Here is a 56,659-nt window from a genome sequence, read left to right on the forward strand (position 1 = left end):
CGAGGCCGAGTGCATGGTCGTGCCCGGCGCCGTCCACTCCCCGAACGTCGAGGCGCCGGAGACGACCGCGGCGGCGCTGGTCCGGTTCTGGAACGCAGCGGAGAAGCACTACTTGGACACAAGGTCCAATGTCATGTAATTATCCACTTACTATGGCGAACATCGAAGACATCGTCGCCCAGCCACCGCAGAGCGCGACGTGGCAGGTGCATCTCGACCGTTCGATGTGGGTGGGTGGCGTACGCGGTCTCATGCTGCAGGCGCTGCATCCACTGGCCATGCGCGGCGTCTGGCAGAACTCCAACTTCCAGGAGGACCCGTTCGGGCGGCTGCGCCGCACGGCGGACTTCGTGGGACGGGTGACGTTCGGCAGCCCGGAGGAGGCCGACGAGATCGGCCGGCGGGTGCGCGGCATCCACAAGGCGCTGCGCATCCATGACCCCGACACCGGCAGGACGCACCGGGTGGACGACCCCGAGCTGCTGCTGTGGGTGCACTGCGCGGAGGTGTCGTCGTACCTGGAGGTGGCCAGGCGCGGCGGGCTCGGCCTCACCGAGCGCCAGGCCGACCGCTACCTGTACGAGCAGCGCAAGAGCGCCGCCTATGTCGGCCTGCACCTCGAGGACGTGCCCGGTTCGTGCGCGGAGATGGACGCCTACTTCAAGCAGGTACGCCCCAGCCTGCGGGTCACGGAGGAGGCGGCCTCGACCGTGCGGTTCCTGATGTGGCCGAGGCTGCCGCACGAGCTGAGGCTGCTGTCCGCCGGCAAGCCCGTCTACTTCCCGTTCGGCGCGCTCTGCTACTACACGCTGCCGGAGTGGGCCAGGCGCATGTACGGGGCGCTGCCGGAGGTGCCCCGCGCGACCGTCACGGCCGCTCTGAAGGCGTTCAGGCTGGGCCTCAACTCGCTGCCGGAGCCGGTGCACGACCGCGCGTTCATGCCGGCCACGAGGCAGATGCTGCAGGCGTCCAGGGAGCGGCTCGGCGCGGCGGGTTACGACGTGAGCAAGGGCCTCAAGGGCCTGACCGATCCCCGCCGCTGGCCGTCGAAACCGGCCGCCTGACCGGCAGGAGCGACCCGGCCACCAGCACGACGGCCGACACGGCCGCCATCGTCCATCCGCTGCCGGCCATGCCCCTCCCGTCGAACACCACGCCGAGCAGGGACGACGCGGTCGCGGCGCCGACGTACCTGGACGCCTGGAAGAACCCCACCGCGACCCCCGTGTCGCGCCGGTCGGCGTGCACGAAGACCAGCGAGTTGAGCCCGAACTGGCTGAGCGCCGAGGCCACCCCGAGCAGCGCCGCCACCACCGGCACCAGCCAGACGGGTCCCACTCCGAGCAGCAGGCAGGAGCCGCCGAGCAGCAGCGTCGCGCTCGCCACCAGGACCGTCCGCATCCCCGCCCGGGCGGCCAGCGCCACCGCGACCGGGGTCATGACGATCGCCAGCCCGGCCATGGGGAGCACGAGCAGGCCGGCGATGTGCGCGGGCACTCCCGCCGAGCGCTGCGCCCAGAGCGGCACCACGAAGAACGCCGAGTAGAAGACCACGTTGACCAGGGCGAACTGGCCGCAGGTGGCCAGCAGTTGTGGCCTCAGGCGGGGCAGCAGGGCCTGGCTGCGGCCGTCCACGCGTACCTTGGGCAGCCAGCGCAGGGCCGCGACCAGCGCGACCGCCGCGAGCGGGACGTTCACCAGGAAGATCGCCTGCCAGCCCCAGAACGAGACCAGGAACCCGCCGAGCACCGGACCCGCGGCGGCGCTGGCGGTGAGCACCATGGAGATGGTGGCGATCACCCGGGGCGGCGGCCTCCCGTCCTCGCCGGGCATCACCGCCTGCACGATCGCCATCCCCGCGGGCATCGTCGCGCAACTCCCGAACGCCTGCAGCAACCTGACCACGACCAGCGCCGGGAAGGACGGTGCCAGCGCGGCCAGCACGCCCGTGACGGCCATCGTGACCACTCCGGCACAGAACACCAGCCTCGGCCCCAGCCGGTCCGCCAGCGTGCCCATCACGGGCGGGACCATGATGCCGGTCAGGTAGAACCCGGCGGCCAGCCAGGTCACGGCCGCGATGCCGACGTGGAACTCGGCCTCGATGTGGGCCAGAGCCACGGCGATCATTGAGGAGTTCAGCGGATTGAACAGCGATCCCAGCGCCACCGCCGCCGGTAACCGCCCCACGTGTGTCACTTTTCCGTCATAGCCACTGTTTCGGCGTGGAAACCCACCTGCCGCGCAACCCCGGGGTGCCCGATTCATGTGGGTCGCCCCAGCGTGCGGGGATCATGGACGGCGCGAAGCGGTTGCTGGTGGCAAGGTCGCTCCTTTTGCTGCTCGCAGGGAGGCGGCGCCGCCGAGGGGCCGATACGCGCCAAAGCCCGCCGGTGAGGCGGGCCCTGGCGGTGCGTCAGTCGGCGAGGCCGTCCCATGGGCGACGGTCAGGGCCGGCGGCCTGGCCCTCGGGGCAGTGGCGGCGGAAGTCGCACCAGGAGCAGATCGGCCCGGGACTGGGCGCGAACAGCTCGTCGATCTCGTCCGGCACCGCAGCGGGCCTGACAAGCTGCCGCTCCCCTGGCGCGGAGGCGCCTGGTCCCGAGCGGGAGGCAGCGCGTCCCTTGGCGGGTGGGCCGATGAGGGCGCGGTAGCGTTCGTCGGCCTCCGACGCCTCGGTCGCGAGCTCCTCCGCGCGCCGCAGGTGGCGGGCGAGCGACTCCTCGGTGTGCCGCCACTCCACGATCTCGCCGGTGGGCAGGTGGTGGAGCTCGACCGTACGGCAGGGCGTGCGCATCATCGTGGAGGCGGCGGCCGCGTACACGGCCAGGGCGAGCGACGAGCGGGCGTCGTCCTGGGTGAGCGGGCGGCGGCCGGTCTTGTAGTCGACCACGACCAGCTCGTCACCGCGCCGGTCGAGACGGTCGATGCGGCCGGAGACGGCGATGACCTTGGTACGGGTCGCAACGGTGCGCTCGACGCCCACAGGGTCGTCAGCGGGGTCTAATGTCGCGACATATCCGGAGACGAGGTCGCGCGCCCGGCCGAGCCAGTGCCCTGACTGCTCGGCGTCCCTGAAGCCCTCCGTGATCCACCCGTTCGTGACCAGGATGGCGGCCGTCAGCGGGGTCCGGCGCTCGTACGGCTCCCGCCACCACCCCGCCAGGGCGTTGTGCACGCTCGCGCCGACGCTGTTGTGCGCCCAGGCGGGCCCCTTGGACGGCTGCGGCCGGTCCAGGTAGCTGAACCGGTAGCGGCGCCTGCAGTCGAGCCAGGCGTTCAACCGCGACGGCGTGCACGAATAGAGCCGCCGCGGCATCCCTTCCAGCGGAAGCTGCTGCGTATTCATGGCCTCCACTCCGCGGAGGCGGCTCGGTCGCTTTCGAGCCGCCGCCTTCCCTCGTCGCTCTGGTCGCTGGAAAGCCGCCGCCTTCCCTCGTCACTCCGGTCGCTGCGCTCCCTGCGCTCCTCAGCCCAGGCGCCGGCGCTCCCTCGCACCTATTCGTCGTCCGGGTTGAGCTTGATCCCGGAGATCCTGGTGCCGTCGCTGAGCGGGCCGTCCTCGTCGCCGGAGGAGTCGCCGCGGGTCAGCGAGCCCGACACCCAGTCGTCGAAGTGCGGCTCCAGGTCGCCGATCGTGACCTCGTCGCCGTGGGCGGCCAGCACCCGCGTGTCGCCGGGCAGCGTGAACAGCCGCCCGCCGATCGAGGTGAGCTGGTCGGCCAGGGCGGGGTATTCGCCCCCCAGCTTGCCGGGGCCGTCGGCCTGCAGGGCCTTGCCGGTGAACACGGCCCCGAGCGCCTCGCAGTAGAGCGAGACGCCGCCGGGCGTGACGCCGGGCGTCTCCAGGACATCGAGCTGGACGTCGGCGACCTCGAAGACGCCGTCGTCCTCCATGTCGATGTCGGGCCAGGTCTCGCGCCAGGTCTCCCGCCACAGGGGCTTGTCCTTGGGGTGCAGGGCGACCACGGCCTCGTCTCTGCTGGCCACCTCGATGGCGGCGGAGACGTGGTCGGGCAGGCCCGCCGTGCAGATGACGGCGAGCACTTCGCGCTCGCCCACCTGCTCCAGGATCTTCTCGGCGTCACGCGCCGCGTCGACAACGATCACTTCGTCGTCGTCGCCGACGATCCAGGTGTTGTTCTCGACCTTGTGCTCGGTGCCGTCTATTTCGACGACGCCCTCGGTCACCACTCGCTCGATACGCGCTGTCACGCTTCCGAACTTTAGTCCGTCTGCCTCAGAGCGCGAATCGAGCTCAGTCCTCGAGCCGCGGAGAGAACGCACCAAACGGGACATCCAGGTCGTGATCCCGTACGTCGAGCAGCGACAGCTCGGCGAGCGCGATCATGCAACCGGCGTCGGCGGGCCACGCAATGGCCCACAGCCAGTTGCCCATCGCCTCGCCCGCGTAGACGGCCCGGTCATCGGCGCCGCCCACGCACCAGAGCGCGGTGGGATGCCCGAGCACGTCGATCTTGGCGTTCGGCGGACCCGAGTCGAACCCCTCGCCGGGGTCAGGGCCGTCGAGTCCCGCGAACGCCGCGCCGAGCCCGACGCCCGGTTCCTCCGCGATGACGAGCAGATCGGCGGGGCCTTCCATGAGCGAGGGCCCCGTCAGCGCGACCACGCTGGCGCGGGCACCGGTGCGCTGGTCGCCCACCTCGCCGAACCCGGTCACCAGCCAGCCGACGGGCAGCGGCCAGGGCAGCCACACGGGCACCACCGCGCTCTTGCGTATGGCCTCCAGCGCCGTACTGGTCGGCGGCCAAGGAGGCTGATACGGCAGGACATCGCCGTGCGTGTTGCATCGAAACGCGCTCGACCACGCACTCGGCCCGTGAAGCGGGCCAAAACACCGTGGACAGGTAGGAGCCGCTCTCACAACTACCCACGGTGCTTTCTCCGGCACCGGCCCGTCAAGGGCGCTTCTCGTTGTCCCGTCGTAATCTTGGTCATGTGCGCGTAAATTGTGTCGGCGCGATTATTTTCGATGCCTCTGACCGGCTGCTTCTCGTCAAACGAGGACGTCCGCCCGGCATGGGCCTGTGGTCCATTCCCGGCGGCCGGCTGGAGCCCGGCGAGAGCGACGCCGACGGCCTGCGGCGTGAGGTCCTGGAGGAGACCGGGCTGCGGGTGGACGTGGGCCGCCTGGCCGGCACGGTGGACCGTCCCGGCCTCGGCGGGGCCACGTACGTGATCCGCGACTACCTCGCCAGCGTGACGGGAGGCGTCCCGACCGCCGGGGACGACGCCGCCGACGTGCGCTGGTGCGACATGGAGGAGCTGGTACGGCTGCCGCTCTCCGAAGGGCTCCTCGAGTCGCTCACCGGCTGGGGCGTGCTCCCCCGCTGACTATCTGTTCGAGGTGAGGCTGGAGGTCCACAGGATCAGGTGATCGGCGTTGTACGTCGTGGACCGGCCGAGCGCCACCACCTCCGACCCCGACACCGCCACGGCCGAGAGCCACTGCGCCCCCTGCCCGGCCAGCCGGTCCTTCGTCAGCGCCATGCGGTTCCACGACAGCCCGTCCTGCGAGGTCCAGGCGGCGCTGTCGCCTTCGCCGGGAACGCCGTGCCAGCCCACGGCCACCAGGCCCTCATCGGCCGCGGCCAGGTCGTACACCGCCGCCGCCTGATCCGTGGGCAGCCAGGCCGTCTGCCAGCTCTCGCCGTCGTCGTCCGAGACGGCCGCGAACGCGCGCCGCGCGCCGCCCGTCACGGCCGTGCCGATGGCCACCAGCTTGCCCTGATAAGTCGTGACCCGTCGGAGTCCGGCCGCGGTGGCGTCCGGTGGCGTCACGCGCTTGCGCGAGCTCCAGTTCACGCCGTCCGGGGAGTACCAGACCACGCTGCTCTCCTGGTCGGCGCCGCCGGAGCCGCCCACCGCCACATAGCCGTCCCCGGTGGCGACGGCGTCGTGGATCCGCACCCCGGAGCCGCCCTGCGGCAGCTTCTTCGACCTGGTGAACTTCCGCAGGTCAGGGGTGAACCACATGGCGGCGCGCGTCGTGCCCGCCTGGTCCCGGGACTCGCCCGCCAGCACGTACCCCTTCTTGCCCGCCGTCACCACGTGGGTCTCCAGGTAGGGGTCGTTCGGGCTGCGGGTCAGGTCGCCGGTGACGTTCACCTGCCGCCAGCTCTCGCCGTCGTCGGAGGCGACGAGGAGAGGGTCGGTGACGGCCACGTTCGTCTCGGTGGCGCCGACGGCGAGCCAGCCCCGGCTGCCGTGGGCCACGTCCTCCAGCGACTGCCTTCCGGGGCCGCCGAGGCTCATGGACTTCCAGCTCCGCCAGTCCCTGATCGTCCACAGGCCGGCGTCGCCCGAGGCTGAACCGACGGCGACGTACCTGCCGCCGGAACTGGCCAGCGCACTGGTCTCGCGCGCGATCCTGGTCAGGCCCTCGACCTGGCCGAGTTGCACGCGCGAGGCGTTGCCGCGCGGGGGCGAGGCCACGAGCACGAGCTGGTTGTCGACGTCGGAGGCCGCCTGGTCGCCGCCCGCGAACAGGGTGCCGCCGTCGGAGATCGTGAACCCGCGCAGCGTCGCGCCCGTGAGGTCGCCGAGGTCGGTCCGCTTGGTCCACTGGCGCCCGTCGGCGCTGGTCTGCACGGAGTAGCGGCCGAGGGTGGCCTGCGAGACGGCCGCGACGCCCGACGGGTAGGAGATCAACGTCTCGACGCCGGGGCTCTCGCCGCTCACGCCGGCCATGGAGCCGCACTGCGACCACTGCGCCCCGGTCGGGGAGCAGTAGACACGTACGTCGCCCGCGGGCGTGCGCTTGCGCCACGGCGCCAGCACGAAGCCCTTGGGGAGCACGGCCACCGTCCCGGTACGCGGCATCGCCTCGAGGAGCAGGAAGTCGGTCGCCTGCCAGTCGCGTCCGCCGTCGGCCGAACGGAGCACCCGCGATCCCTCGCCGACCGCGGGGGCTCCGATGGCCACGACCGTGTCGCCCTTGGCGACGACCGCCTTGATCTCGCGTACCTCCAGCTCTCTTGTCTCGACCCGCTCCCACGTCCTGCCGTCGGCGGAGCGCCAGGCCGCCGGGCCCGTCCCGCCGTCGTCTCCTGTCGTACGTCCCACCGCCACGAACCCGGACGCCGTCCTGGCGATGTCGTTGATCTGGTCGCCGGCCTTGAACGCGGCCAGCCCGGACGCCTCCACGGCCGTCCAGCTGAACCCGTCGGTGCTGGTCCACAGGCCGCGCTCGGACCCGCCGTCCCCACCGGCGGCCAGCCAGCGCCCGTTGCCGCCGACGACCCGCTGGACCGTGGGGGTGGAGGCGCCGTTGACCTGGCCGAGCTGCCAGTTCTTGCCGCCGTCCGGTGAGAACAGGAAGAGCGGGCGCGGTGTCGGGCTCGTCGTGTCGCTGCCGACCGCCACCACCGCGCGGCCGACGGAGGTCATGTCGTTGAGCTTCTGGTTTGCGCCGTCGCCGGCCGCGGGGACGGTGAACAGGTCGTCTCCCGACCGCCCGGTGCCCGCCTCCAGCCGCAGGCCGGGGGCCTCGTCCTCGGTCCACTGCCACACCAGCACGCCCGCGGCCACCAGGACCGCCACGGCCAGCGACAGGACGACGGGGACGGCCCTGCTGCGGTGGCGTACGGGGCTGGAGCGGCGGAGGGCGGCCGGGGCCGGGCCTCTGTGATGCCTGCCGCTCGAGCCCTGCGGGCGCGGCGGGCCGGTGGCGACAAGGAGGTCGGGCCGCGTGGGCCGCCCGGCCGGCGGCCGCCCGACCCGCCGCACCTCGGGCTCACCGTCCCGGAGCTCACCGTCCTCGGGCCCGCTGTCCTCGGGCTCGCCGTCCTCGCCGTGCCGCCTCTCGGGCTCGGCCGGCTCCTCGTCCTGCTCCCGAGCCGCCTGCTCCACCGGATACACCAGCCGGTACGGAGGCTCCCTCCGAGGCGTGGTCTCCTGTTCCCCGGGCTCGGAGGAGGACGCGGGCGCGGGCTCGGCCTCGGACTCGGCGGGAGGCGCGGCGTCCGCCTGCGGCTCGTCGGGACGGGCCTTTTCCTCGGGAGGATGGACGGGCGCGCCGGCCACGAGCTTGTCGGGACGGTTGACGATGCGGCGGGGACGGCGGCGCGGCTCGGCCTCGGGCTCCGCCGTCGGAGAGCTGTACGGCCGGCGCCCCTTCGGCGGCTCCGGCGGCTCGTCCTCCGGGACGGGGGCGGCGAAGGGCGGCATGCCCCAGGGTGAGGTCAGCGGTAAGCCGCGCGCCCGATCGTCGGTGGGACCCGGGGGTGAATGGCGGATCCTCGGCTCTTCCGAAGAGTGCGGTTCAGACGCGCCCTCAGGACGCGGGTCGTCGTCACCATGCGGTCGCCGAGGCGGTTCGCTGGGGCCGGAGGCCACGCGCCGTACCTCCTATTGGTCGAACTTGTCGTACAGGGTGGAATCAGGACGCTGTCCCGTTCCACAGGAACCAGACCAGCATGACTCAGCCGGAATAGCGAGACCTCTCTAGCGAGATTCCCGGCACCCCGCGCCCGATTCATACGGAAACGTTGGTAATTGACCGCTTCTTGGCTATATACAACACACCAAACGCATACACCCCGAGCTGCACCACCGTTCCCGACAACGCCTCCCAGGGAACCGGCGTCGCCCCCTGGCTCAGCGCGTCCTGCAGCTTCCCCGCCGCGGCGGCGAGCCCGAAGGCCAGCAGGTTGTTCAGGACGTGCAGGGCGATCCCGGCCTCCAGCCCGCCGGTCCGCACCGTCAGCAGGCCCATGACGGCCCCGAACCCGAACACGTCGACCAGCCCGGCCCACGAGTACCCGTGCAGCGACATGAACAGCGCCGAGCCGAGCAGGATGGACCAGACCGGATTACGCACGTGCACGCCCATCGCCTGCACGAACCACCCGCGGAAGACGTACTCCTCCGCGGCCGCCTGGAACGGCACCAGCAGGACAATCACGATGAGCGCGGGCAGGAAGCCGGACCACCCCGCCCAGCCGAACAGATCGGCGTCCTCGCCGGACAGCGTCAGCACGAGGGCCTGCGTGCCCTGCCCGAGCACCAGCGCCAGCAGGGCCAGCCCGAGGCAGCTCAGCAGCCAGGACCAGCGCAGCCGCCCGGCCACGGACGAGAGCGTGCCGGGGCGCCTGCGCTGGACGAGCGCCGCCGTGCCCTGCACGAGCAGGATCATGGGCGCGAGCGACAGCAACAGCACGCTCAGCGAGAGCACCGGATCGCCGAACAGCGCGCCCTCGGCGTTGAGCGGCGCCGGGATGCGCAGGAACATCGACACCGCCCAGCCGATCCCCAGCATCACCACGCTGAGCCCGATGTATCCCGCGGCGATGATCAGCGTTCCCCCGATCGCCCGCCAGGGCTGCGCGGCGGCGGTCCTGGCGAGGTGGTCGTAACGCACCCCTCGAGGCGTCGGCAGGAACCAGGACGGCGGCGGAGGCGGCGGCGCGTACGAGTGGACCGGCGGCTGAGGGCCATGACCGTACGGAGGCTGCTGCCCCGGGAAATTCTCCTGCACCCATCCATTCTGTCCGCCTGATGCGCAATAGTTCACAGACGGTCCTCTGATTTAGGCGGATGCTCGGAGTCGTACGGCATTTCGACCCTGGGAGCAGTCCATGTCAAGGCTGGGACCTGTCATCACCCTCACGGCGGGGGCAGTGCTCGCCGTGGGGCTGGGTGTCGCCAGCGTCATCGCGACACCGGCGGCCACGAACGAGGCCGCCAACACCGCCGCGGAGGCACCACCCGCCACCGAGACCACCGCGGCCCCGTCCCCTTCACGCGGGGCGGAACAGACAGCGCCGAAGAAGATCCCCAAGGCGGACTACGGAGGCTACGTCAAGGGCAACGGCGGCCTCATCGCGCTCTCGGTCAGAGACGGCAAGGCCATCGGCTACTTCTGTGACGGCAAGGCCGAGGCCTGGTTCAAGGGCACGGAGTCGGACGGCGAGCTGCGGCTGACCGGGTTCGGCGGCGCCAAGGTCACCGCCGATCTGGGCGAGGGCCGGGCCAAGGGCTGGGTCGCGGTCGGTGACCACAAGTGGAGCTTCGTCGCGCCCACGGTGATCAAGCCGTCGGGCCTGTACCGGGCGACCGCGATCGTCAGGGGCGCCAAGCTCAGGGCCGGCTGGATCGTGCTGAAGAGCCCTAAGGGCGGCTTCACCCAGGTCGGCGCCGCGTTCGAGGGCGACACGCAGGTGCCGATCCCGCAGTTGCAGGGCGACCGGCCCACGGCGCCCGTGACAGTCGACAGCACCACGCTCTACCCGAAGGACGTGGACGGCTTCATCGAGGAGATGCAATGACCGCCGTACCCCAGCCACCGCGCAGTCTGACCCCGCTGCTCGTGCCGCTGCTGGCCGGCGGCCTCGCGGCACTCGCGCTCGGCGTCTACGGGCGGGTGCACACGCCCACCGGGTTCGCCGTGGGCGTGGCCGGGTTCTCCGCCGCGCTGCCGATGAAGGCGTGGCTGACGACGGGCGCGTTCGTCCTGGCGATCGTGCAGGTCGTCTCGGCCCTGTCGATGTGGGGCAGGCTCGGGATCAGCATCCCGCCCGCCGTGCACCGCTGGTCGGGGCGGCTGGCGTTCCTGCTCACGATCCCCGTCGCCTTCCACTGCCTCTACGCCCTGGGCCTGCAGTACGACGTGCCGCGGGTGCTCGCGCACTCGTTGCTCGGCTGCTTCTTCTACGGCGTGTTCACCGCGAAGATGCTGGCTCTGCCCAAACGCGACACGCCCGGCTGGACGCTGCCGGTGCTCGGCGGGCTGGCGTTCACCGCGCTGATCGGGATCTGGCTGACGTCGTCGTTCTGGTTCTTCACCGCCATCGGGCTCAAGGTGTGAAGCTCTTCGTACGCCTCAGCCCGGCGGCCTGCCCCTTGGCCGCCACGACGAGCGCCATCTTGCGCGAGGCCTCGTCGATCATCTCGTCGCCCAGCATGACCGCGCCGCGCTTCTCGACCGTGGTGTAGTACTCGTACGCCTCCAGGATGAGCTCGGCGTGGTCATAGTCCTCCTGCGACGGCGAGAACACCTCGTTGGCCGCGTCCACCTGGGAGGGATGGAGCACCCACTTGCCGTCGAACCCGAGCGCCGCCGACCTCCTGGCGGCCCGCCTGAAGCCCTCGATGTCCTTGATCTGCAGGTAGGGGCCGTCGATGACCTGCAGGTCGTGCATCCTGGCCGCCATGAGCAGGCGCATGAGGATGTAGTGGTAGGCGTCGCCCTCGACATAGCCGGGCGGCTGCTCACCGACGACGAGCGTGCGCATGTTGATCGACGCCATGAAGTCGGCCGGGCCGAACACCAGGGTCTCCAGGCGCCTGGACGAGCCCGCGATGGCGTCGGCGTTCACCAGGCCGCGGGCGTTCTCGATCTGCGCCTCGATGCCGATGCGGCCCACCTCGTACCCCATGGTCTTCTCGATCTGGGTGAGCAGCGTGTCGAGCCAGACCACCTCGGTGGGGTCCTGCACCTTGGGCAGCATCACGCAGTCGAGGAACTCCCCGGCCCCCTCGACGACCTCGATCACGTCCCGGTACGTCCACTGCGTCGTGAGATCGTTGACCCTGACCACCCGCGTCTTTCCGGCCCAGTCGCCCTCGCGCAGCGCGGTCACGATGTTCTTGCGCGCCTCCTCCTTCGCCATCGGCGCGACGGAGTCCTCCAAGTCGAGGAAGACCTCGTCGACGGGCAGGGTCTGGGCCTTCTCGAGGAAGCGGGGGTTGCTGCCTGGCACGGCGAGCACCGAACGACGTGAGCGCATGCGCCCACGCTAGCGCCGGCCCTCCCGGATGGTCCTCTCCAGCGACTACAGTCGGGGATGTGACCGAGAACGCTGCGGCCATCGAGGAAGGCGCCAAGAAGTCCGGCATCCTCTGGCTCACGCTCGACCGCCCCCGCCTGGCCTGGCACGCCTGGCACGACGGCGCGATCTACCTCGTGACAGGTGGCGGGGAGCAGCAGCTTCCCGGTCTGGAGGCGCTCGACCAGGTCCACGTCACGCTGCGCAGCAAGGACAACGGCGCCCGGCTGGTGGAGTTCGAGGCGGCGGCCTCGGTCGTCGACCAGGCCACGGCGGCCGACGCCGTGGCGGTGCTCGCCAAGGAGCGCCTCAACGCCACCGACAGCGAGCACCTGACCGAGCGCTGGGCCCGCGACTCCACCGTCCTTCGCCTCACCCCTGGCGGCTGACCCCGACGGGCTGCCCTTCGGGCTCCACCACCGGTGACGGCTGGGCGCTCGCGGTCGCGGTCTGGGCGAGCAGCGCGCCGGACAGCACGAGCAGGCCTCCGACGATCTGGAAGACCCCCAACGTCTCCCCGACCAGGGCCCAGGCCACCACCGCGCCGCCGATCACCTCCAGGGACGCGACCGTGGCCCCCACCGCGGCCGACAGCCGCCGCACGGCGTTCACCCCCAGGATGTACGCGATCACGGTCGCGACCAGCACCATCCACAGGTACGCCCCCAGCACCGGCAGCGACCGGCCGCCGTCAGGCGTGACGGTGGCCGTGAAGGCGCTCCACGGGATGTCCCATGGCCGGGCGAACGGGATCAGCACCACGGCCGCGCCCGCCATCCCCCAGGCGATCAGGCCGAGCGGGTCCACGTCGTCGCCGAAGCTATCGTTCATCAGGAAATATCCGGCGCAGCAGGCCCCGGCCAGCAGCCCGAGCAGCAGGCCCAGCGCGTCCAGCCGCATCCCCTGCCACGCCTCGACGACGATCCCGAGGCCGACGACGGCCACGACCGCCCCGATGTAGGCGGCCCGCGCGAGCCGTACCTTCCGTACGAACCGCACCCAGGCCACCACCATCACCGGCGCCATGAACTCCAGCAGCAGCGCGATCCCCACCGGCAGCCGGGTGATCGCCACGAAGTACAGCGACTGCACCCCCGCCACCGCCATCACCGCGTACAGCGCGAGGAACGGCAGCCTGGAGCGGGGGATCCGCAGTGCCCGCGGCTTCACCACGGCCAGGACGGCGAGCAGCAGCAGCCCCGCGCCCGCCATCCGGGTCCACACGGCCTCGATCGGCGCCAGCCCGGCGGCGATGAGGTACCTGGCCATCGGCCCGGAGAACGCGAAACACCACGAGGACACGAACGCAAGCCCGAGCCCGGCATACCTCATAGTCCACCACCTGGCCAGTAATCACCGTTAAGCACGTTTGATACTGACATGTGAGGCGTTTGGGGCGCAATGGAGGGCCACTGTTAGCCTGACCCCGTGCAGATCTTCGTGGCCCGGCTGCCCGGCACCCCGGTCTTCGACCCCGCTGGAGACCAGATCGGCCGGGTCAGGGACGTCGTGGTCGGCCTGCGTATCGGCCGCCGGCCCGTCGTGCACGGCCTGGTGGTGGACATGCAGCCGCGCCGCAAGGTGTTCCTGCCGATCACCCGGGTGCGCCGCATCGAGGCCGGGGCGGTGGTCTTCACCGGCCGGCTCAACATGCGCAGGTTCGAGCAACGCGCCACCGAGACGCTGGTGGTCGGCGAGATGCTGGACCTGACCGTGGAGGCCGACGGCGAGCCCATGACCGTCTACGACGTGGCCATGGAGGAGCTCAAGCCGTCCACCTGGGAGATCACCAAGGTCGCCCTCTACAAGGGCAGGCGGCGCGACCCCAGGATCGTCGACTGGGAGGAGGTGTCCGGGTTCGACAGGCTGCAGAAGGACCAGGGCGCCGCCGGGCTGATCGCCGCGTTCGAGTCGCTGCGGGCCGCCGACATGGCCAGCGCGCTGCACGAGCTGCCCAGCAAGCGGCGCATCGAGATCGCCCGCGCCCTGAACGACGTCCGGCTGGCCGACGTGCTGGAGGAGCTGCCGCCCGACGACCAGATCGGCATCCTCGGCACGCTGGAGCCCGAGCGGGCGGCGGACGTGCTGGAGGAGATGGGGCCCGACGACGCCGCCGACCTGCTGCACGACCTGCCGGAGGAGCAGGCTGCCAGGCTGCTGGCCCTGATGGAACCGGACGAGGCGGAGCCGGTCCGGCGCCTGCTGACCTACCCGGAGACCAGCGCGGGCGGCGTGATGACCAGCGAACCGGTGATCCTGCCGCCCACCGCCACGGTGGCCGAGGCGCTCGCCCACATCAGGCAGCAGGACCTGACGCCCGCCGTCGCCGCCCAGGTCTACGTGACCCGGCCGCCCACGGAGACGCCGACGGGCACGTACCTGGGCGTCTCGCACTTCCAGCGGCTGCTGCGCGAGCCGCCGTCCACCCTGCTCGGCGGCGTGATCGACCCGTCGATCGACCCGATCAGGCCGGAGTTCTCACTCCGCGAGGTCACCTACTACCTGGCGAACTACAACCTCGTCGCCGCCCCCGTCGTGGACGAGCTGGGCCGGCTCGTCGGCGCGGTGACGATCGACGACGTGCTCGACCACATGCTTCCCGAGGACTGGCGCGAGAGGGCCGACGAGAGTGACGACTGAACGACTGGACCAGCCGCGCGCCCTGCGCCGCACGCTGCGGCCGCACTACGACCCTGAGGCGTTCGGCCGCCTTTCCGAGCAGATCGCCCGCTTCCTCGGCACCGCGCGCTTCATCGTCTACATGACCGTGTTCGTGGGGGTCTGGGTGGCCTGGAACGTGGTCGCGCCACCGAACCTCAAGTTCGACCCGTACCCGTTCATCTTCCTCACGCTGATGCTGTCGCTGCAGGCCAGCTACGCCGCGCCGCTGATCCTGCTCGCCCAGAACAGGCAGAGCGACCGCGACCGCATCCAGTACGAGCAGGACCGCGAGGCCGCCGAGCGCAACCAGGCCGAGATCGCGTACCTGACAAGGGAGATCGCCGGGCTGCGGCTGGCGCTCAACGAGGTGGCCACCCGCGACTACCTGCGCACGGAGCTCGGGCGGTTCGTGGAGGAGCTCAAGGAGCGGCGGTGACGTCGAGCTTGGCGACCATCGACCGGATGCGGGAGATCTCGCCGGCGCCCAGCGGGTCGAGGAAGTGGGCCCTGATGCCGCGCAGGTAGGTCGGCGTCGCCTCGGCCAGCCGCGCCGCGCCAGGCTCCGTCAGCACGGCGAACAGCCCGCGGGCGTCGTCGGCGCACGCCTCGCGCGAGACCAGCCCGTCGCGCTGCAGCCGGTCGATCAGCCGCGTCAGGCCGCTGCGGGAGAGCAGCACGCGGTCTGCGAGGTCGTTCATGCGCAGCCGCCGCTCCGGCGCCTCCGCCAGCTGCATGAGCACCTCGTACGAGGCCAGCGGCAGGTCGTGGGCGACGAGCAGCTCCGCCTCGAGGTGGCGGGTGATGCGCACCTGAGCGCGCTGCAACATCCGCCAGACCGCCAGCTCCTCGGCGGTCAGGCCGTCGTCGCGCAGAAGAGTCACGGAGTAACCTTAAGACGTTGTTGCACGGACATCTAACAGCACGGATTAACTCAGCGAGGCCTCCGGTTCATACCATGGAGGGGCATCCTCACTGGCGTTCTGCGCCTGTCACATATACCGACAAAGGAGGGACGGCACTCCCTCGTGCCGAGACTTCGATGGCACTAACCCAGGAACAGGTGACGGCCGCCCTCGCCACCGTCATCGACCCCGAGATCCGTCGGCCCATCACGGACCTCGACATGGTCAAGAGCATCGATATCGCTCCCGACGGCGTGGTGCGCGTGGGCGTCTTCCTCACCGTGTCGGGGTGTCCGCTGAAGGACACGATCCGCCGTGACGTCACGAACGCCGTCGCCAAGCTGGACGGCGTGACGGGCGTCCAGATCGAGCTCGACGTCATGAGCACCGAGCAGCGCAAGGCACTCCAGACCAAGCTGCGGGGCAACCGCGGGCCGGAGAAGGAGATCCCGTTCAACCAGCCGGGCTCGCTGACCCGCGTGTTCGCGGTCGCCAGCGGCAAGGGCGGGGTCGGCAAGTCGTCCGTGACGGTCAACCTGGCCGCCGCGATGGCCGCCGGCGGCCTGAAGGTCGGCATCGTCGACGCCGACATCTACGGCCACAGCATCCCGCGCATGCTGGGCGCCGACGAGAAGCCCACCAAGGTCGAAGACATGATCATGCCGCCGGTGGCCCATGACATCAAGGTCATCTCGGTCGGGATGTTCAAGCCGGAGGGCAACACGCCGGTGGTCTGGCGCGGGCCGATGCTCGACCGGGCGCTCCACCAGTTCCTGGCCGACGTCTACTGGGGCGACCTCGACGTACTCCTCCTCGACCTGCCCCCGGGCACGGGCGACATCGCGATCTCGGTGGCGCAGCGGCTGCCGACGGCGGAGATCCTGGTCGTGACGACGCCGCAGATGGCCGCCGCGGAGGTGGCCGAGCGGGCGGGCTCGATCGCCGCGCAGACGCACCAGCAGATCGCCGGAGTCATCGAGAACATGGCCTGGCTGCCCTGCCCCCACTGCGACGAGCGCATCGCGGTGTTCGGCGAGGGCGGCGGTCAGACGGTCGCCGACGCGCTGACCCGCACGCTGGGATCACGCGTCCCGCTGCTGGGCCAGGTCCCGATCGACCTCCGGCTCCGCGAGGGCGGCGACGAGGGCAAGCCCCTGGTCCTGACCGATCCCGACTCCCCGGCCGCCGCCGAACTCCGCAAGATCTCCTCCACCCTGACCAAGCGCTCCACCAGCCTCAAGGGCCTCCACCTCAACCTGTCCCCCCGCTGACCCTTTACGGCTCCGCAATGGTCGATGTCCTGCTGTGACATCCGGTCCGTCGCGGGTGCCCGTCGTCAGGGTTTTTTACGGCTGCGGACAGGGCCTGGCCGTCTGGGTGGTCGACTCGTGAAGCGGGTCGCCATCCAGGGGCCTCTGAGGGCCTCAGAGGGCCATATGGGCGGTTTTGGGCCTTGGTGGGCTATAGGCCTACAGGCGGGGATGTCAGGTCGCCTCTGAGTCGTACGGGGGCACTTCCCCGAAGCCCAGCTCGTCCACCACCGGCTCCGGCGTGTACGGAGCCGCGGGCTCCAGCTCACGGGACTTGCTGTTGTTCCAGTCGTCCTCGAGGTCGTCGAGGAGGTGCTTGCGGACGAAGTTGCGCGGGTTGAGGTCGGAGGGGTCGAAGTTCTGGAACTCGGGGCCCAGACCGGCCCGCAGGTCGTCACGTGCGTTGTTCGCCATCCGGCGCAGATTGCGCAGCGTCTTGCCTGCCTGTGAGGCGGCCTGAGGCAGCTTGTCGGGACCGAAGACGAGGAGCGCGATGACGATCAGCGCTCCGACCTCCATCCACCCGAGTCCGAACACCGTGAGCTCCTACCGCAAGTCCAACCCTCCGAGGACACCCCCGGCCTATCCACAGACTAAGGGCTTCTATGGGTAGGTCGGTCGTCCCCCCTCGGTCATATCACCGACCTTCCCGCCATACAGCCCCTCCCATCCAGGTGACCAGGGGAAGGCCGGTCACCGGCGTCGTTGGATGGTGCCCGCCGTGCGCAGCCGTACAAACCCCAAAGGACGGACACGCACGACGGACCGGACGTCACAGCAGGACGTCAGGTCAAGACGGCGTCGGGGTGGGCTCGTCCTCGGCGGTGACGATGAGGGTGGCGGTGTGGTCCTGGCCGGCGCGCTGGTACTTGATGGTGATCTTGGAGCCAGGGGCCTTGCTGCGGATCAGGGCGATCAGCTCGTTCCCGTCCTGCAGGGTCAGCCCGTCGATCTCCAGGATCACGTCGCCCGCCTTCAGGCCGGCCTTGTCGGCGGGACCGTTACGGTCCACCGGCTGGCGTCCCCCGCTGGGCCCCGAGGCGATCTTCACGCCCTGGCCCTTGTAGTCCTTGTCCAGGACGATGCCGATCTTGGGCCGCTTGGCCTTGCCCGTCGTGATCAGCTCCTCGGCCACGCGCCGCGTCTGGTTGACCGGGATCGCGAAGCCCAGGCCGATGCTGCCGCTCTGGCTGCTCTCCGAACGGCCGAGGGTGGCGATGGCCGAGTTCACCCCGACGACCTCGCCCTTGCCGTTCACCAGCGGCCCGCCGGAGTTGCCCGGGTTGATGGCGGCGTCGGTCTGGATGGCGCTGATGTACGCGGGCTCCTCGGTGCTGGTGCCGGATTCGTCGCCCGCGATGACCGGGCGGTTGAGCGAGCTGACGATGCCGGTCGTCACCGTGCCGGTCAGACCCAGCGGGGAGCCGATCGCGATCACCGGGTCGCCGACCACGACCTGGTCGGAGTTGCCCAGGGTGATCTCCGGCGTCCCGAACGTGTCCTCCGGCTTCACCACGGCCAGGTCGGAGCCGGGGTCGCGGCCCACGATGCGGCCCGAGGTGGTCTTCCGGTTGTTGAACATGATCCGGATCTCGCCGCCCTTGGCGGCCAGAGCGACGACGTGGTTGTTGGTGACCACGTAGCCGTTCTTGATCAGGAAGCCTGATCCGGTCGCGCCCTCGGTGGAGGTGCCGGCCTCGATCGAGACCACGCTGGGCAGCACCCGCGCGGCCACGCCCGCCACCGACCCCGGCTCCCGGTTGGTCGCGCCGGACGTCGGCAAGGGGCCGAGGCTGTAGGAGGGGTCGTTGCCGCCGTTCGTCCTGGTCAGCAGGTACGTGCCGACGCTGCCGAGCAGCGAGGCCAGCAGCGCGATGGCCACGGCGATCGAGACGAGGAAGACGGTGCTCGGTACGCGCCTGGGCCCGGGAGAGCCCGGCGCGCCCGGGGGCGGCGGCGCCCATGCCGCACCCAGGGGAAGCGCCTGGCGCGGCGGTGGCGGTGGGGTTCCGCCACCTGAGGGGCCGGAAGGAGGCGGCCCGCCGAACATCGGCGCCTCGTAGACGCGCGTCCCGTTGTCCGGGCCGCCGCCGAACGAGGGCCTCTCATAGGAGCTCGAAGGGCTCTCGTAGGAACCGCCGTACGAAGGGCTCTCATAGGAGCTGCCATACGAGGGGTTGTCGTAGGAGCTGCCGTACGAGGGGCTCTCGGGGGCAACGGGAGCGCTGAAGGAGGGGTTGGCGAACGACGGGGCACCATAGGAAGGGCCGCTCGGTGGCGACCCCCCGTACGGCGGCACCCCCGGGGACGAACGGCCGGATGGATCACCCCAAGAAGTGCCGAACGAGGCGGGCGGCTCCGGCCGCGGGCTCGGCACTTCGAGAGAGTCGTCCGCGGGCAGGAAGTCCGGCCGCCCCTGTGGTTCGGGGTAGTCCGACGGCGTGCGTCCTTCGGTGGGGCGCGTCTCGTCGGTCATCTAAGTTCACCACTCCTTGGCTCGGCCACCGCAATCCTCGCTCTTGCGGCATACGAGGGTTATAAAGCATTTGTCAGGAATCGCTCATGACAAATCCTGGAACCAGATCGTATGCCCCATGCGCTGCCGAGTACGCCAAGGTACGGTCACCCAGGCATAGCCGCAGGTCAAGGCGTGGCGGTCGAAGGCGCGCTCGCCGGCGTCGTCCGCGGCTGCTGGAACAGCTCTACCGGAGGTGCCGGGTTGTTCTGCCCGACGCCGGTGGTCGCGAAGAAGGTGCCGAGCGCGACGGCCGCGGAGACCACCCCGACCGCTACGTAGGTCGAGCGCCGCCTACCGCGTCCAGGGCCCGTAGCCCCACCAGTGGCGTCCCTGCGCGGGCGGTTGTCCAGCGGAGCGATGGTGTGCGGCCCAGGGATGGGCACCCCGCCGAACGTGCGGGTGGGAAAAGGGCGCTCCCTCGGTGGCAGCGGCCCTCCCGGCTCCCCCATCCGGAGCAGGGACATCGTCAGGTCGGCCGGCATCGCCGGCCCTTCCAGCGAACGCAGGCGCGACTTCAGCGCCCGCATCGACTCGACCTCTTGCCTGCAGTCGGCACAGAAGGTCAGATGCGCCAGCGCGCGCTCGCGCTCGGTGTCGTTGAGCTCACCGTCCACAAGCGCCGAAACGCGTTCTCCAAGGTGCGCCATCAGACTTCCTCCCCACGGATCACGGTCGGGGGGAGTTGGGAATTACGGGGGGCTCGATGATCGAGTGCTTCCCGCAACTGCGCCCGGCCACGGTGAATACGGCTTCGGACCGTACCCAGCTTGACGCCGAGCGTGGCCGCGATCTCCTCATAAGACAGGCCCTCGATGTCACACAGCACGATCGCGGCCCGGAACTCCGGCGCGAGCGCGTCAAGGGCGGCCTGGATGTCCGGCTCCAGATGGGCGTCGTCGAACGCCTGCGCCGGCGACGGCTCCCGGCCGCGCAGCCGCTCAGCGGCGTCGTCGGCCAGCCCCTCGAACCTGATGCGCTGCTTGCGCCGCGCCATGTCGAGGAACAGGTTCGTCGTGATCCGGTGCAGCCACCCCTCGAACGTGCCGGGGGTGTAGCTCGACAACGACCTGAAGACCCGTACGAAGACCTCCTGGGTCAGGTCTTCGGCATCGTGGACGTTGCCGGTCAGCCGGTACGCCAGCCGATACACGCGTGCGGAATGCGTCCGCACGACTTCCTCCCATGTTGGAGGAGTCCAGTCAGACGACACGGGAGTATCCGCCTGGTGGTCGCTTTCGTCCACCAGAACTCCTCTCTTTGGGACCACCGCTACCGCCATAGTGCCTGGTTTCGTCCCTTCGTGCGCACTGCTGCCTTCGGACCGGCAAAGCCCGTCTAAACCTGCAACGCCTTAGGACCCTCCTGAGTTCCCGTCCTGGCGCGTCTCCCCTAGGCTGCGATCGGTGCCAATCACGCGGACCAATCGCACGAAAGTGGGGGGAGGCGGCCGATGACCAGTCCGGTGGAGGCCACTCTGGCCTATGCGGAGCAGTTCCATCAGGAAGATGACATCCTGCATGCGGCGCGACAGCGCGGGCTGGAGATGGGGGCCGCACCCATCCCTCCCGGGAGCGGGGCGGCCCTGTGCTTCCTCGCCACCGCCGTCAACGCCAAGTCGGTCGTCGAGATCGGCACGGGCTGCGGCGTCTCGGGCCTGTGGCTGCTACGCGGCATGCGCACGGACGGCACGCTGACGAGCGTCGACGTCGAGCCGGAGCACCAGCGGCTGGCCAGACAGGCGTTCGCCGAGGCGGGCTTCTCCGGGGGGCGGGTGCGGCTCATCTCGGGCCGTGCGCTCGACGTGCTGCCGCGGCTGTCGGACGGCGGCTACGACCTGGTGTTCGCCGACGGCGCGCGGCAGGAGTACGCCGACTACCTGGCAGAGGCGGTCCGCCTGCTGCGCGTGGGCGGCGTCGTGGCCGTCGGCAACATGTTGTGGCGTAACCGGGTGGCCGACCCGGCGCAGCGCGACGCTGACACGGTCGCGCTGCGCGAGGTGGGCAAGCTGGTGCAGTCGGACGACCGCCTCCGTTCGGTGCTCATACCGCTGGGCGACGGCCTCCTCGCCGCGATCAAGATCGCCGACTAGGCGCGGGTGAGCCACTCCAGAAGCAGGCGGACGCCGAACCCGGTGGCGCCCTTGGTCAGCGTGCCCTCGTCCACCGTGCTGCGCCCGACCCCGGCGATGTCGAGGTGCGCCCACGGGCGCCGCCCCGCGAACTCCCGCAGGAAGAGCGCCGCCGTGATCGACCCGGCCCCGAACCTCGACCCCGACTCGACGTTGGCCAGGTCGGCGATCGACGACTCCAGCGCGGGCTTGTACTCGTCGATCAGCGGCATCCGCCACAGCCGGTCGTCGCTGCCGTCCGCGGCGTCGAGGAGCTGCTTGGCCAGCACGTCGTCGGAGGCGTAGACGGCCCCGACGTTGCGGCCGAGCGCCACCGTGATCGCACCGGTGAGCGTGGCGATGTCCACCACCGCGTCGGGGTCGAGCACGGCGTCGGCGTAGGCGAGCGCGTCGGCCAGCACCAGCCGGCCCTCGGCGTCGGTGTTGAGCACCTCGACCGTGCGCCCGCCGTAATGCTTGATCACGTCGCTGGGCCGCTGGGCCGTGCCGGAGGGCATGTTCTCGGCCGCGGCGATCAGCCCGGTGACGCGTACGGGCGCGCCCAGCTCGGCCAGCGCGCCGAGCACGGCGATCACGACCGCGCCGCCCGCCATGTCGGTCTTCTGGGTCTTCATGTTGTCGGTCGGCTTGAGCGACAGCCCGCCAGAGTCGAACGTGATCCCCTTGCCGACCAGAACCACGTGCCGGTCGGTCGGCTCGGCGGGCGTGTAGGAGAGCTGGATGAGCCTGGGCGGGCTGACCGAGCCCCTGCCGACGGCGAGGATGCCGCCGAACCCGTCGGCCTGGAGCTGCTCCTCGTCCCAGACCCGCACGGGCAGCCCGCGCTCGGTGGCCCGCTCGGCCAGCCAGGCGGGGTTCTTGACGGAGGACGGCGTGTTGGCCAGGTCACGCGCGAGCGCCACCGCCTGCGCCACGACCTGCGCGCGCCGCACCTGCGCCGCGTCGGCGCCCGCGAACGCCAGCGCCCGCACCGGCTTCTTGCCCTCGCTACCGATCTTGAACGAGTACGCCGCCAGCAACGCCGCCTCGGCGAACGCCGCCACGTCGCCCTCAGGCGTCACCACGGTCAGTGTGTCCCTGCCCTTGGCCCTGCGGGCCAGCGCGGCGCCGGCCTTGCGCAGGGCACGCGCCGAGCCGTCGCCCACACCGTAGAGCAGCACCCGGCCCACGCCGTCGGCCCGCGCCACAGGGACCTCGACGATCTCCCCCGCCTCGCCCTTCGCCTCGTAGTGGGCCAGCAGATCGCCCACCGGCAGGTGCAGCTCGATCTCGGGGCTGAGGTCGGAGCCGTAGGGCACGGCCAGTAGCTCGGCGCCGTCGGGAACCTCGGCGACCACCGAAGCAGTGGTCTCAATCGGCACGGGACCTCTCCTCAAACGTCAGCGACCCTGGCGCCGGATTACGCCAGGGTCGTGGATCAAACTGTCTTTCGGGAACTCTCAGCCGACGACGTTCTTCAACGCCTCGCCGAGCGCCTTTGCCTCGTCGGCGGAGATCTCCACGACGAGCCGGCCGCCACCCTCCAGGGGGACCCGCATGACAATGCCGCGCCCTTCCTTGGTGACCTCGAGCGGACCATCGCCGGTCCGCGGCTTCATCGCCGCCATGCGTGCATCCCTTCCTGCCTTGGGCTCCCGCGGCCCGCGATTTCCGACCGCCCATGGGGGGTGGTCGGCGCATTCACGTCTTCTGTGATGTCCTATTCTCCCGCATCGAGAGCGCTCATGGGTAACGATCTCCTCCCAGAATGCGTTGTCGAGATGTGCGTTGACGTCCAAACTGGACTTCGTGCACGCTCGCGCCGCTCTGTTCGATCTCTACGGAGACCACCTGCGTTCGCGCGGTGGACAGGCGTCCGTCGCCGCGCTCGTCAGGCTCATGAAGCCCCTGGAAATAGCCGCTCCCGCCGTCCGCACCGCCGTCTCGCGCATGGTGCGTCAGGGATGGCTGCGGCCGACCAGGCTGCCTCAGGGCGCCGGCTACGGGCTGACGCCGAAGTGCGTCAGGCGCCTGGACGAGGCTGCGCTGAGAATTTACCGAGCCGGGACATTGACTTGGCCCGGCCGGTGGCACCTGATCGTCTTTGACCCGGTCAAGGAGCGGCCGCGCAGGGAGCGGCTCAGGGCCGACCTGGCCTTCCTCGGGTACGCGTCGCTGTCGGAGACGACGTGGATCGGTCCACGGTCGTCGATCGAGCTCGACCACCTGCTGGAGACCGAGGGCGTGCGGGCCGACCGGTTCGACGCGGCGCTCGAGGGCGACCCGCGCGAGCTGGTGGCCCGGGCGTGGGATCTGGACGCCATCGGCGAGGCGTACGAGCAATGGCTGGCCGAGGCTGTCACGCTGATCAGCGCACTGCCCGATCGGTCTCCCGCGGACCGGGTCTTCGCCACCAGGAGCAGGCTCGTGCACGGCTGGCGCAACTTCCTGTTCCGCGACCCGGGCCTGCCGGCCGAGCTGCTGCCCGCGGGGTGGCCGGGTGAGAAGGCCAGGGCCTACTTCGAGCAGGAGGCCGCCCGGCTGCTGCCCGCAGCCGCCGCGTTCGTCGACAGGGAGCTGATGTGATCCGTTATGACGTGGCCGACGCCGTCGCCACCATCACCCTCGACCGCCCAGAAGCCATGAACTCGCTGACCACGGATGCCAAGGACGGCCTGCTCTCCGCGCTGCGCGGCGCGGAGCAGGACCGCGCGGTCAGGGCCGTCCTGCTCACCGGCTCGGGCCGGGCCTTCTGCGCCGGCCAGGACCTGCGTGAGCACGCGGACAACCTGGAGGCGGGCCGCGGCCTGGCCGACACGGTCCGCGAGCACTACAACCCGATCATCGAGCTGATCACCACCATGCCCAAGCCGGTGGTGGCCGCGGTCAACGGTGTCGCGGCCGGGGCGGGCGCGTCCCTGGCCTTCGCCTGCGACCTGCGGGTGGCCTCGGAGAAGGCGAAGTTCGCGCTGGCGTTCTCCGGCATCGGGCTGGTCCCCGACTCTGGCGCGTCGTGGACGCTGCAGCGCCTGGTGGGCCGGGGCCGCGCGGCCGAGCTGCTGCTGCTCGGCGAGCCGCTCGACGCGGCCCGCGCGCTGGAGCTGGGCCTGGTCACGCGCGTGGTCCCCGCCGACGACGTGCTGAAGACCGCTCAGGAGCTGGCCGTACGCCTCGCACAGGGCCCCACCCTGGCCTACGCCGCCACCAAGCGGGCGCTGGCCTACGCCGCGACGCACTCACTGTCCGACGCGCTGGCCATGGAGGCCGAGCTCCAGGACGAATGCGCCGCCACCCTGGACCACCAGAACGCCACCCGCGCCTTCCTCGCCAAGGAACGCCCGACGTTCCGGGGCGAGTGACGGCCGCGGGGAGCTTTCAGCGCGACCGGGCCACGCAGCCCTCGATGTGGTCGTTGACCAGGCCGATGGCCTGCATCAACGCGTAGGCCGTGGTCGGGCCGACGAACCTGAAGCCGTGCTTCTTCAGCTCCTTGGCCAGCGCCTTGGAGCCGGGGGTGATCGCGGGCACGTCGGCCATCGACCTCGGCACGGGCGCGTCGGGGTCGGCGAAGCGCCACACCAGGTCCGACAGGCCCTCCGGCAGGTCCATGGCGGCCCTGGCGTTGTTGATCGCGGCCTCGATCTTGGCGCGGTTGCGTACGATCCCCACGTCGCCGAGCAGGCGCTCCACGTCCTGCTCGGTGTAGGAGGCCACCTTGGGGATGGAGAAACGGTCGAAGGCGGCGCGGAAGTTCTCCCGCTTGCGCAGGATCGTCAGCCACGACAGCCCCGACTGGAACGCCTCCAGCGCCACGCGCTCGAAGACCGCGTCATCGCCTCTGAGCGGGCGGCCCCACTCGTCGTCATGGTAGGCGATGTACATCGGGTTCGCCGCCATGCCCGTCCAGGTGCATCGGATCAGCTCGGTCACCGGCGCTCGTCTCCGTCCTTGCCCTGCGCGACGCGTACGGCCCCCTCGTCGCCCTGGGGCTCCTCGTCGCCCGTCTTGAGGTCGCTCTCGCCGCTCTTCACTTCCTCAGGCCCCTCATCGGCCCCTTCACCGGGCTCGGCGGACTCGTCAACGGGCGCCTCCGCCGGAGTGTCCGAGTCGTCGGCCGCGGGCTCGGCGGCGGGCTCATCAGCTGAGGGCTCATCAGCGGGGGACTCAGCAGCTGGAGGCTCCATCTCGGCACCCTCGCTCTCCAGCGCGGCTGCCACGGCGTCCTCCGCCGGGATCCGCCACTCCGGGTCCTCCGGCGGGCGGCGCAGGTCGGCGGTGCCGTCCCAAGAGACCGCGGTGCCGCTGGACGACACGGGGTCGCCCGACTCCGGCAGCTCGCGGGCGACGGCCGGCGCATCGGGCGAGTGCTCGGTACGGGGCCCGGCCCCCGGCGCGGCGTACACCTCCTGGCGCGCGTGCAGCCGGCTGGCCAGCAGCTCCGAGACCCGCTGCTCCAGCACCGCGATCCGCGTGTCACGCGCGCTGATGGCGTTGGCGGCCCTGCGCAGGGTCTCATCGACGCTCGCCGTGTGGTATCCGACCAGGTTGACCGGCAGTTGGAGCGCCATGAAGTCGACCGCCGTGAGCTGTCCCGGCTCGGGGAGGTCGAGCGGCGGCACATCAGGCGGGAACGCGGTCAGCTCTCCGCCCCTGCCGATGGAGACCAGGACCACGCAGGCCAGAATGGCGATGGCGGCGATGGCGAGTATGACCAGCACATTGGCATCGTACTCACACCATCGTGGCACTTGCCCCAGCCTGCGAAGTCCCGGGGGGTGAGCACGCAGGTCAGCCTGCGGCCTCGCCCAGCTCGGCGATGCTGGGCCTGACCGGCTGCCCGCGCGACTCCAGGCGGGTGAACGCCTCGTCCACGGTGGTGGTCCAGGAGATCGCGTCGAAGACGTCGGGCCGGGTGAAGCCCTCGTCGTACAGGTGGCTCATCAGCTCCTTGAGCGGGGCGTACAGGCCCCAGGGGTCGAGGATCACCAAGGGGCGGTCGTGAATGCCGAGCACCCGCGCGGTCCAGATCTCGAAGAGCTCCTCCAGGGTGCCGATGCCGCCCGGCAGCACGAGGAACGCGTCGGAGCGCGCGTCCATGACCCCCTTGCGCTCACGCATGTCGGCGGTGACGATCAGCTCGTCCGACTCCTCGTCCGCGACCTCGATGTCCACCAGCACCTGGGGGATCACGCCGATCGTGCGCCCGCCGGCCGCGCGGACGGCCGAGGTCACGGCGCCCATGCAGGAGACCGTGGCGCCGCCGCTCACCAGGGTGTGGCCCCGCTTGGCGAGCTCGGCGCCCACGTGTGCGGCCAGGTCGATGTACTTGTGGTCGATGTTCAGGCTGGAGGCGCAGAAGACGCAGATGTTCACATCGGGGAAGCTTATTGGGGCTCGGCGTACTGGGCCTCGGCGGCCTCCAGCTCTTCCTCGAGCTGCTTGGAGCGGGCCCGGTCGGCGTCCACGATGATGCGCACGGCCTCGTCCACGTCGTCGGTGACGGTGATCAGGTCGAGGTCCTGCGGAGCGATCTTGCCAGTGCTGAGCAGGGTGCCCTTGATCCAGTCGAGCAGCCCGCCCCAGAACTCGCTGCCCATCAGCACCACGGGGAAGGACGTGACCTTGCGGGTCTGCACCAGGGTCAGCGCCTCGAACAGCTCGTCGAGCGTGCCGAAGCCGCCGGGCAGCGTGATGAAGCCGCACGAGTACTTGACGAACATCGTCTTGCGCACGAAGAAGTAGCGGAACTCGATGCCGAGGTCGACGTAGTCGTTCATGCGCTGCTCGAACGGCAGCTCGATGCCGAGCCCGACCGACATCGCGCCGTCGACCTCGCTCGCGCCGCGGTTGGCGGCCTCCATGACGCCCGGCCCGCCGCCCGTGATCACCGAGTAGCCCGCCTCGGCCAGCGCCCGGCCGAGCGCACGGCCCATCCGGTATTCAGGCGTCCCTTCCGGTGTGCGGGCGGAGCCGAAGACCGTGACCGCCTGCGGCAGCTCCGCGAGCTGGCCGAACCCCTCCACGAACTCCGCCTGGATCCGCAGCACCCGCCACGGGTCCATGTGGACCCAGTCGGACGGCCCCTGGCGGGCGAGCAGGCGCTGGTCGTGCGTGGAGCTGGGGACGAGGTGACCGCGAACGACCGCCTGGCCCTGACGGCGTTCAGGACGTGACTGTTTCATGCTCGCCACGGTAGTTCCTCTCGCGCACGGTAGGTGGTCCAAGTACGAAACCCCTGGTGAACCGTGCGAACCACCTCGCTAAAAAATCTTGAAAAAACCAGGGAACCGGATTTCGACTGCCCTGCGTCTAACTGCCGAGGGTGCTGCTCGGGACTGAAAGTGGTCTTCCCCGCCAAATGGCCGGCGAGGAAGGCCACTTTCATTTTGTCAGCCAGTCGAGCAGGGCCCGCTCGCTCTCGACGATCTTCGACAGCGAGACGTACTCGCCCTGCTGGTGCGCCAGATTCGGATCCCCCGGACCGTAGTTCACGGCGGGCACCCCGAGCGCCGAGAAGCGGGCGACGTCCGTCCAGCCCAGCTTGGCGCGGGGCGTGCCGCCGACGGCCGCGGTGAAGGCCGCCGCCACCGGATGCGTCAGCCCCGGCCTGGCCCCCGGTGCGGCGTCGACGAAGGCCACCTCGAACCCGTCGAACACCTCGCGTACGTGCTCCTGTGCCTGCTCGATCGTCAGATCGGGCGCGAACCGGTAGTTGACGGTCACCACGCAGAGGTCGGGGATGACGTTGCCCGCGACCCCGCCCCGGACGCCGACCGCGTTCAGGCCCTCGTGGTACTCGAGCCCGTCCACGACCGGCAGCCGCGCCTCGTACGCGTTCAGCCTGGCCAGCACCGGCTCGATCCCGTGAATGGCGTTGACCCCGAACCACGACCTGGCGCTGTGGGCCCGCTTGCCCCGCACCGTGATCTCGGCGCGCAGCGTGCCCTGGCAGCCCCCCTCGATCACGCCGTCGGTCGGCTCCATCAGCACCGCGAAGTCGGCGGCCAGCCAGTCGGGGTGCTCCCTGGCCACGCGGTTGAGGCCGTTGCGCTCGGCCTCGACCTCCTCGCAGTCGTAGAAGACGTACGTGACGTCCTTGTCGGGCGCGGGCACGGTGGCCGCCAGCTTGAGCGCGACCGCCACGCCGGCCTTCATGTCGGAGGTGCCGCACCCGTACAGCAGGTCGCCCTCCACCCGGCTGGGCAGGTTGTCCGCGACGGGGACGGTGTCGAGGTGCCCGGCGATCAGCACGCGCTCGGCCCGGCTCAGCTCGGTGCGGGCGACGACCGTGTCGCCCGACCTGTCCACCTTCAGGTACGGCAGTGCGGACAGCGCCCGCTCCACCTCGTCGGCCAGCGCGCGTTCGCCGCCGCTCACCGACTCGATGTCCACGATCGCGGCGGTCAGGGCGCGTACGTCCTGCGTCAGGTCAAGCATCAGGTGTCCACTCCGTGTTCGCGCAGCACCTCGTTGAGCGCCGCCTTGTCGTGTCGCTGCCCCGGCTCCAGGCGCTTGAGCACCAGCACGCACGGCAGGCCGAACGTGCCGCCGGGGAACTCCTTCTGCCGGGTGCCGCCGACGGCCACGCACCAGGCGGGAACGCGGCCGCGGGCCAGCTCCTCGCCGGTCTGCACGTCGATCACCGGGATCGAGCCCGACAGGATCGTTCCTGCGCCGACGACCGCGCCCTCGCCCACCCGGGCGCCCTCGACGATCATCGATCTGCTGCCGATCAGCGCGCCGTCCTCGACGACGACCGGCGCCGCGTTCGGCGGCTCCAGCACGCCACCGATGCCGGCCCCACCCGACAAGTGCACATTTTTCCCGATCTGAGCGCACGAGCCGACCGTGGCCCAGGTGTCCACCATGGTCCCTTCGTCGACGTACGCGCCGATGTTCGTGAACGACGGCATCAGCACCACACCGGGCGCCAGGTACGAGCCCCAGCGGGCGATCGCACCCGGCACCACGCGCACCCCCTCGAACGAGCTCTTGAGCGGGATCCTGTCGTGGTGCTGGAAGTCTCCCACCTGCGAGCGTGCCATGCCGAGCACCTTGAAGCTGAGCAGGATGGCCCGCTTGGCGCGCTCGTCCACGACCACCTCGCCGTCCACGACGCGCGCGACCCTGGCCTCGCCCCGGTCCAGCAGGTCCACCGCGCCGACGATCGCCTGGCGCGCCTCCGCATCGGCCGGCGACAGCTCCGCACGACGCTCCCACAACTCGTCCACCACCGCGGAGAGCGGTGCGGAGCTGCTCAGATCACTCATGGCCAGGGAGCTTATCCGGGCCGGGTAGGTTCTTCAGGGTGCGCCTGCGCTTCTCCCGTGGAGTCATCACCATCGCGATCATCGTGATCGTGCTCGCCGTCGGCATCTCCGTGGGCCTCTACCACCTGCTCAAGAAGGCCACGCCGATGGCCGTGCCCGAGGCCCACTGCACGGTGCGCGCCTCGGGCGGCGAGCTCTACCTCTATCCGGAGCAGGCGCAGATCGCCGCCACCATCGCCGCCGTCGCGGCGCGCCGCGGGCTGCCCGAACGGGCCGTGGTGATCGCGTACGCCACGGGGCTGCAGGAGTCGAAGCTCTACAACCTCGACTACGGCGACCGCGACTCGGTGGGCGTGTTCCAGCAGCGCGAGTCGCAGGGCTGGGGCACGAAGAAGCAGCTCATGGATCCCGTCTACGCCACGAACAAGTTCTTCGCCGCGCTGGTCAAGGTCAAGCACTACCGCAAGCTGCCGGTGGCGGACGCGGCCCAGGAGGTGCAGCGCTCGGCGGGCGGCTACGCGTACGCGGAGCACGAGGGTGACGCCAAGATCCTCGCCGCCGCCTTCACCGGGCGTGTCCCCCAGGCCGTCCACTGCTGGTATCCGCCGGCCAAGAAGACCCCGGCGCCGCAGCCCCGTACCGACGACGCACGCAAGCAACTGGCGCGGGCGCTCGGGAGCACGGCCGTCACCACCAAGAAGCGCGGCTGGCTGATCGCCGCCTGGTCGGTGGCGCACGCCGAGAAGTACGAGCTGCGGCACGTGGAGTACGCGGGGGCTTCGTGGTCGAACGACATGAAGCTCGAGGGCTGGCAGTCGGGCGGCAAGTCGACCACGGCCCGGGTCGAACTCTCCTGACGCCCGTCAGGACGCGCGGCGGACGATGGTGATGGAGCCAGGGGGCAGAGGCTGGGCGTAGCTGGCCGTCCAGGACTGCCCCTGGATGCGTTCGAACGACAGCAGCCGCCCGTCCGAGGCGCGGTAGTCGGCGAAGTCCAGCAGGCCCCGCTCAGGGTGCCCCGTGTCGCCCTCGCTGCGGAAGGCCGCCGTGCCGCGCTCGATCGGGAAGAACTCCACGCCCTCCATGATCAACATGCTCTTGGCCGGCACCATGCCCTGCGTGGGCACGTCCGTCCAGAGCTCCACCTCCAGGTGCGGCGGGTCACCGGCGTGCACCTCCACCGACAGCCACTGGAAGCGGCGCGTGCGGTCGCGAAGGAGGTACTCGGTCCACTCCTGCCCCTGCCACGAGATGTGCATGGCACCGAGCACACGTGCCGGGGATCCGTGCACCTCGATCCGGTCGCCGACCCGGATGGTGCGAGGGTCGGTGTAGTCGGTGCCGGCATGCCCGGGCGCGCTCACCGGCGCCGGCAGCGGGGTCTCGATGGGAGCGACCTCAGCCGGCGGCGCGCTCGCACGGCCCTTCCCGTCTCGCCGCAGGGTGGCCAGGAAGGCCCCCAGCAGCAACAGGACAGTGGCGATGCTCAGCCCGAGTACGACCATGGAGGTCATGCTCATCGATCAGCTCGCTCCACTCGCGGTCTGCCTCGGCAAAAGCCCTTATCAATTTATGCGTTTCAAGCCCGTTCGGCTGGCTTATGACGGGCGATCCTACTGGAGGCGGCGCACCGCCGCACCGATCCGCTCATCAGTCGCCGTGACGGCGATGCGGATGTGCCGCTCACCAGCCGATCCGTAGAAGTCTCCCGGCGCGACCAAAATGCCGATTTCGGAGAGCTTGGCGAGCTGATCCCAGGCGCTCTGCCCGTTCGATGCCCAGAAGTACAGTCCGGCCGTCGAATGGTCGATGTGCCACCCGGCCCGCTCGAGCGCGGGCCGCAGCAGGGCGCGGCGGGCGGCGTACAGCTCGCGCTGCCGGTCGGCGTGCGCGTCGTCGCCGAACGCGACCGTCATGGCGGCCTGTACGGGCTGCGGCATGAGCATGCCGGCGTGCTTGCGCGTCTCCAGCAGCCGCTTGACCAGGACGGGGTCGCCCGTCACGAACCCGGCGCGGTAGCCGGCCAGGTTGGAGCGCTTGGAGAGCGAGTGGACCGCGAGCAGCCCCTCGTGGGAGCCGCCGCAGACGTCGGGGTGGAGGATCGAGACGGGCTGTTCCTCCCAGCCGAGCTCGATGTAGCACTCGTCGGAGGCCACGATCGTGCCGCGCTCGCGCGCCCAGGACACCACCTTGCGCAGGTGCTCGGCGGGCAGCACCCGGCCCGTGGGGTTGCCCGGGGAGTTGACCCAGATCAGGTCGACGCGCTCGGGACCGAGCGCGACCGTGCTGTCGGAAGCCGTGCCCACCGCCCCGGCCAGCCGGGCGCCCACGTCGTACGTGGGGTAGGCCAGCTCGGGGAAGACGACCCGCCTGGCGCCCAGGTAGGTGGGCAGCCAGGCGACGAACTCCTTGGAGCCGATCAGCGGGAGCACGTCCTGCTGGTCGACGGTGACGCCGTGCCTGCGGCGCAGCCACCCGGCCGCGGCCTCGCGCAGTGCCTTGGTGCCGTGGGTGAAGGGGTAACCGGGGCTGTCGGCCGCCTGCACGAGGGCGTCCTGGACGATCTGCGGCACGGGATCGACCGGAGTGCCGATCGAGAGGTCGACGATGCCGTCGGGATGTGCGAGCGCGCGTTCCTTGTACGGCTCCAAACGGTCCCAGGGGAAGTCGGGCAGCTTGTTCACACGTTCTCCAGGGTTGTTCTGCCGTACTCATGAGCGCACGCCAACGGGGCGCATCCGGCCAGGATGCTCCCCGTGCGGCGTGGGCAGGACCCGCTAGTGGTCCTCACCCTGCGGCGGCAGGGCTGCCACCACCGAGTGGTCCTTGTCTATCTTGCCGACCTTCGATGCGCCACCCGGCGAGCCGAGCTCCTCGAAGAACTCCACGTTCGCCTTGTAGAAGTCCTTCCACTGCTCGGGAAGGTCGTCCTCATAGAAAATCGCCTCGACGGGGCATACAGGCTCACAAGCGCCGCAGTCCACGCACTCGTCGGGGTGGATGTAAAGCATGCGCTCGCCCTCGTAGATGCAATCGACAGGGCATTCCTCGATGCACGCCTTGTCCAGGACGTCCACGCAAGGCTGCGCGATGACGTAGGTCACCTCGAGCTCCTTCTTCTCCAGCACCATGGCATGACTCTGACCGCGGTTTGCTACGCCCTAGTATTGCCGTGCTTGCCAGCTGGCCGAAACGGAGGGTGGCAAAGTCGTGGCCGCACGCCTCGTCATCGCGATCACAAGTCAGGATATAGGCGCACGGATCACCACCCGTAGGCGCGTTCCAGGGGGATTTCGCGACGCGGTGGGCATCCTCGTGTCGTGGGAGGACGGACTTCTAAAAGTTCGCAAAAAGGACGGCACCCTGGTGGAGATCCAGGAAGAGACGCTGGTGGCGGCCAAGGTCGTACCGGCCGCGCCTCCTCGACCTGGGCGGATGCAACAGTAAGTATTCGTTGTGTGACCGTACGTACCTGCGCCGCCGCAGCAGCAGCCATTCTCGCCAGCGCCGGATGTGGCGCGTCGTCCACAGAGCAGCCCTCGGCTCAGAAGAGCCTGCCGCCGATCAACGTCCAGGCGGGCTCGATGAAGACCGGCTTCACGACCATGGACCGGCTCGTCGAGGCCGCCAAGCACGAGGGCCAGCTCAACGTGATCGGGCTGCCCCGCGACTGGGTCAACTACGGCGAGGTCATCGACTCGTTCACCGACAAGTACGGGATCAAGGTCAACGAGCTGGAGCCGGGGGCGAGCAGCAAGCGCGAGCTGGACGCCGCCGCGCAACTCAAGCCCGACGTGTTCGACCTGACCATGGACATGGCCGTCGCCGGGGCCGACCGGTTCGCGCCGTACAAGGTGCAGGGCTGGCAGGACCTGCCCGACGACGTCAAGGACCCCTCCGGCGCCTGGTACGCCGGGTACGGCGGCTACATGTCCATCGGGTACGACCCGCGCGCGGTCAAGCCGCCCGCCTCCTTCGCCGACCTGCTCAAGCCCGAGTACCGGGTCGCGCTCGACGGCGACCCGCTGCGCTCGGAGGGCGCGTTCGACGGCGTGATGGCCGCCTCCATGCAGTCAGGGACGCCGCGGCCGGAGCAGGGGCTGGCGCTGTTCACCAAGCTCAAGCAGGCCGGACGGCTCACCGATCCGGCCAAGGCCAACGTGGTCGTGGCCTGGGACCACCTCAACGCGGCCCGCAGCGCCGCCCACCCCGACGCCTGGAAGGTGACGATCCCGCGGGACGCGCCGCTCGGCGACTACCACATGCTGGCCATCAACAAGGCGGCCCCGCACCCGGCCGCGGCCCGGCTCTGGGAGGAGTTCGTGCTCTCGGACGAGGGCCAGAACCTGCTCCAGAAGGGCTTCGCCCGCCCCGCGCGCGGCGAGGCGATGCTCATGAAGGGCACGCTCGACACGGAGCAGAACGCGAAACTTCCCAAGGCGCCCAGCCGTCCGGTCCTCATGACGATTCCGCAGGCAGACGCGGCGAAGGAGTACCTCAAGCGGGAATGGACCAAGAGTGTCGGATGAGTCCCTTGTGACTTGATATGTCGTAGGGACGTTCAGGCTCTAAAGTGAGCAGACAGCACGGCCACGGGGGCCCCGATGTCTGATCGAATGTGAGCTGATCGTCTTGCGATACGACACACCGAGTTTGGAGCGGTGGAACAGTCGCGCCTACGACAGCAGCTTCGGCTACGTCTCGACGCAGGGCGCGCCGCTCGTCGACCTGCTGGATCCGCGGCCCGGCGAGCGCGTGCTCGACCTCGGGTGCGGCACGGGCGTGCTCACCGCGCAGCTCGCCTTCAGGGGCGCCGACGTGCTGGGCATCGACGGCTCGCCGGCGATGATCGAGAAGGCCCTGGCGCAGTATCCGGGGATCAACTTCATCGTCGGCGACGGGCACGACTTCACCATCGTGAACCCGTACGACGCGGTCTTCTCCAACGCGGCCCTGCACTGGATGAGCCGCGACCCCAGCGCGGTGATCGCCAACGTGCGCGAGGCGCTGACCCCCGGCGGGCGTTTCGTCGCCGAGATGGGCGGGGCCGGCAACTGCGCCGAGCTGACCGCCGCGATGCTGACCGCCTGGCGCGAGTACGGCCTGCGCGAACCCGAGTTGCCGTGGTACTTCCCCACGCCTGCCGAGTACGCCCGCCGCCTCGAGCAGGAGGGGTTCGTGGTCAGGCTGCTGGAATACTTCGACCGGCCGACCTCGCTCGACGAGTGCCCCGGAGGCGCCGCCGACTGGGTGCGCATGTTCGCCGCGCCGGTGCTCGAAGGGCTCCCGCCCGAGATCGTGGAGCCCTTGCTCCATCGCGTGAACGAGTTGGCCGCGCCCGCCCTCCGCAGGGAGACTGGCTGGATGGCCGACTACGTGCGCCTACGCTTTGCCGCTGTTCGGCGTTGATGCGTTGTACATGATGCGTAGGGCTGTTTTGCCGGACTATGGTCTGTTCCGTGGGCGGCGAGATTATGGCTGCACCGCTGCGGCGGCGTGAGGGGCTGGTGAACGGAACGGGATGAACTTCTGCCTGAGCGACCTCGTACCACCCTTGAGGTGGAGCGACGCCTCGACGATCACGCTGCTCACAGGGCAGCCCGATCTGCCGGACGCGTGGTGGCGCAGCGTGCCCATGACGCACGTCCTCACGGCGATCGGCCCCGAGGCGTTGGGCGAGCTGCTGACGGAGATCGCCCTGGAGCACTGGCCCGCTGCCGCGGTGGGCGACGTCCTGCCGGCGCTGCACGTCCTCGACCCCGAGGAGGCGGACGAGCCCGCCGTCGCGATCGCCCTCGACCGGGCCGGATCGTGGGCCGGGCTGCTCGCGCTGACCAGCAGGGAGCTGGTGGACCAGCCCTTCATCAAGGCGCGGCCGGTGCTGAACACGCTGTTCTCGGCGGTCCTGGTACGTCTCGCGCACCCGCAGGTGGCGCCGCCCCCGCACCCGGCGCCGGTCGCCGCCGCGCACGAGGCGGCGATCGAGCCGGCGCACGCCGCCGCGCCTGAGCCCGCGCACGCCGTCGAAGCGCCGTCACCTGTGGCCGTGGAGCCGGCGCACGCCGCCGAGGAGCCCGAGCCGGCAGCACACGAGGCGACCTCCGAGCCGGTGGAGGAGCCCGACCCCGTGCTCCGGTTCGCCGCCGCGGGATCGGTCATCGACGAGCCCGAGCCCGCCGCCCACTTCCACTCCGCCGGGTCGGTCATCGACGAGCCCGAGCCCGTGGCGACCGTCGACGAGGAGGAGGCGGCGGCTGAGCACGCCGACGCCGCCTCGGAGCCCGCCGACGAGGAGGTCGCGGCGTCCCATGAGGGCGCGCCCGACACCGACGAGACCGGCGAAGGCGGACCCGGCGAAGAGGAGCCCGCCGAGTCGCACGAGCCCGTCGACGAGGCCGAGCCCGTCGGCGAAGGCGACCCGGTGCTGGACGCCGACGCCGAGCCGGTCTCCGACGAGGCGCCCGAGCCCGAGCCCCAGCCCGTGCTGGACGCCGCCGAGGAGCCCGCCCCCGAACCGGCGGCCGAGGAGGCGGCGGCCCTCGAGGCCGAGAGCGCGGCCGAGGAGCCGGAGCCCGCGCAGGAGCACGAGCCCGTCTCCGCGCAGGAGCACGAGCCCGTATCCGCGCAGGAGCACGAGCCCGTATCCGCGCACGAGAACGGCGCGGCGCCCGTGCAGGGGTTGCCGGAGCTCATCGAGGCCGCCTTCGCCGGTCTTGACGACAAGAGCTGGGCCGTCGCACAGAACCGTGTCTTCACCGACGAGCCCTCCGCCGTGGACCAGCTCGCCAAGCTCTTCGCCGTCCCCCCGGCCGAGATCTCCGCCACCGAGGACGAGTTCCGGGACCGCCTCGACCACTGGCTGGCGAGCGACGAGGCGGCCCCGTACCGGGCGTATCTGGACGAGCTGCGCAAAACGCTGGGCCCGGCGGTCCGCAAGGAGCAGCTCATCGGCGCGGCCGACTGGCACAACGTGGAGATCCGCGCCCTGGAGGTCCCCGCCTGGCAGTTCGTGCTGGCCACGCTCACGCCCCAGCGCGAGGCCCGGCCGGAGCCGCAGCTCCAGCCGCAGTCGGCGTTCGGCTCTGTCGAGATGCCTCCCTCTCCCCCAGGCCCGCCGCAATTCCAGGCGTTCAACCCGGCCGTCCCCCATGCGGAGGAGTCCAACGGCGAGGGCGAGCACAAGCCGTACCAGCCGCTGAAGGACGTCTCCCAGACCAGGCGCTGTTTCCGGCAGCCCGACGGCCGGTGGTGGCTGCGCATCGACGTGACCGCCGAGCAACTGGGCGGGGGCGAGTGCACGCTGCCGACAGGGTTCGCGTCGTACCTGGGCCTGTCACCCGGTGAGAGCAGGACGGTCAGGAGCGCCGCCGGCGAGCTGACCATGACCTGGCACGGCAGACCGGTGCTCGAGTCCATCGAACGCCTGCTGGTGGACGTGGGCGCACGCGAGGGCGGCCACCTGTTCCTGACGTTGTCGGACGAGGGCGTGCTCAGGGCCAGGCACCTCCCGGTCGCCGCCCAGGGCGCCGAGAAGATCACCAAGGCGCTCCGCCTGGTCGGCTACACGGCCCCGGGAGGCACCCGGGATCAGGCGGCCCGGGTGATCGCCACAAGGATCGGCATGACCGGGCCGGTCGCCCTGCCTGACCTGCTCACCAGGCTCCGCGAACGCGGGGACCGCGACCTGCTCGAACTCCTGGACTGAGCCGGTGCCGCGGCTCGCGATCGGCCCCGAGTTCCCCAGGGAGCTCAGCGCACTGGCCCAGCCGGTGCGCAGGGACGCCGTGGTCGCGCTGCGCCGGTTCATGCTGAACGTGGCCGGCGCCCCGCACCCCGAGCGGGTCAGGGGCGGCCGCGACCCGCGCGTCGCGACGCTGCGGCTCGCCGAGGGCCACCGCGGGGTGGTGGTGCGGCAGCGGGAGGTGTACTGGCTGCGCACGGTCCTGCCCGACCCCGACGCCTGGTCGTACGCGCGCCGCCACAGGTACGGCGTCAACCCCGTGATCGGCGTCGTCGAGGAGTGGGACGCCGAGGCGCTCGAACGCGTCGAGCCGGCGTTACGCAGGTCGGCCGGCTCCTCCAGGCTGTTCGACCCGATCTGCGACGGCGATCTGATGGGGCTGGGCCTGGATGTGCACGCGCTGCCGCTGTTCCGGCTGATCACGACCGAGGCCGACGTCGCCGCACTCGAACCCCTGCTCCCGCCCACTCAGCACGCCCCGCTGGCCGTGCTCGCCAGGGGCGGCTCGCTCTCCGACGCGTGGCGTGAGCTGCAGGCCTGGCGCGCGACCGACGAGGAGACCGGCCACGTCGACCCCGAGGACCTGCACGCGGCGCTGCGGCGCAGCCCCGACAGGGCGGTGTTCGTCGCCGACAAGGTCGAGCTGGACCGCGTGCTCGACGCCCCCGACTGGTGCATGTTCCTGCAGCCGCCGCAGCACCGGCTGGCCACGGCCGGCCGCTACGACCGCCCGGTGCTGGTCGTGGGCGGCGCGGGCACCGGCAAGACGGTCGTCGCCCTGCACCGGGCCGCCCATCTGGCCGCGCACGGATCGGGCCCCGTGCTGCTGGTGACGTTCTCGCAGGGGCTGGCCGACGACCTGTCGGCCAAGCTCGACCGGCTGATCGCTGACGAGGTCATCCGCAAGCGGATCGAAGTGGACAACACCGAACGCCTGGCCCTGCGCATCGTGGCCGACGCAGAAGGCCGCCGCCCGGCGCTGGTCGGCCCGGAGGCGCGTACGCTGGCCCAGCTGACGGACGAGGCGCTGAGGCTGCTCTCCCTGGCGACGGGCGATCTGCTCGACGACGTGGATCCCGGGCGCAAGCCGTACCGTCACATCGTCGTGGACGAGGCGCAGGACGTGAGCCCGGCCCAGTGGCGGCTGCTGCGCGCGGCGGTGCCGCGGGCGTCCGATGACCTGTTCGTGGTCGGCGACCCGCACCAGCGGATCACCGACACGCGGGTGACGCTCGGCGCGGTGGGCATCCCGGCGGTGCAGTACACGCTCAGGATCTCCTACCGGCTGCCCCAGGAGCTGCTCTCCTTCGCCGTGCGGATGCGCGGCGCCCCGGCCAGCGGCCTGGTCAAGGGCATGACCGACATGTACGGCCTCCGCGCAACGCGCAACGGCGACCGCCCGATCATCAGGGCGTACGACACGCCGGAATCGGAGCTGGCCGGGCTGCGCGGCACGATCGAGTCCTGGCTGGCGGACGGCGTGCCCGCGGACGAGATCGCCGTCGGTGCGCGTAACCCGCGGCTGGCGCGCGAGGCCAGGCGGGCGCTGAGCGGCCTGGACGTGCAGACGTCGACGTTCCAGCATCTCAAGGGCCTGGAGTTCGAGCGGGTGGCGCTCATCGGCGTGGCGGAGGGCCTGGTGCCCGAGCCGCCGCCGGAAGAGCCTGACGCCAGGGCTCGTGCCCTGCAGCGCGAACGGAGCATACTGTTCGTCGCCTGCACGCGTGCGCGTGCGATGCTCTATATCTCCCATTCCGGAAGAGGAAGCCCGTTTTTGTCACTTTAATCACATAGTCTGAACTGCGGATATATGTTCCCATTGCCGGTTGGACCTCAATGAACCTCAGCCTGAGCGACCTCGCGCCACCCCTGCGATGGACCTCCCCTGGTCAGATCGCGCCGATCGTGGAGGAGCCCCAGCTGCCCGAGGCCTGGTGGCAGGCGATCCCTCTCGATCGCGCGTGCGCCATCGTCGGGACGCAGACCGTGGCCGGCCACCTGGCCGACCTCGCTGCGGCCTGCTGGGGTCATCTGATGGTCGGTGACATCCTTCCGTTGCTGCGCTTCTCCGATCCCGCCGAGTCCGAGCGGACGCCGGAGATGCTCGGCAAGGACGTCGTGCAGAAGCTGTTCAGCGGCGTGTTCGAGCGGCTGCTTGAGCCCGCGCCCGAGGCGCTGCCCGTGTCCGCGCCGTCCAGGCCGGACCGGCCGCTGCCCGAGCTGATCGACGAGCTGTTCGGAGCGCTGGACGACCGCCAGCGGGCCATCGCCCGCGACCGGCTCTACGCGGCGCAGCGGGCCACCCTCGACGAACTCGCGCAGCGCTTCTCGGTCACGCGGGAGCGGATCAGGCAGATCGAGCGCGACCTGCGCGATCACGTGGAAGCCTGGCTCGGCAAGCCGGACGCGGCCGCCCTGGTGGCGCACGTCTCCTGGCTGCGCGGCCGGCTGGGATCCGCGGTCCCGGCCGACGACCTCCAGGTCGCCGTGCCGTGGCACCGCACCGAGCTGCGCTCGCTGGGGATCCCGGTGTGGCGGTTCGTGCGTACGCTGCTGACCGGCTACGAGCAGGCCGACGGGTGGCTCGTGGCGGGCGGCGCGGACGAGCTGAGGGAGAAGACGCGGCAGCTGTTCACCGACGGGCCGCGCCCGCTCGGCGAGGCGGTGGCCATGGTCGCCCAGCTCGGCGTGCGCGAGGACGTGGCCGAGCGGTGGATCCTGGCAGTGCCGCAGCTGCGCGTGCTCGGCCAGCACGTGGTGCCGTGGCCGCGCAGCATCAACGAGAAGGCCGAGGCGGTGCTGGCGGTGGCGGGCACGCCGCTGTCGCCCGAGGAGATCCAGGAGCGCATCGGCGAGGACTACAGCCTGGTCGGCATCCGCAACCAGCTCACCGCCGACGAGCGCTTCCGCCGGGTCGATCGGAACAAGTACGGCCTGACGCGGTGGGGCGGCGACGAGTACCTGGGGATCAGGGAGATGATCGCCAGAGAGATCGAGCGGGCCGGGGGCGAGGCCTCGGTGAGCACGATCGTGACGAACCTCACCTCGAAGTACGACGTCAGCGAGAGCTCGGTGCGCGCGTACTCGGGCGGTCCCGGGTTCGAGCGCACGCAGCGGGGCTGGATCAGGGTGGCGGGCACCGCGCCCGGCGGCGAGGCGGAGCCGTACCAGCCGCGTAAGGACGTGTCGGAGACGCGGCGCAGCTTCCGCTCCCGCGACGGCCGCTGGTGGCACCGGGTGGACGTCAACGCCGAGCACCTGCGCGGGTCCGGTTCGCCGCTGCCCACAGGCTTCGCCGCCTACCTGGGGATGGCGCCGGGCGGGCAGCTCACCGCCTCGACACCGTCCGGCGACGTCGTGATCAGCTGGCACAACCAGCCGACCATGGGCTCGATCCGCAACGTGCTGGCCGACTCCAAGGCGAGCGAGGGCGACCACGTGTTCCTGACCGTGTCGGACGGCGGCGAGCTGCTGACCCGCTACCTGCCCGCCGCGCCGGTCGGGATGCCGCCGGTGAACCGGGCGCTCTACCTCATCGGCTACACCGCTCCCATCAGCTCGGAGATGGAGGGGCTGCGGCTGATCGGGGCCAGGATCGGGCTGCCCAACACGGCCACGCGCGAGGAGGTGCTCGCCAGGCTGCGCGAGCGCGGCGACCGGGACATCCTCGGCTTCCTGGGCGGTTGAGCTCCTCGGTCGGGCTGTCGTTCCGCGTCGGCGGTTAAGCTCGGAGAATGCTCCGGATCTACGACACTCGCGCCAGGCAGGTCGAGGAGATCGCCGCGGGGCGGGCGTTGCGCATGTACACGTGCGGTCCGACGGTCTACCGTCACGCCCACGTCGGCAACCTCCGTACGTACGTGCTGTCCGACCTGATCAGGCGGGTGCTCGAACGGCGGCGGGTGCGCGTGCTGGCCTGCCAGAACATCACCGACGTCGGCCACCTGACCGACTCGGGCGCCGACAAGGTCCTGGAGCAGGCGCAGGCCGAGCAGCGCTCGGTGCGCGAGCTGGCCCGCTTCTACGAGGACGCCTTCAAGGACGACACCGCGGCGCTCAACATCCGGCCGCCGGAGCACATGCCGCGGGCGACCGAGACCATCGACGTGATGATCGAGTTGATCGCCAAGCTGATCGAGCAGGGTCACGCGTACGTGGTGCCGGACGGGTCGGTGTTCTTCGACGTACAAACTTTCCCAACTTACGGCGATATTTCTGGAAATCGTCTGGATGCGCTGAAGCCTGCCCACCGCATCGACACCGTCGACCCCCGCAAGCGCTTCCACGCCGACTGGGCGCTGTGGAAGCCGTTCGCCGGGGAGCTGACCTGGGATTCGCCATGGGGCCGCGGCTTCCCCGGCTGGCACGTGGAGTGCTCGGCCATGTCCCTGCGCTTTCTCGGCTCGCGCTTCGAGGTCCATGTGGGCGGCATCGACCTGCGGTTCCCGCATCATGAGGACGAACGTGCCCAGTCCGACTCCGCAGTCGGGCACGAGGTCGTCCGGCACTGGGTGCACGGGGAGCACCTGCTGTTCGACGGGCGCAAGATGGCGAAGTCCACCGGGAACGTGGTGCTGCTGTCGGACGTGGTCGCGGACGGTCTCGACCCGCTCGCGGTGCGGATGGCGTTCCTCGAGCATCGTTATCGGCAGCAGCTGAACCTGACGTGGGACACGTTGCGGGCCGCGGACCGTACGGTGCGGCGGTGGCGGGCACGGGTCGCCGAGTGGTCGGAGTCGCCCAGCGCGCCGATGGCCTCCGAGTACGCGCAGCGGGTGGAGTCGGCCTTCGACGACGACCTGGACACGCCGTCCGCGCTGCGGATCCTGCGGGAGCTGGAGCGTGACCCGTCGGTGGCGCCCGGGGCCAAGTTCGAGACGTTCCTGCACATTGATCAGGTGCTGGGGCTGGATCTCTCCACGGAGATCGGCAAGGCGCGAGTGCTGCCTCCTGGGGCCGGGGAGCTGCTGGAGGCCCGCGCCCGGGCGCGGACGGCCGGCGACTGGGGAGAGTCGGACCGGCTGCGGGACCTGCTGGCGGAGATGGGGGTCCGCGTCGCGGACACCCCCGAGGGCCAGACCTGGTCATGACACCTCGCTGAGGTTCATCAGTAAACGCAGACCGCGCTCTGTTCCGCACGGCGGGTGAGGCGGTCGTTCTCGACCGTAACCAGCGTCCGAAAAGTCCTCTGCCGAGGGTTGTGAAGGCGTCCGGAGGAGTGATCCAGGACTGACAGACTTAGTGCCGTTCGGCGGAGATGGAGGTGTCGGTGAGGCCCTACGCGTGGATGCCGCGGCCGTTGCGGTGGTTCGCACGTGTGTTGACCGTTCTTGTCGCACTGGTGCTGGTGCTGACAGGAGTTCTCGTCTACACGGTGCGGAAGTCGTTCCCGCAGGTGGACGGGTCGCTGCGGCTGCCGGGCCTAAAAGGAAATGTAGAGATTTATCGGGATAAATCAGGAATCCCGCACATCTACGCCGACACCGCCGCGGACCTGTTCATGGCGCAGGGGTTCGTCCACGCCCAGGACCGCTTCTACGAGATGGACTTCCGCCGCCACCTGACCTCCGGCCGCCTCTCGGAGCTCTTCGGCAAGGCCACGGTCGAGAACGACAAGGCCATCAGGACCATGGGCTGGCGCAGGGTCGCCGAGCAGGAGTTACCCGAACTGTCCCAGGAGACCCAGGACTACCTGAACGCGTACGCGAAGGGCGTGAACGCCTGGCTCAGCGCCAACCCGAACGCCTCCGACCGCAGCCTCGAATACTCCATCCTGAAGATCCAGAACGGCGGCTACCAGCCGGAGAAGTGGACCGCGGCCGACTCGGTGGCCTGGCTGAAGGCCATGGCGTGGGACCTGCGTTCCAACATGGAGGACGAGATCGACCGCGCGCTGGCGCTGACCAAGCTGCCCAGGGAGCGGGTCGAGCAGCTCTACCCCGACTACCCGTACGACCGCCACTCCCCGATCGTCACCGAGGGCGCCGTCGACCAGGGCCGCTTCGACCAGCACGCCGAGCCGCGCATTCGCGCCTCCCGCGCGCTCTCCCAGGCCGCCAGGACCCTGGACGCCGTACCGAGCACGATGGGCACCGCGGACCGCGAGGGCGTCGGGTCGAACTCGTGGGTGGTCTCCGGCGAGTACACCAAGAGCGGCAAGCCGCTGCTGGCCAACGACCCGCACCTGTCGCCGCAGATGCCGTCGGTCTGGTACCAGGCGGGGCTGCACTGCCGGAAGCTCTCGGAGGAGTGCCCGTACGACGTGACCGGGTTCACGTTCTCGGGCGTTCCCGGCGTGGTCATCGGGCACACGGACAAGATCGCGTGGGGCTTCACCAACCTGGGGCCCGACGTGGCGGACCTCTTCCTGGAGAAGGTGCAGGGCGACACGTACCTGTACAAGGGCCAGCAGGAGAAGCTGGAGACCAGGCAGGAGCAGATCAAGGTGGCGGGCGGCGCCCCGGTCACGATCACCGTCAAGAGCACGCGGCACGGCCCGCTGATCAACGAGGTGATGGACGACGCGCGGCCGAGCGGCGAGGCCAACGCGGTGGCGCTGCAGTGGACGGCGCTGACGCCGGGCAGGACGGCCGACGCCGTCTTCGCGCTGAACAAGGCGGCCGACTGGGGGGAGTTCAAGGCCGCGGCGGCGCTGTTCGACGTGCCCTCCCAGAACCTCATCTACGCCGACACCACGGGCAAGATCGGCTACCAGGCCCCTGGACGCATCCCCGTACGGGAGAAGGGCGACGGCACCTGGCCGGTCCCGGGATGGACGGGCGAGTACGACTGGAAGACGGCCCCCATCCCGTATGACCAGTTACCTTCGGTGGAGGACCCGGCGGACGGGTTCATCGTCACGGCGAACAACGCCGTCATCGACCCGAAGCGCTACAAACCCCTCCTGACCAAGGACTGGGCGCACGGCTACCGTTCCGAACGCATTCGTGAGCGCATCAAGGAAGCGCTCAAGAAGGGCCCGATCGACGCGGCGACCATGTCGGCGATCCAGCAGGACACGTACAACGGCTTCGCGGACACGCTGGTGCCGGCCCTGATGCGGGTGGACCTGGCGGGGCCGAGCGGCGAGGCCAGGCAGCTGCTGAAGACGTGGGACCGTACGCAGGGTCTCGACTCGACCGCCGCCGCCTACTTCAACGCCGTGTGGCGCCAGGTGCTCGTTCTGACGTTCAACGACGATCTGCCGGCGGGCGCCAGGCCCGCCGGAGGCGACCGCTGGTATGACGTCGTCGGGCGCCTGCTCGACTCCCCGGACGACCCCTTCTGGGATGACGTGACCACGAAGAACCGCAAGGAGACCCGCGACGACATCCTCCGGCAGGCGCTGGCCTCGGCGTACCAGGAGCTCGCCGACCGGCTCGGACCGGAGGTCAAGTCCTGGCGCTGGGGGGACCTCCACCGGTTGGAGCTGGTCAACGGCTCGCTGGGAACGTCGGGGATCGGGCCGGTCGAGGCGCTGTTCAACCGCGGCCCGCTCTCCGTGGCGGGGAGCAAGGACGCCGTCAACGCCACGGGCTGGAACGTCCAGAGAGGGTACGAGATCACCGCCGTGCCGTCGATGCGCATGATCGTCGACCTCTCCGACGTGAACAAGTCCCAGTGGATCAACTTGACGGGCGCGTCGGGGCACGCCTTCCACGACAACTACTGGGACCAGGCGGAGGCGTGGGCGCGGGGCGAGCTGCTGCCGATGTACTCGAAACCCGAGTCGGTCAAGAAGGCGGCCGTCCACACCCTCAAGCTGAGCCCCTGACCGTACGACCACGGTTGTAGACGCGATCCAAACCCTGGGCCGACGCGCCGCCCCTCGCCCTCCTGCCAGCATGGGCGCCATGAACCGCCTCTGGTACCTCATCGGAGTCCTGCTGGTGCTCGTGGGCCTCGTTCACCTGGGCGTGTTCGTCGTGGACGGCGGGCCGTGGGAGGGCGCGGTGTCGTGGCGCAAGCCGTTCACGTTCGGCGTGTCCTTCGGGGTGAGCGTCCTGACGCTGACGTGGGTCTCCCAGTTCGTACGGCTCCGTGCCCGCCGGCTCCTCGTCGGCGCCTTCGCGGCGGCGTCCACGTTGGAGGTGGCCCTGATCACCGTCCAGGCGTGGCGAGGCGTCCCGTCCCACTTCAACATGGAGACCGCCTTCGACACCACCGTCTCGAGGGTCCTGGCGGCAGGCGGCGGCGTCCTCATCACCATCGCGATCACCATGACCGTCGCCGCGTTCCGCCCCCATCCGGACGTCGCGCCGAGCATGCGCCTGGCCGTGCGCGCGGGCTTCGCCACCCTCCTCGCCGCCATGGCGTTCGGCGCCGTCATGATCGCCCGCGGGGTCCTCGAGGTGGTGACCGGCAACCAGCAGCTCGCGTACACGGTCGCCACCACGCTGAAGCCCGCCCACGCCGTGTTCATGCACGGCGTCCTGCTCCTCCCGGCCCTGGCCTGGCTCCTGTCCCGCACCCTGCCCGCAGAGGCCACGCGCCTGCGCTGGATACGCCTGGCCACCTGGATCTACGTGAGCGTGGCCGTCGCCGTCTCCGCGCTGGCCTCAGCAGGCATCACCGTCGTCTCGCCGTCCATCGCCTCCCTCCTGTGCGCCGCCGCCATCTCGGGCCTGGGCGTCGCCGCACTCGCCCTGGGCACGCTGAAGGCGCCGCCACGGCGAACGCAGGGAGTGCCGAGCAGCCGGATGCAGAGGTCGCCCAGCTGACAGCCGCCCATTCGTGCAGCGAGACGCTCCCTCCCGGGAGGCGGAGAGGCCACTGTTACGCTCTAGCCCCATGATTGACCGACGGCTGCTCCTCGTGCACGCCCATCCGGACGACGAGTCGATCGGCACCGGCGCCACCATGGCGAAATACGCCGCCGAGGGCGCCCACGTCACGCTGGTGACCTGCACGCTCGGCGAGGAAGGCGAGATCATTCCCAAGGAGCTCGCCCATCTGGCCGCCGACCAGGACGACGCGCTCGGCCCGTACCGGATCGGCGAGCTCGCCGCCGCCTGCCAGGCGCTCGGCGTCGAGGACCACCGCTTCCTGGGCGAGGCCGGGCGCTGGCGCGACTCCGGGATGATGGGGGCGGCCACCAACGACCACCCCAAGGCGTTCTGGCGCGCCGACCTCGACGAGGCGGCAGGTGAGCTGGTCAAGGTCATCCGAGAGGTACGGCCCCAGGTGCTCGTCACGTACGACGACAACGGGTTCTACGGGCATCCCGACCACATCCAGGCCCACCGGGTTTCGCGCAGAGCGTTCGAGCTGGCCGCGAACCCGGACTTCGGCGAGGGCGAGCCGTGGCAGATCGCCAAGTTCTACCACACGGCACTCGCCCGGTCCGTCATGCGGCGCACGGTGGAGGCGCTGCGCGAGGCCGACGTCGACTTCCTGATCGAGGACGTGGACGACATGCCGTTCGGCACCGCCGACGCGGACATCACCACAGAGATCGACGCCCGCCCCTGGACCGGCAGCAAGATGGCGGCCATGCGGGCGCACGCCACGCAGATCAGCGTGGACGGCCCGTGGTTCGCGCTGTCCAACAACATCGGCCAGGAGATCCTCGGGGTCGAGCACTACACGCTGGCCTACGGCGTGCCCGGCCCGCCGGTGCCCGGTCCGCCCGTCGAGGCCGGCGGACTGGGCGAACCGCACGACCGCGAGAACGATCTGTTCGCGGGCATCGACTAACCTCGTTCGACATGGAACATCGCAGCCAGGCCGAGTCGGCCCTCGGTGGGGCGGCGTACGGCATGCTGTTCGTGCTCGGTGTCGTCATGGGGGTCGTGGGCGGTTTCACGCATCCGGTGCTGCTGTGGCAGGCCGCGCCCCTTCCCGTCCCCGTTTCCGCGATCGGGTGGGTGCTGGCGCTGCTGGGGGTCTGCCTGGGGGCGGGCAAGCTGATGCGGGCCAGGCTCGGGGCCTTCGTGACCGCGCTCGGATGGCTGCTGGTGACGATGCCGTTCACGCTGCAGATGGGCGGCGGGGACCTCGTGATCGCGGAGGGCGCGCCCGGGTACGTGTACCTTTACGGAGGGTTGGCGGCGATTGTGGCCGCCTATCTGCTTTCGCCCACGTCACGGGGGGGATCGTGGCTCTTGCATGGGTACCCTCAGAAGAACTCTATGTAGAGGCATAAAGTAGCGTTCGTGCATTCGATCGAGCGGCCGGTGGACCCGGCAACGTACCGCAAGGTGGTCGGCCGCTTCGCCACCGGGGTCGCGATCGTCACGACCAGGGCGGATGGCCTCGATCATGCGATGACGGTCAATTCGTTCACCTCCGTCTCCCTCGATCCGCTCCTCGTGCTGTTCTGCGCGGAGAAGGTGGCCCGGTTCCATGACGCGGTGATGGAGGCGGGGGTGTGGGGGGTCTCCGTGCTGCCCGCGTCCATGGAGGACGCCTCGCGCTTCTTCGCCCATCGGGGAAGACCGCTGAACGGGCAGCTCGCACGGTGGTCGCATCACCGGGGGGCGTCGGGGGTGGCGTTGTTCGACGGAGCCCTCGCCACGATCGAGTGCGCTACGACGGCGGTGCACGATGGCGGGGATCATTCGATCGTGGTGGGCGGGGTGACGTCGCTGGACACACCCTCGGACGGGGCGCCGCTGCTGTACCACGACGGGCAGTACAAGACCCTCTAGCGACAGTCCGGGCATGAAGCGGGCCAGGCGCTTGGCCTGGCCCGCTTGCCGGTCGCAGTCCCGTGACGTTACTGGGCGGGAGTGCTGGCCGATTCCGACGCCGTGGCGGTCGGGCTCTCGGAGGGGCTCTCCGTCGGGACGCTGCTGCCGGTAGGCGCCGCCGTGTCCGTCGGGGTCTCCGAGGGGACCTCCGTCGGCGACTCCTCCGCCGGCGGCGGACAGGTGGGGATCTCCGAGGAGGTCTCCGTCGGAGTCACGCTGTCGGTGGGAGCGTCAGTGGGAGCGTCGGTCGGTGTCGTGGTCGGAGCGTCGGTCGGGGTTTCGGTCGGAGTTTCCGTGGGAGTTTCGGTCGCGGTGTCAGTAGGAATCGGCGTCGGGGTGTCGGTCACCGGCGGCGAACCCGTGCTCGTCGGCGTCCCCGTCTCTGTCGGGACGATCGTCGGCGTGACGGATTCCGTCGGCTCGGCGGCAACCGGCTGACAGGTGAATGTCACTGTCTCAGTGACCGTCGGACCGGGTTCGGTGACCGTGACCGTCGGGCCGGGCTCTGTCACCGTGGCCGTCGGAAGCGGCGTCACGGTGATGGCCGGTTTGCCGCGTTTCTTGTACGTGCCCCATCCCAGCCTCTTCGTGGACTCTCCCGAGCCCTCGTTGACCAGGACATTGACGTTGGCCGTCTTGCACGACCTGCCTTTGCACACCTTCTGTTTGACCGAGAAGACGGCGGCTTCCGCGTCCGTGACGGACACGTCGAGGAACGAAACGCCACGGCTCTTGACTACCTTCGTCGTGGCGGTGTACTCCCCGGTTGTGGGGCTCTCCGTTGGGGTCGGACTCGTGGTCGGGGCGGTGGTTGTCGGGGCGGTGGTTAACGCCACGTTCGCGCCTAGAGCGCCTAGTGGGTTGCTGTCAGTGGATCGTAGGGGATCGGACGCTGACGTCTGGGTGATCGCGACTCCGCCGGCTCCTGCCAGTGCGACGGTGCCGAGCAGCGCGCCCAGGATGGAGAATCTCATAATCCTGCTCTTTGGGAGATTTCAGGACGTGGGCCATTATTCCGACTTGTCAAGAATGGTCAAGGGTGGGACGCATGAAGAGGCGCTTCCGGTTCCGCCGCGCGGCGAACTACATCAATCTCGCCACTCCGCTCGGTCTACTGATCTCGCTCATCGGCGGCGCGACCAGGCAATCTGGCCCCAACGGACTCATCCTCGCCTTCGGCTACCGCTACCGCTTCCCCATCGCAGGAGCGTTCACCGTGGGTAACGTCGTACTGACCAAGTGGAACGCGCTGGACGATCGGCTCATCCTCCACGAGGGCCGCCACGCCACCCAGTGGGCCTGGTGCGTCGGCCTGCCCATGCTCCCGCTCTACCTCCTGTCGATGCTCGGCTCGGTGCTGGTCTGCGGCAACCAGGCTTCGTACAACGTCTTCGAGCGGCTGGCCGACTTGGAGGACGGCGGGTACCCCCGGGCGCCGCTGTGGTGGCGCCGGCCGAGAGGGGCATCGTGACGACCAAGTAGTGGCTCCCCAATGGCAGGATTGGGGCCATGAGCGAGAGCTTCCCGCGCCTGTCTGCCAGGACCCGCCGGTTCACCCTCGGGGTGCCCAGGGGCTTCACGATCTCTCCGGACGGCGGCCGGGTGGTCTTCCTGCGTACGAAGTCCGGCACCGATCCGGTGACCTGCCTGTGGGAGCTCGACACCGACACCCACGTCGAGCGCCTGGTCGTGGATCCGCGTACGCTCCACGGCGACGAGGAGGACCTGCCTCCCGAGGAGCGGGCCAGACGTGAGCGCAGCCGGGAGGCGGCGGGGGGCGTGGTCGCGTACGCCACCGACAAGGACGTGACGCGGGCCTGCTTCGCTCTGTCCGGCGGTCTCTACGTCGTCGAGCTGGCGAGCGGCCAGGCACGGCGGCTGGACGCTCCGGGCGCGGTCATCGATCCCCGGCTGTCGCCTGACGGGCGACATGTCGCATACGTCACGGGCGGGGCGCTGCGCGTCCAGGACCTGATCACCGGCGAGGACCGCGCGCTGGCCACGCCGGAGTCGGAGACGGTGACGTACGGGCTGGCCGAGTTCATCGCCGCCGAGGAGATGGACAGGATGCGCGGCCACTGGTGGGCGCCGTCGAGCGACGCGCTGCTGGTCGAGCGCGCCGACGAGGCCCCGGTCCGGGTCTGGCACATCGCCGACCCGGCCAACCCCGAACGTCCGGCCGCGGACCAGCGCTATCCGGCCGCCGGCACGCCCAACGCCGTCACCGAGCTGTTCGTGCTGGGGCTCGACGGGTCGCGGGTCGCGGTGCCGTACGCGGAGGAATACCTCACGACGGCGGCCTGGGACCCCCACGCGCTGTCGATCGTGACCCTGACCCGCGATCAGCGGACAATGCGGCTGTTCACGGTCGATCCGGCGACCGGCGCGACCACGCTCGTGCGCGAGGACACCGATCCGGCCTGGGTCGACATCGTCACCGGTGTGCCCGCGCACCTCGACGACGGCTCGCTGGTGTGGGTCGCGAGCTCCGGGGGCGGCAACCGGCTGTTCGTGGGCGACCGCGCGGTCACGCCGCCCACGCTGCAGGTGCGGGCGGTGCTCGACGTCGATCACGACAGCGTGCTGTTCAGCGCGAGCGGCGACCCGACCGAGATCCATCTGTGGACCTGGGACGGGCACTCGCTGCTGCCCGTCTCGACCCGTTCCGGGGTGTTCTCGGGGCGGATGGCGGGCGGCGTCGGCGTGCTGACCGAGCAGAGCCTCGACGCCGAGGGCGTGTCGACCACGGTGGTTCGGCGTGACGGCATGGCGGTGCCGATCCCGTCGTTCGCCGAGCGGCCCGGTCTCGACCTGCGCGTCTCGCTCGGCCGTTCCGGCCGTCGCGAGCTGGCCACCGCCGTGGTGCTGCCCTCGTGGCACGAGCAGGGCTCGCGGAGGCTGCCGGTCCTCATGGATCCGTACGGCGGCCCGCACGCGCAGCGGGTGCTCAACCGGCGCGGCGCGTTCCTGGAGAGCCAGTGGTTCGCCGAGCAGGGTTTCGCCGTCGTCGTGGCCGACGGGCGTGGCACGCCCGGCCGGGGTCCGGAGTTCGAGCGGGCCGTGCTGAACGACCTCGCGACGCCTGCGCTCGAGGACCAGATCGACGCCCTGCAGGGCGTGGCCGAGCAGTACCCCGACGACCTCGACCTGACGAAGGTGGCCATTCGCGGCTGGTCGTTCGGCGGGTTCCTGGCCGCGCTGGCGGTGCTGCGGCGGCCGGACGTGTTCCACGCGGCGGTGGCGGGGGCGCCGGTGACGGACTGGCGGCTGTACGACACCTGCTACACCGAGCGATACCTGGGCCATCCGGACGAGCAGCCCGAGGTGTACGAGAAGTCCTCGTTGTTCGCGGACGCCGCCAAGCTCGAACGCCCGCTGCTGCTGATCCACGGCCTGGCCGACGACAACGTGGTGGCCGCCCACACGCTGCGCCTGTCCTCCGCCCTGCTGGCGGCCGGGCGGCAGCACAGCGTGCTCCCGCTGTCCGGGGTGACGCACATGACGCCGCAGGAGGTCGTGGCGGAGAACCTGCTGCTGCTCCAGGTGGACTTCTTGAAGAGGTCGCTGGGCTGACCTACGGACGGGGGACGTCCGGACTCGAGGCGCCTGGCCTGGGGGCGCCTGGAGGGGGGCTGTCTGAGGGCGGGGCGTCCGGACGGAGGGCGTCGAGCGCCCGTGACACGGTCAGGCCGCAGATCACGACGCCGCCCAGGACGACCATGAGGAGGTACGCCGGGACGCCCAGCAGGACGAGCTGACCCTGAATGACGGCCAGGAGAAGCACGGCGAACACCGTGCCGCCGACGGCGCCACGGTCGCCGTACGCGATGACGCCGAGCCCGCCGCGTCCGATCGCGCCGGGCAGGTCGGCGGCCGCCGTCGCACCGTGCTCGCCGGGCACGCGGGTGACCGCCGACGAGCCACGCTCACCGTTCGGACCCGTACCCGGACCCATGCCGATACTCGTGCCGCCCAGAACGACGGCTGCGAGTGCGAACACAGCGGTGAACAGCCCCTGAGAGGCCGGCTGCGCCGCCCCCAACCGCAGCAGCAGCATGAACCCGCCCAGAGCCGCGAGCACACACGATCCGGCCAGCCCGGCCAGAGGGCCCACCCACTCATTGCTCAGCGACCGGCGAAGGTCCCGCCACTTCCACACCACTCCGCCCGCCACCGAGACGACGGCGAACAGCACGAACCCCACCACGGGAGGGAGGGACGGCGGATCGGGCAGGATGACCGTCCTGCCCTGGCTGACGGCGAACAGCAGTCCGTCGCACACCACGGCGGAGGCCAGCGTGACCGCCCAGGACGGCGCCGACAGCAGCACCGTGAACGCTCCCATGACCAGGCCCGCGATCCCGGCGAGCAGGACCACGAGCAGCAGTCCGACGATCAGCGGCATCCCGGTGACGGTCACGAAGGTGGCGATGAGCGCGCCGGAGAGCGCGGACACGGACCCCACGGCCAGGTTGGGCGTGCCGGTTCGCAGCGAAAGGGACAGCGCCACGGCCACCATGCCGGTCGGAGCGGAGGACGCGACGATGTTCAGGAAGTGACCGTCAGGGGCGGTGAACAGGACCGTCGCCAGCGCCAGCACCGTGACGACTCCCAGTACGCCTTCCCAGGCCCACTGCCATTTGCTCACGTTGTTGATGTTGACAACGCCACACCACCGCCGCAAGACCCATTTGTCCGCGCGCGCCGCCGCCGCGCGGATCGCCGTCGGGCACCTCACCGTGCACCGCAGTCTCCGCGCGAGGCGGCTGTGCCGGTGGACGGGATGGTCTGACAACCCCAGGTCTGACTACGCCCTCCCCAAAACCAAACCCTGGTCCGACGCGATCCCACCCCCCGCCCCGGCATCGTGAACGCCATGTTCAAGCCCCTCACCATCGCCCTGACACTCGGGGCCCTGCTCGGCGCGGGCCTGCACGCCCCAGCGACGGCGGCGGCCGCCGACGGCCCTCCAGAGTGGCAGACCTGCCCCAATGACAAGATCGGCATGGCATGTGCCGATCTCCAGGTCCCGGTCGACTGGCAGAAACCCGACGGCCGCAAGATCACCCTCAAGCTGGGCCGCCTCAAGGCCACCGGCAAGTCGGAAGGCTCGGTCCTGGTGTCCTACGGCGGCCCGGGCGGCCCCGGCATCGCGATCACCCAGTCCAGCCCCGACTGGTGGGCCAAGCTCCGCGAGCGCATGGACATCGTCACGTGGGACACACGCGGCTACGGCGAGCAGTTCGGCGGCCTCAGCACAGGCCTGCCGTGCACGTGGACCCGCATCCCGATCCCCGACGCCCCCAGGGACGACGCCGATTTCGGCCGTCTGTCCGACACCAACCGCGGCTACGCGGAGGCCTGCCGGCACAAGGACCCCGAGCTGTTCGCCAACATGAGCTCGGCAGATCAGGCCAGAGACATGGAAGCGATCCGGAAGGCCCTGGGTGAGGAGAAGCTCAACTACTACGGCGCCTCCTACGCGGGCTTCTACGGCCAGGCCTACGCCCGCCTCTTCCCCAACCAGGTCCGCACGATGGTCCTGGACGGCACCTGGAGCCACAGCGCCGCCGACTGGGAGGGCGAGCTGGAGGAGATGGCCAAGTCCAACGAGCAGTTCCTGCGACGCTTCTTCACCTGGTGCGCCACCAACGACTGCGGCGACGTCCCCGCTCTCTGGCCCAAGCTGATCGCCCGGGCCGACCGCACCCCCATCCCCACCAAGACCGCCAACGTCGCCTACAAGGCCCGCGACCTGCAGAGCTTCGCCATTGCGCTGGCCCGCCAAGGCGCCTCGGCCTGGCCCAAGCTGGCCCAGGCCATCCGCAAGGCGACCAAGGGCGACGCCTCCGACTTCGTGCCTGAGCGCGGCGCCCGCTACCCCGACCAAGCCACGGGTGTCACGGAATGCGCCGACTGGCCGCGCTTCGCCAACCGCGCCGAAATGTCCGCCACCACCAAGCGCCTGCTCCGCGTGGCGCCCAACACCGGCACCGCCAGCACGATCGCCTCGGCGACCCTGGGCTGCATCGGCTGGCCCCAGCCCGTCACCAACCCACCCGCCCCTCTCCCGAAGGGCCTGCCGCCCATGCTGGGAGCGGGGGCGTGGGGCGAGTCGGACGCAGTGGAACGCATCCTGTCCCAGGTGCCGGGCAGCGCCACCATCCATCACGACGGCCCCGGCCACACGCTGTACGGGTTCAATGCCTGCGCCCGCGACCGCATCAACGCCTACTTCACCGACCGCACCGTCCCACCCGCCAAGACGCAGTGCTGACCCGCCCCCGGCGTTGACCACCAGACAGACCAGTGCAGGCCTGCTCTATCCACACAGACCAGGGCAGGGCAGCGAAGTGGCGCGTGATCTTCCTGTCTACTGCAGCGCTCGGAGGAGCAGATCATTCAGGGTGGCCTGCTCCTGCGGCGTGATCTTGGCCAAGGGTGAGCCCTCGGTGAGCAGGCCCAGCAGGCGGTCGCGCAGGGCGATGCCTTCGGAGGTGAGCACGAGTTGTTTGGCCCGGCGGTCGCTCGGATGGGGGCGGCGTTCGACGATGCCCTGTTCCTCCAACCGGTCGACGACGAACGTGGCGTTCGACGGCTCGCACCCCATGCGGTCAGCCAGGTCACGCATGGTCAGCGGGCCGGTGAGCTCACGCAGCGCCACTGCTTGAGGGGCGGTCAGGTTCAGGGCGCCGGCCCGCTCCCTGATGTGGCCTTCGATCTGCCTGGCCAGGGCGTTGACGAGCCCGCACAGGTTCCGCTCGGCAACGGCCAGCGCCTCACTGTCGGCGGCGGCGGCATGGGTGGACGGCTCGGGCAGCGTCATACCGATCAGACTACCTCAAGTCTGCATATTTGCAGCTTTAATAGTTCTAGTTGTAAGTTTCTGAGGCATGAGCCTTTATGAAGAGCGTCTGCGTCGGCCGTCCCCCATCCGTTCGCTGGAGTTCGGCGACCTCAAGATCACCTATGTGCCTGACGGTGTGGTGCAGCTGAAGCCCTACGGATGGTTGCCAGGAACGACAGAGCAGGACTGGAACGACAATGCCGCCTTTCTCGACGACACGGGAAACCTGGTGGGAAGCATCGGCGGGTTGCTGGTGGAGTACGGCGAGAGAGCACTGCTGATCGATGCCGGGGTAGGACCGGTGTCCCTGCCCGACGACCCGGACAACCCGCGGATCGGTGCCATCCACGGTGGTCAACTGCTTGACAATCTTGTGCGGCTGGGGCGCAAGCCCGAAGAGATCGAGGCGGTGGCCTTCACCCACCTGCACCTCGACCACCTGGGCTGGGCCTGGCACCCCGCGCCAGGGAGCGACCGGCCTGCCTTCGCCCCGGCTGCCTACCTGTTCAGCGAGCCCGAATGGGATCAGCGCCGGCTGAGCATCGAGCAGGGCACGACCGAGGAGATGCTCGCCGCGCTGGCGCCATATGTGCGTACAGTGCGTGAGGGTGAGGAGATCTTCCCGGGCGTTCGGGTGACGCTGGCTCCCGGGCACACGGCCGGGCATGCCACGTACACGATCACGTCCGGCGACCGGCGGCTGATCGCTTTCGGCGACGCCCTGCACACCGCGGCCCAGATCCGCCACCCGAACTGGTCCGCCGCCCCGGACCTGGACTCGGTGGAGTCGACCCTGCACCGGCACCGGCTGGTCAAGGAACTGCTGCGACCCGACACGATCGGCTTCGGCGGGCACTTCGCCGACGTGGTGTTCGGCCGCGTCGAGGACACCGCCGACGGCCCCACCTGGGTTCCCGTGGCCTGACTCCTGACCTCTGGCCCCTGGCCGCTGGCCGCTGGCCTCTGAGCTCTGACCTCTGCCCCCTGTGATCCCGGCGGCCACCTGCTCAGGAGGGTGGCCTCCGGGATGCCGTGCGCCACCCGCCACTCACGAGCGGGTACCCATCGGACACGGTGCAACGCTCCGCAGACACAACCGCCAGAACCAGGAGCTACTACGCGTTCAGGAGAGAGCGACCCGGACGCGGTGAGGCGCTACACAGGCGTCGTCGGCAGGGCCTCGTGGACCGCCACGACGCTCAGGAGGAGGTGGTCGTGGGAGTGCCGTGCCAGCTGGTCCAGAGCGCCGCGTACGAGCCGCCCTTCGCCACCAGCTCCTCGTGCGACCCCAGCTCGCTGATCCGCCCGTCCTCCACGACAGCCACCCGATCGGCATCGTGCGCCGTGTGGAGCCGGTGGGCGATGGCGATCACGGTGCGCCCGTCCAGTACGGCGGCCAGCGACCGCTCCAGGTGCCGGGCCGCCCGAGGGTCGATCAGCGAGGTGGCCTCGTCCAGCACCAGGGTGTGCGGGTCGGCGAGCACCAGGCGGGCCAGGGCGAGCTGCTGGGCCTGCGCGGGCGACACCGCCAGGCCCCCGGAGCCCACTTCCGTCTCCAGCCCCGAGGGCAGGGCGAGCACCCACTCCAGCGCGTCCACCGCCTCGAGCGCCTTCCGTACGGCCGCGTCGTCGGCGTCCGGGCGGGCGATCAGCAGGTTGTCGCGCAACGACCCCTTGAACACGTGGTGCTCCTGCGTGACCAGCGCCACGTGCCCCCGCAGCTCGCCCAGCGGCAGGTCGACGAGCGGCACCCCGCCCACGGTGACCGATCCGGTACGCGGCCCGTGGATCCCCGCCAGCAGCCGCCCCAACGTGGACTTGCC

The 56,659-nt window shown here is 70.4% G+C and carries 57 protein-coding genes (2 of these 57 only partly in view); 29 read left to right on the top strand and 28 right to left on the bottom strand.

From position 1 onward, the window contains the following. Positions 1–139, top strand: partial view of an alpha/beta hydrolase gene (locus AB0J64_RS03745; protein WP_364020082.1) — the 3' end only. It extends 752 nt beyond the left edge of the window; only the last 139 of its 891 coding nucleotides appear in the window; its start codon lies beyond the left edge, outside the window; the stop codon is at positions 137–139. A gap of 13 nt (positions 140–152) precedes the next feature. After that, the gene (locus AB0J64_RS03750) at positions 153–1,064 is read left to right on the top strand and encodes an oxygenase MpaB family protein (protein ID WP_364020085.1); all 912 of its coding nucleotides are present in this window, start codon (positions 153–155) and stop codon (positions 1,062–1,064) included. Here the strand turns inward: AB0J64_RS03750 and AB0J64_RS03755 are convergent. The 4 genes from AB0J64_RS03755 to AB0J64_RS03770 form a co-directional block, all read right to left on the bottom strand. Then, entirely contained in the window at positions 1,015–2,190 is a 1,176-nt protein-coding gene (locus AB0J64_RS03755) for an MFS transporter (protein WP_364020088.1), read from the bottom strand. The two genes, AB0J64_RS03750 and AB0J64_RS03755, sit on opposite strands and share 50 nt — an antisense overlap. Positions 2,191–2,416: 226 nt before the next feature. After that, positions 2,417–3,349, bottom strand: a complete 933-nt coding sequence (locus AB0J64_RS03760) for a PD-(D/E)XK nuclease family protein (RefSeq protein WP_364020091.1) — start codon at positions 3,347–3,349, stop codon at positions 2,417–2,419. A gap of 149 nt (positions 3,350–3,498) precedes the next feature. Next, a complete protein-coding gene (locus AB0J64_RS03765) occupies positions 3,499–4,215 on the bottom strand; it encodes an MBL fold metallo-hydrolase (RefSeq protein ID WP_364020094.1) in 717 nt (238 codons plus the stop codon). A gap of 43 nt (positions 4,216–4,258) precedes the next feature. Then, positions 4,259–4,912, bottom strand: coding sequence for a DUF6758 family protein (locus tag AB0J64_RS03770; RefSeq protein ID WP_364020096.1), 654 nt, complete (start codon positions 4,910–4,912; stop codon positions 4,259–4,261). A 47-nt stretch (positions 4,913–4,959) separates the two neighbouring features. Here AB0J64_RS03770 and AB0J64_RS03775 point away from each other — a divergent pair, with 47 nt between their 5' ends. Continuing rightward, positions 4,960–5,355, top strand: coding sequence for an NUDIX hydrolase (locus AB0J64_RS03775; RefSeq protein WP_364020099.1), 396 nt, complete (start codon positions 4,960–4,962; stop codon positions 5,353–5,355). On the opposite strand, the gene AB0J64_RS03780 is transcribed toward AB0J64_RS03775, so the two are convergent. Together AB0J64_RS03780 and AB0J64_RS03785 are read right to left on the bottom strand one after the other, a co-directional pair. Next, positions 5,356–8,190 (bottom strand): hypothetical protein, encoded by a 2,835-nt coding sequence (locus AB0J64_RS03780; RefSeq protein ID WP_364020102.1) that lies wholly within the window; start codon positions 8,188–8,190, stop codon positions 5,356–5,358. A 307-nt stretch (positions 8,191–8,497) separates the two neighbouring features. Beyond that, positions 8,498–9,499 (bottom strand): CPBP family intramembrane glutamic endopeptidase, encoded by a 1,002-nt coding sequence (locus AB0J64_RS03785; RefSeq protein ID WP_364020105.1) that lies wholly within the window; start codon positions 9,497–9,499, stop codon positions 8,498–8,500. Between the two features lie 100 nt (positions 9,500–9,599). On the opposite strand from AB0J64_RS03785, the gene AB0J64_RS03790 reads away from it, so the two are divergent. Together AB0J64_RS03790 and AB0J64_RS03795 are read left to right on the top strand one after the other, a co-directional pair. Beyond that, positions 9,600–10,289, top strand: coding sequence for a hypothetical protein (locus tag AB0J64_RS03790; RefSeq protein ID WP_364020108.1), 690 nt, complete (start codon positions 9,600–9,602; stop codon positions 10,287–10,289). After that, positions 10,286–10,828, top strand: coding sequence for a DUF6529 family protein (locus tag AB0J64_RS03795; RefSeq protein ID WP_364020110.1), 543 nt, complete (start codon positions 10,286–10,288; stop codon positions 10,826–10,828). Before AB0J64_RS03790 ends, AB0J64_RS03795 begins: the two co-directional genes overlap by 4 nt. Here AB0J64_RS03795 and AB0J64_RS03800 read toward each other — a convergent pair. Continuing rightward, on the bottom strand, positions 10,818–11,750 hold the full coding sequence (locus AB0J64_RS03800) for a CoA ester lyase (RefSeq protein ID WP_364020113.1): 933 nt from the start codon (positions 11,748–11,750) through the stop codon (positions 10,818–10,820). The genes AB0J64_RS03795 and AB0J64_RS03800 overlap by 11 nt on opposite strands. A gap of 59 nt (positions 11,751–11,809) precedes the next feature. Here AB0J64_RS03800 and AB0J64_RS03805 point away from each other — a divergent pair, with 59 nt between their 5' ends. Further along, a complete protein-coding gene (locus tag AB0J64_RS03805) occupies positions 11,810–12,178 on the top strand; it encodes a hypothetical protein (RefSeq protein ID WP_364020116.1) in 369 nt (122 codons plus the stop codon). Here AB0J64_RS03805 and AB0J64_RS03810 read toward each other — a convergent pair. After that, a complete protein-coding gene (locus AB0J64_RS03810; RefSeq protein WP_364020119.1) occupies positions 12,162–13,121 on the bottom strand; it encodes an EamA family transporter in 960 nt (319 codons plus the stop codon). The two genes, AB0J64_RS03805 and AB0J64_RS03810, sit on opposite strands and share 17 nt — an antisense overlap. Before the next feature lie 96 nt (positions 13,122–13,217). Between AB0J64_RS03810 and AB0J64_RS03815 the strand changes: the two genes are divergently transcribed. Both AB0J64_RS03815 and AB0J64_RS03820 read left to right on the top strand, forming a co-directional pair. Next, a complete protein-coding gene (locus AB0J64_RS03815) occupies positions 13,218–14,429 on the top strand; it encodes a CBS domain-containing protein (RefSeq protein ID WP_364020122.1) in 1,212 nt (403 codons plus the stop codon). Then, entirely contained in the window at positions 14,419–14,886 is a 468-nt protein-coding gene (locus tag AB0J64_RS03820; protein WP_364020125.1) for a DUF1003 domain-containing protein, read from the top strand. Before AB0J64_RS03815 ends, AB0J64_RS03820 begins: the two co-directional genes overlap by 11 nt. On the opposite strand, the gene AB0J64_RS03825 is transcribed toward AB0J64_RS03820, so the two are convergent. Further along, positions 14,870–15,331, bottom strand: a complete 462-nt coding sequence (locus AB0J64_RS03825) for a MarR family transcriptional regulator (protein ID WP_364020128.1) — start codon at positions 15,329–15,331, stop codon at positions 14,870–14,872. The genes AB0J64_RS03820 and AB0J64_RS03825 overlap by 17 nt on opposite strands. 158 nt (positions 15,332–15,489) lie before the next feature. Between AB0J64_RS03825 and AB0J64_RS03830 the strand changes: the two genes are divergently transcribed. Continuing rightward, positions 15,490–16,623 carry an Mrp/NBP35 family ATP-binding protein gene (locus AB0J64_RS03830; protein ID WP_364020131.1) on the top strand — a complete coding sequence of 378 codons (1,134 nt, stop codon included), beginning with the start codon at positions 15,490–15,492 and terminating at the stop codon, positions 16,621–16,623. A gap of 213 nt (positions 16,624–16,836) precedes the next feature. Here AB0J64_RS03830 and AB0J64_RS03835 read toward each other — a convergent pair whose 3' ends face one another. The 4 genes from AB0J64_RS03835 to sigE all read right to left on the bottom strand — a co-directional run bounded on the left by AB0J64_RS03835 (position 16,837) and on the right by sigE (position 20,459). After that, a complete protein-coding gene (locus AB0J64_RS03835) occupies positions 16,837–17,199 on the bottom strand; it encodes a sec-independent translocase (RefSeq protein ID WP_364020134.1) in 363 nt (120 codons plus the stop codon). Between the two features lie 253 nt (positions 17,200–17,452). After that, entirely contained in the window at positions 17,453–19,138 is a 1,686-nt protein-coding gene (locus tag AB0J64_RS03840; protein ID WP_364020137.1) for a trypsin-like peptidase domain-containing protein, read from the bottom strand. Positions 19,139–19,305: 167 nt separating this feature from the next. Next, the gene (locus tag AB0J64_RS03845; RefSeq protein WP_344992498.1) at positions 19,306–19,827 is read right to left on the bottom strand and encodes a zf-HC2 domain-containing protein; all 522 of its coding nucleotides are present in this window, start codon (positions 19,825–19,827) and stop codon (positions 19,306–19,308) included. Continuing rightward, complete coding sequence (gene sigE / locus AB0J64_RS03850) at positions 19,827–20,459, bottom strand: RNA polymerase sigma factor SigE (RefSeq protein ID WP_185068462.1); 633 nt, start codon at positions 20,457–20,459, stop codon at positions 19,827–19,829. Before sigE ends, AB0J64_RS03845 begins: the two co-directional genes overlap by 1 nt. 171 nt (positions 20,460–20,630) lie before the next feature. Here sigE and AB0J64_RS03855 point away from each other — a divergent pair, with 171 nt between their 5' ends. Further along, a complete protein-coding gene (locus AB0J64_RS03855) occupies positions 20,631–21,269 on the top strand; it encodes an O-methyltransferase (protein ID WP_344992506.1) in 639 nt (212 codons plus the stop codon). Here the strand turns inward: AB0J64_RS03855 and AB0J64_RS03860 are convergent. Next, a complete protein-coding gene (locus AB0J64_RS03860) occupies positions 21,266–22,669 on the bottom strand; it encodes a leucyl aminopeptidase (protein WP_364020141.1) in 1,404 nt (467 codons plus the stop codon). The two genes, AB0J64_RS03855 and AB0J64_RS03860, sit on opposite strands and share 4 nt — an antisense overlap. A 78-nt stretch (positions 22,670–22,747) precedes the next feature. After that, complete coding sequence (locus AB0J64_RS03865) at positions 22,748–22,915, bottom strand: DUF3117 domain-containing protein (RefSeq protein ID WP_020545024.1); 168 nt, start codon at positions 22,913–22,915, stop codon at positions 22,748–22,750. A 160-nt stretch (positions 22,916–23,075) separates the two neighbouring features. Here AB0J64_RS03865 and AB0J64_RS03870 point away from each other — a divergent pair, with 160 nt between their 5' ends. Then, positions 23,076–23,873, top strand: a complete 798-nt coding sequence (locus tag AB0J64_RS03870; RefSeq protein WP_364020144.1) for a PaaX family transcriptional regulator C-terminal domain-containing protein — start codon at positions 23,076–23,078, stop codon at positions 23,871–23,873. Beyond that, on the top strand, positions 23,870–24,646 hold the full coding sequence (locus AB0J64_RS03875; protein WP_364020147.1) for an enoyl-CoA hydratase-related protein: 777 nt from the start codon (positions 23,870–23,872) through the stop codon (positions 24,644–24,646). Before AB0J64_RS03870 ends, AB0J64_RS03875 begins: the two co-directional genes overlap by 4 nt. Before the next feature lie 16 nt (positions 24,647–24,662). On the opposite strand, the gene AB0J64_RS03880 is transcribed toward AB0J64_RS03875, so the two are convergent. The 6 genes from AB0J64_RS03880 to AB0J64_RS03905 all read right to left on the bottom strand — a co-directional run bounded on the left by AB0J64_RS03880 (position 24,663) and on the right by AB0J64_RS03905 (position 29,557). After that, positions 24,663–25,217: a DNA-3-methyladenine glycosylase I gene (locus AB0J64_RS03880; RefSeq protein ID WP_364020150.1), complete on the bottom strand. Its 555-nt coding sequence runs from the start codon at positions 25,215–25,217 to the stop codon at positions 24,663–24,665. Beyond that, positions 25,214–26,005, bottom strand: a complete 792-nt coding sequence (locus AB0J64_RS03885) for a hypothetical protein (RefSeq protein WP_364020153.1) — start codon at positions 26,003–26,005, stop codon at positions 25,214–25,216. Before AB0J64_RS03885 ends, AB0J64_RS03880 begins: the two co-directional genes overlap by 4 nt. 70 nt (positions 26,006–26,075) lie before the next feature. Further along, complete coding sequence (locus tag AB0J64_RS03890; RefSeq protein WP_364020156.1) at positions 26,076–26,660, bottom strand: TIGR00730 family Rossman fold protein; 585 nt, start codon at positions 26,658–26,660, stop codon at positions 26,076–26,078. Positions 26,661–26,671: 11 nt separating this feature from the next. Then, positions 26,672–27,469 carry a TIGR00730 family Rossman fold protein gene (locus AB0J64_RS03895; protein WP_364020159.1) on the bottom strand — a complete coding sequence of 266 codons (798 nt, stop codon included), beginning with the start codon at positions 27,467–27,469 and terminating at the stop codon, positions 26,672–26,674. A 199-nt stretch (positions 27,470–27,668) separates the two neighbouring features. Continuing rightward, on the bottom strand, positions 27,669–28,724 hold the full coding sequence (gene dapE, locus AB0J64_RS03900) for a succinyl-diaminopimelate desuccinylase (protein WP_364020162.1): 1,056 nt from the start codon (positions 28,722–28,724) through the stop codon (positions 27,669–27,671). Next, on the bottom strand, positions 28,724–29,557 hold the full coding sequence (locus AB0J64_RS03905) for a 2,3,4,5-tetrahydropyridine-2,6-dicarboxylate N-succinyltransferase (RefSeq protein ID WP_364020165.1): 834 nt from the start codon (positions 29,555–29,557) through the stop codon (positions 28,724–28,726). Before AB0J64_RS03905 ends, dapE begins: the two co-directional genes overlap by 1 nt. A 38-nt stretch (positions 29,558–29,595) precedes the next feature. On the opposite strand from AB0J64_RS03905, the gene AB0J64_RS03910 reads away from it, so the two are divergent. After that, complete coding sequence (locus tag AB0J64_RS03910; RefSeq protein ID WP_364020168.1) at positions 29,596–30,414, top strand: hypothetical protein; 819 nt, start codon at positions 29,596–29,598, stop codon at positions 30,412–30,414. Between the two features lie 6 nt (positions 30,415–30,420). Here the strand turns inward: AB0J64_RS03910 and AB0J64_RS03915 are convergent, their stop codons facing one another. The 3 genes from AB0J64_RS03915 to fdxA all read right to left on the bottom strand — a co-directional run bounded on the left by AB0J64_RS03915 (position 30,421) and on the right by fdxA (position 32,661). Continuing rightward, complete coding sequence (locus tag AB0J64_RS03915) at positions 30,421–31,077, bottom strand: DUF4178 domain-containing protein (protein ID WP_364020171.1); 657 nt, start codon at positions 31,075–31,077, stop codon at positions 30,421–30,423. A 93-nt stretch (positions 31,078–31,170) separates the two neighbouring features. Next, positions 31,171–32,241 carry a succinyldiaminopimelate transaminase gene (gene dapC, locus AB0J64_RS03920; RefSeq protein WP_364020174.1) on the bottom strand — a complete coding sequence of 357 codons (1,071 nt, stop codon included), beginning with the start codon at positions 32,239–32,241 and terminating at the stop codon, positions 31,171–31,173. A gap of 93 nt (positions 32,242–32,334) precedes the next feature. Further along, on the bottom strand, positions 32,335–32,661 hold the full coding sequence (fdxA, locus tag AB0J64_RS03925; RefSeq protein WP_344993042.1) for a ferredoxin: 327 nt from the start codon (positions 32,659–32,661) through the stop codon (positions 32,335–32,337). A 106-nt stretch (positions 32,662–32,767) separates the two neighbouring features. On the opposite strand from fdxA, the gene AB0J64_RS03930 reads away from it, so the two are divergent. The 12 genes from AB0J64_RS03930 to AB0J64_RS03985 all read left to right on the top strand — a co-directional run bounded on the left by AB0J64_RS03930 (position 32,768) and on the right by AB0J64_RS03985 (position 47,947). Then, the gene (locus AB0J64_RS03930) at positions 32,768–33,004 is read left to right on the top strand and encodes a hypothetical protein (RefSeq protein ID WP_364020177.1); all 237 of its coding nucleotides are present in this window, start codon (positions 32,768–32,770) and stop codon (positions 33,002–33,004) included. Positions 33,005–33,015: 11 nt separating this feature from the next. Next, positions 33,016–34,086, top strand: a complete 1,071-nt coding sequence (locus AB0J64_RS03935) for an ABC transporter substrate-binding protein (protein WP_364020180.1) — start codon at positions 33,016–33,018, stop codon at positions 34,084–34,086. A gap of 103 nt (positions 34,087–34,189) precedes the next feature. Beyond that, positions 34,190–34,966, top strand: a complete 777-nt coding sequence (locus AB0J64_RS03940) for a methyltransferase domain-containing protein (protein ID WP_364020183.1) — start codon at positions 34,190–34,192, stop codon at positions 34,964–34,966. Positions 34,967–35,078: 112 nt separating this feature from the next. Beyond that, positions 35,079–37,262: a hypothetical protein gene (locus AB0J64_RS03945; protein ID WP_364020186.1), complete on the top strand. Its 2,184-nt coding sequence runs from the start codon at positions 35,079–35,081 to the stop codon at positions 37,260–37,262. A gap of 4 nt (positions 37,263–37,266) precedes the next feature. After that, on the top strand, positions 37,267–39,084 hold the full coding sequence (locus AB0J64_RS03950) for a UvrD-helicase domain-containing protein (RefSeq protein WP_364020188.1): 1,818 nt from the start codon (positions 37,267–37,269) through the stop codon (positions 39,082–39,084). Between the two features lie 50 nt (positions 39,085–39,134). Continuing rightward, positions 39,135–40,985, top strand: a complete 1,851-nt coding sequence (locus AB0J64_RS03955) for a sigma factor-like helix-turn-helix DNA-binding protein (RefSeq protein ID WP_364020191.1) — start codon at positions 39,135–39,137, stop codon at positions 40,983–40,985. 47 nt (positions 40,986–41,032) lie between these two features. Beyond that, positions 41,033–42,388: a cysteine--tRNA ligase gene (gene cysS, locus AB0J64_RS03960; RefSeq protein WP_364020194.1), complete on the top strand. Its 1,356-nt coding sequence runs from the start codon at positions 41,033–41,035 to the stop codon at positions 42,386–42,388. Positions 42,389–42,585: 197 nt separating this feature from the next. Beyond that, on the top strand, positions 42,586–45,072 hold the full coding sequence (locus tag AB0J64_RS03965; RefSeq protein WP_364020682.1) for a penicillin acylase family protein: 2,487 nt from the start codon (positions 42,586–42,588) through the stop codon (positions 45,070–45,072). Positions 45,073–45,151: 79 nt separating this feature from the next. Continuing rightward, positions 45,152–46,018: a hypothetical protein gene (locus AB0J64_RS03970; RefSeq protein ID WP_364020197.1), complete on the top strand. Its 867-nt coding sequence runs from the start codon at positions 45,152–45,154 to the stop codon at positions 46,016–46,018. Between the two features lie 70 nt (positions 46,019–46,088). Then, the gene (gene mshB, locus AB0J64_RS03975; RefSeq protein WP_364020200.1) at positions 46,089–46,994 is read left to right on the top strand and encodes an N-acetyl-1-D-myo-inositol-2-amino-2-deoxy-alpha-D-glucopyranoside deacetylase; all 906 of its coding nucleotides are present in this window, start codon (positions 46,089–46,091) and stop codon (positions 46,992–46,994) included. A gap of 11 nt (positions 46,995–47,005) precedes the next feature. Further along, positions 47,006–47,434 (top strand): DUF6113 family protein, encoded by a 429-nt coding sequence (locus AB0J64_RS03980; protein ID WP_364020203.1) that lies wholly within the window; start codon positions 47,006–47,008, stop codon positions 47,432–47,434. Between the two features lie 18 nt (positions 47,435–47,452). After that, entirely contained in the window at positions 47,453–47,947 is a 495-nt protein-coding gene (locus AB0J64_RS03985; RefSeq protein ID WP_364020206.1) for a flavin reductase family protein, read from the top strand. Between the two features lie 68 nt (positions 47,948–48,015). Here the strand turns inward: AB0J64_RS03985 and AB0J64_RS03990 are convergent, their stop codons facing one another. Further along, positions 48,016–48,963, bottom strand: a complete 948-nt coding sequence (locus tag AB0J64_RS03990) for a hypothetical protein (RefSeq protein WP_364020208.1) — start codon at positions 48,961–48,963, stop codon at positions 48,016–48,018. Positions 48,964–49,037: 74 nt separating this feature from the next. Here AB0J64_RS03990 and AB0J64_RS03995 point away from each other — a divergent pair, with 74 nt between their 5' ends. Both AB0J64_RS03995 and AB0J64_RS04000 read left to right on the top strand, forming a co-directional pair. Continuing rightward, entirely contained in the window at positions 49,038–49,460 is a 423-nt protein-coding gene (locus tag AB0J64_RS03995) for a hypothetical protein (protein ID WP_364020211.1), read from the top strand. 38 nt (positions 49,461–49,498) lie between these two features. After that, positions 49,499–51,562, top strand: a complete 2,064-nt coding sequence (locus tag AB0J64_RS04000) for a prolyl oligopeptidase family serine peptidase (RefSeq protein WP_364020214.1) — start codon at positions 49,499–49,501, stop codon at positions 51,560–51,562. 1 nt (position 51,563) lies between these two features. On the opposite strand, the gene AB0J64_RS04005 is transcribed toward AB0J64_RS04000, so the two are convergent. After that, a complete protein-coding gene (locus AB0J64_RS04005; protein ID WP_364020217.1) occupies positions 51,564–52,637 on the bottom strand; it encodes a hypothetical protein in 1,074 nt (357 codons plus the stop codon). A 228-nt stretch (positions 52,638–52,865) separates the two neighbouring features. On the opposite strand from AB0J64_RS04005, the gene AB0J64_RS04010 reads away from it, so the two are divergent. Next, a complete protein-coding gene (locus AB0J64_RS04010) occupies positions 52,866–54,266 on the top strand; it encodes an alpha/beta fold hydrolase (RefSeq protein WP_364020220.1) in 1,401 nt (466 codons plus the stop codon). Positions 54,267–54,362: 96 nt separating this feature from the next. On the opposite strand, the gene AB0J64_RS04015 is transcribed toward AB0J64_RS04010, so the two are convergent. Next, positions 54,363–54,815, bottom strand: a complete 453-nt coding sequence (locus tag AB0J64_RS04015; RefSeq protein WP_364020223.1) for a MarR family transcriptional regulator — start codon at positions 54,813–54,815, stop codon at positions 54,363–54,365. Between the two features lie 67 nt (positions 54,816–54,882). On the opposite strand from AB0J64_RS04015, the gene AB0J64_RS04020 reads away from it, so the two are divergent. Further along, positions 54,883–55,761, top strand: coding sequence for an MBL fold metallo-hydrolase (locus AB0J64_RS04020; protein WP_364020226.1), 879 nt, complete (start codon positions 54,883–54,885; stop codon positions 55,759–55,761). 274 nt (positions 55,762–56,035) lie between these two features. On the opposite strand, the gene AB0J64_RS04025 is transcribed toward AB0J64_RS04020, so the two are convergent. Beyond that, positions 56,036–56,659: the end of an ABC transporter ATP-binding protein gene (locus AB0J64_RS04025; RefSeq protein ID WP_364020229.1), read on the bottom strand. 1,134 nt of this gene lie beyond the right edge of the window; the window shows 624 of its 1,758 coding nt (coding positions 1,135–1,758); its start codon lies beyond the right edge, outside the window; the stop codon is at positions 56,036–56,038.

The sequence above is a fragment of the Nonomuraea sp. NPDC049695 genome (assembly GCF_040674955.1).
Classification (GTDB): domain Bacteria; phylum Actinomycetota; class Actinomycetes; order Streptosporangiales; family Streptosporangiaceae; genus Nonomuraea; species Nonomuraea helvata.

Coding starts and splice junctions, on each gene's coding strand:
- AB0J64_RS03750 (WP_364020085.1), top strand. CDS start 153: ATGGCGAACATCGAAGACATCGTCGCCCAGCCACCGCAGAGCGCGACG.
- AB0J64_RS03760 (WP_364020091.1), bottom strand. CDS start 3,349: ATGAATACGCAGCAGCTTCCGCTGGAAGGGATGCCGCGGCGGCTCTAT.
- AB0J64_RS03780 (WP_364020102.1), bottom strand. CDS start 8,190: ATGCCGCCCTTCGCCGCCCCCGTCCCGGAGGACGAGCCGCCGGAGCCG.
- AB0J64_RS03790 (WP_364020108.1), top strand. CDS start 9,600: ATGTCAAGGCTGGGACCTGTCATCACCCTCACGGCGGGGGCAGTGCTC.
- AB0J64_RS03795 (WP_364020110.1), top strand. CDS start 10,286: ATGACCGCCGTACCCCAGCCACCGCGCAGTCTGACCCCGCTGCTCGTG.
- AB0J64_RS03800 (WP_364020113.1), bottom strand. CDS start 11,750: ATGCGCTCACGTCGTTCGGTGCTCGCCGTGCCAGGCAGCAACCCCCGC.
- AB0J64_RS03810 (WP_364020119.1), bottom strand. CDS start 13,121: ATGAGGTATGCCGGGCTCGGGCTTGCGTTCGTGTCCTCGTGGTGTTTC.
- AB0J64_RS03830 (WP_364020131.1), top strand. CDS start 15,490: ATGGCACTAACCCAGGAACAGGTGACGGCCGCCCTCGCCACCGTCATC.
- AB0J64_RS03840 (WP_364020137.1), bottom strand. CDS start 19,138: ATGACCGACGAGACGCGCCCCACCGAAGGACGCACGCCGTCGGACTAC.
- AB0J64_RS03845 (WP_344992498.1), bottom strand. CDS start 19,827: ATGGCGCACCTTGGAGAACGCGTTTCGGCGCTTGTGGACGGTGAGCTC.
- sigE (WP_185068462.1), bottom strand. CDS start 20,459: ATGGCGGTAGCGGTGGTCCCAAAGAGAGGAGTTCTGGTGGACGAAAGC.
- AB0J64_RS03855 (WP_344992506.1), top strand. CDS start 20,631: ATGACCAGTCCGGTGGAGGCCACTCTGGCCTATGCGGAGCAGTTCCAT.
- AB0J64_RS03865 (WP_020545024.1), bottom strand. CDS start 22,915: ATGGCGGCGATGAAGCCGCGGACCGGCGATGGTCCGCTCGAGGTCACC.
- AB0J64_RS03895 (WP_364020159.1), bottom strand. CDS start 27,469: ATGAAACAGTCACGTCCTGAACGCCGTCAGGGCCAGGCGGTCGTTCGC.
- dapE (WP_364020162.1), bottom strand. CDS start 28,724: ATGCTTGACCTGACGCAGGACGTACGCGCCCTGACCGCCGCGATCGTG.
- AB0J64_RS03905 (WP_364020165.1), bottom strand. CDS start 29,557: ATGAGTGATCTGAGCAGCTCCGCACCGCTCTCCGCGGTGGTGGACGAG.
- AB0J64_RS03915 (WP_364020171.1), bottom strand. CDS start 31,077: ATGAGCATGACCTCCATGGTCGTACTCGGGCTGAGCATCGCCACTGTC.
- AB0J64_RS03945 (WP_364020186.1), top strand. CDS start 35,079: ATGAACTTCTGCCTGAGCGACCTCGTACCACCCTTGAGGTGGAGCGAC.
- AB0J64_RS03955 (WP_364020191.1), top strand. CDS start 39,135: ATGAACCTCAGCCTGAGCGACCTCGCGCCACCCCTGCGATGGACCTCC.
- cysS (WP_364020194.1), top strand. CDS start 41,033: ATGCTCCGGATCTACGACACTCGCGCCAGGCAGGTCGAGGAGATCGCC.
- AB0J64_RS03965 (WP_364020682.1), top strand. CDS start 42,586: ATGCCGCGGCCGTTGCGGTGGTTCGCACGTGTGTTGACCGTTCTTGTC.
- AB0J64_RS03970 (WP_364020197.1), top strand. CDS start 45,152: ATGAACCGCCTCTGGTACCTCATCGGAGTCCTGCTGGTGCTCGTGGGC.
- mshB (WP_364020200.1), top strand. CDS start 46,089: ATGATTGACCGACGGCTGCTCCTCGTGCACGCCCATCCGGACGACGAG.
- AB0J64_RS03980 (WP_364020203.1), top strand. CDS start 47,006: ATGGAACATCGCAGCCAGGCCGAGTCGGCCCTCGGTGGGGCGGCGTAC.
- AB0J64_RS03990 (WP_364020208.1), bottom strand. CDS start 48,963: ATGAGATTCTCCATCCTGGGCGCGCTGCTCGGCACCGTCGCACTGGCA.
- AB0J64_RS03995 (WP_364020211.1), top strand. CDS start 49,038: ATGAAGAGGCGCTTCCGGTTCCGCCGCGCGGCGAACTACATCAATCTC.
- AB0J64_RS04000 (WP_364020214.1), top strand. CDS start 49,499: ATGAGCGAGAGCTTCCCGCGCCTGTCTGCCAGGACCCGCCGGTTCACC.
- AB0J64_RS04010 (WP_364020220.1), top strand. CDS start 52,866: ATGTTCAAGCCCCTCACCATCGCCCTGACACTCGGGGCCCTGCTCGGC.
- AB0J64_RS04015 (WP_364020223.1), bottom strand. CDS start 54,815: ATGACGCTGCCCGAGCCGTCCACCCATGCCGCCGCCGCCGACAGTGAG.
- AB0J64_RS04020 (WP_364020226.1), top strand. CDS start 54,883: ATGAGCCTTTATGAAGAGCGTCTGCGTCGGCCGTCCCCCATCCGTTCG.